We start from the raw sequence: 57,671 nt of genomic DNA, 5'->3' as shown, positions 1-57,671 counted from the left end.
CCGGGGACCGCTCCCTTTGCCGTACGTGCGCTACCGGGGGCAACCTCAGTAATCTGGACGTACGCACCACCGCACCGTCTCAACGACGCGGTGCGGCACAACTGAACGACACGAGGAGAAGCGCACTCCCGCAGCCGCCGGTCCTCGGTAGTGGCACCCGGGAAAGAACGCCCGGGGGCTTCGATCGAAGACCGGCCCGCACACCAGGTGCGCTTCTCCACGCACCGTCCCCCGCCACACGGGCGCGAGGACGAAAGACGACGAGTATGGAGAAATCACTAGTGGAGAACGAGACCCACTACGCCGAAGCCGTGATCGACAACGGCACCTTCGGCACCCGCACCATCCGCTTCGAGACGGGCCGCCTGGCCAAGCAGGCCGCCGGCTCCGCCGTCGCGTACCTGGACGACGACACCATGGTGCTGTCGGCCACCACCGCTTCCAAGCGGCCCAAGGACCAGCTCGACTTCTTCCCCCTCACGGTGGACGTCGAGGAGCGGCAGTACGCCGCCGGCAAGATCCCCGGCTCCTTCTTCCGCCGCGAGGGACGCCCCTCCGAGGACGCGATCCTCACCTGCCGTCTGATCGACCGGCCGCTGCGCCCCTCCTTCAAGAAGGGCCTGCGCAACGAGATCCAGATCGTCGAGACGATCATGGCGCTCAACCCCGACCACCTGTACGACGTGGTCGCGATCAACGCCGCCTCGGCTTCCACGATCCTGGCGGGCCTGCCCTTCTCCGGTCCCATCGGCGCCACCCGCGTCGCCCTGATCAAGGGCCAGTGGGTCGCGTTCCCGACGCACACCGAGCTCGAGGACGCCGTCTTCGACATGGTCGTCGCGGGCCGTGTCCTGGAGGACGGCGACGTCGCGATCATGATGGTCGAGGCCGAGGCCACCGAGAAGACCGTCCAGCTCGTCAAGGACGGCGCCGAGGCCCCCACCGAGGAGGTCGTGGCAGCCGGTCTGGAGGCCGCGAAGCCCTTCATCAAGGCCCTCTGCAAGGCGCAGTCCGAGCTGGCCGCCAAGGCCGCCAAGCCGGTCGGCGACTTCCCGGTCTTCCTGGACTACCAGGACGACGTCCTGGAGGCCCTCACCAAGGCCGTCTCCACCGAGCTCGCCAAGGCGCTCACCATCGCCGGCAAGCAGGACCGCGAGGCCGAGCTCGACCGCATCAAGGACATCGCGGCCGAGAAGCTCCTCCCGGCCTTCGAGGGCCGCGAGAAGGAGATCTCCGGCGCCTACCGCGCGCTGACCAAGAAGCTGGTCCGCGAGCGCGTCATCAAGGACAAGGTCCGCATCGACGGCCGCGGCGTCACGGACATCCGTACGCTCGCCGCCGAGGTCGAGGCCATCCCGCGCGTGCACGGCTCGGCGCTGTTCGAGCGTGGCGAGACCCAGATCCTGGGCGTCACCACCCTCAACATGCTCCGGATGGAGCAGCAGCTGGACACCCTTTCCCCGGTGACCCGCAAGCGCTACATGCACAACTACAACTTCCCGCCGTACTCGGTCGGCGAGACCGGCCGCGTGGGCTCGCCCAAGCGCCGCGAGATCGGCCACGGCGCCCTCGCCGAGCGCGCCATCGTCCCGGTCCTGCCGTCGCGCGAGGAGTTCCCCTACGCGATCCGCCAGGTCTCCGAGGCGCTGGGCTCCAACGGCTCCACGTCGATGGGCTCGGTCTGCGCCTCGACCATGTCGCTGCTGAACGCCGGTGTGCCCCTCAAGGCCGCCGTCGCCGGTATCGCCATGGGCCTCATCTCCCAGGAGATCGACGGCAAGACCCACTACGTCGCCCTCACCGACATCCTCGGTGCGGAGGACGCCTTCGGCGACATGGACTTCAAGGTCGCCGGCACCAAGCAGTTCGTGACCGCGCTCCAGCTCGACACCAAGCTCGACGGCATCCCCGCCTCGGTCCTGGCCGCCGCGCTGAAGCAGGCCCGTGACGCGCGTCTGCACATCCTGGACGTCATGAACGAGGCCATCGACGTCCCGGACGAGATGTCCCCGAACGCCCCGCGGATCATCACCGTCAAGATCCCGGTGGACAAGATCGGTGAGGTCATCGGCCCCAAGGGCAAGATGATCAACCAGATCCAGGAGGACACCGGCGCCGACATCACGATCGAGGACGACGGCACCATCTACATCGGTGCCCAGCAGGGCTCGCAGGCCGAGGCCGCCCGCGCCACGATCAACGCCATCGCCAACCCGACCATGCCGGAGGTCGGCGAGCGCTACCTGGGTACGGTCGTCAAGACCACCACCTTCGGTGCCTTCGTCTCCCTCATGCCCGGCAAGGACGGCCTGCTGCACATCTCGCAGATCCGCAAGCTCGCCGGTGGCAAGCGCGTGGAGAACGTCGAGGACGTGCTCGGCGTCGGCTCCAAGGTCCAGGTCGAGATCGCCGAGATCGACTCCCGCGGCAAGCTCTCCCTGATCCCGGTCGTCGAGGGTGAAGAAGACGAGAAGGACGACGCCTCCAAGTGACGTCCCGTAGTTCCGTGACGACGGCCCGCGCCTCTTCGAAGGCGCGGGCCGTCGCCCGTACCCAAACGCTTCTCAAGGGCACCAACGGCATCGGCACGGTCCGCCGTACGGTGCTCCCCGGTGGTCTCCGTGTCGTCACCGAGACCCTGCCCTCCGTACGCTCCGCCACCTTCGGGATCTGGGTCAACGTCGGCTCGCGCGACGAGACCCCGACCCTGAACGGCGCGACCCACTACCTCGAACACCTCCTCTTCAAGGGCACCGGCACCCGCAGCGCCCTGGACATCTCCTCCTCGATCGACGCGGTCGGCGGCGAGATGAACGCCTTCACGGCGAAGGAGTACACCTGCTACTACGCGCGGGTCCTCGACACGGACCTGCCGCTCGCGATCGACGTCGTCTGCGACATGCTGACCGGCTCGCTGATCAACGCCGAGGACGTCGACGCCGAGCGCGGAGTCATCCTCGAAGAGATCGCGATGACCGAGGACGACCCGGGCGACTGCGTGCACGACCTGTTCGCGCACACCATGTTCGGCGACACCCCCCTCGGCCGCCCGGTCCTCGGCACCGTCGACACGATCAACGCGCTGGACCGCGGGCAGATCGCCCGCTTCTACAAGAAGCACTACGACCCCACGCACCTGGTCGTCGCCGCCGCCGGCAATGTCGACCACGCCACGGTCGTACGCCAGGTCCGCAAGGCCTTCGACCGGGCCGGGGCGCTCTCGCGCACCGACGCCGAGCCGATGGCCCCCCGCGACGGCTCCCGCCTCCTGCGCACCGCCGGCAAGGTCGAGGTCGTGAACCGCAAGACCGAGCAGGCGCACGTCGTCCTCGGGATGCCGGGCCTCGCCCGTACCGACGAACGCCGCTGGGCGCTGGGCGTGCTCAGCACCGCCCTCGGCGGCGGCATGAGCTCGCGCCTCTTCCAGGAGGTCCGCGAGAAGCGCGGCCTGGCCTACAGCGTGTACTCGTACACCTCGGGCTTCGCCGACTGCGGCCTCTTCGGCGTGTACGCGGGCTGCCGCCCGGGCCAGGTCCACGACGTCCTCAAGATCTGCCGGGACGAGCTCGACAAGGTCGCGGCCGACGGCCTGCCCGACGACGAGATCGCCCGGGCCATCGGGCAGCTCTCCGGGTCCACCGTCCTCGGCCTGGAGGACACCGGCGCCCTGATGAACCGCATCGGCAAGAGCGAGTTGTGCTGGGGCGAGCAGATGTCGGTCGACGCGATGCTGGCGGAGATCGCGGCGGTCACGCCCGACGACGTCCGCGCGGTCGCCGCCGAACTGCTCGGACAGCGCCCCTCGCTCTCGGTCATCGGCCCGCTCAAGGACAAGCAGGCGGACCGCCTCCACCACGCCGTGTCCTGAGCACAGCACGGCAAGGGGCCGTCCTCACGGCCCGTACCCACCCTTCGATCAAGGAAGCAGAGCACATGAGCAAGCTGCGTGTGGCCGTCATCGGCGCCAAGGGCCGAATCGGATCGGAAGCGGTACGGGCCGTCGAGGCCGCCGAGGACCTGGAGCTGGTGGCCGCCCTCGGCCGGGGCGACGCGCTGGAGGCCCTTGACGAGGCCGGCGCCCAGGTCGCGGTGGAACTCACCAACCCCGACTCGGTGATGGACAACCTGGAGTTCTGCGTACGCAACGGCATCCACGCCGTCGTCGGCACCACCGGCTGGACCGACGAGCGCCTCACGCGGCTCACCGGCTGGCTGGACGCGTCCCCGGAGACCGGTGTGCTCATCGCACCGAACTTCTCCATCGGCGCCGTCCTCACCATGAAGTTCGCGCAGGCCGCAGCCCCTTGGTTCGAGTCGGTGGAGGTCATCGAACTCCACCACCCGAACAAGATCGACGCACCCTCCGGCACCGCGACCCGGACGGCTCAGCTCATCGCCGCAGCCCGCGCCGAGGCCGGGCTCGCGCCCCAGCCCGACGCCACCGCGACCGGACTGGACGGCGCCCGGGGCGCCGACGTGGACGGCGTGCCGGTGCACTCCGTACGGCTGCGCGGACTCCTCGCGCACCAGGAGGTACTGCTCGGCGGTGAGGGCGAGACCTTCACCCTGCGCCACGACTCCCTGCACCACAGCAGCTTCATGCCCGGCATCCTGCTGGGAGCCCGCCGCGTGGTCACCACTCCCGGCCTCACCTTCGGGCTGGAACACTTCCTCGATCTGAACTGACGGTCCCCGCCATGCGCGCAAAGATCTCGTACCTCGTCACCGCCGCCGTGCTGGTCTTCTACTTCGTCCTGGCCGGCAGCCGGGGTGTGCTCCTCATCCGGCACGGCACCCTGATCACGGTCACCTTCGGGGTGGCGGTGCTCATCCTGCCGGTGATCGGCGTCTGGTTCCTCTGGAAGAACACCCAGTTCGTGACCAGGGCCAACGCGCTCGCCGCGGAGCTGGAGGCCGAGGGCGGACTCCCGGTCGACGAGCTCGTCCGCACCCCGTCGGGCCGTATCGACCGGGACTCCGCCGACGCGGTCTTCGCCCGCCGCCGGGAGGAGACCGAGGACACCCCGGACGACTGGCGCTGCTGGTTCCGGCTGGCCGTCGCCTACCAGGACGCCCGCGACACGCCCAGGGCACGCAAGGCGATGCAGCGCGCCATCGCCCTGCACGCGAACAAGCCGGTACGGGCCTAGGCCGTACCGGCTTGTCGACCCCGGATCACCGGGGGTGGGGCAGGACCGCCTCGAACGCGGCGGACGGGAAGCGGCGCGTCAGCGCCGGTACTCGGCCGCCCACGCCTCGACGGCGTCGGTGGCCCGGTCGAACGCCTCGGACCGGGACAGGAAGTCCGCGTCGTGGTCCGTCATCAGCGGCGGCAGTGAGCCGGCGCCACGACGGTCCACGACCAGGGCCTGTCCCTGAACGGTCCGGGGGAAACCGAGCCATTTCACCGGCTGCTGGACCGTACGGACCGTCCCGGTCCGGCTCCACGCCACCGTGGTGGTGCGGAAGAAGCCGACCCGGCGTACGCCGTGCCGGCTCACCCACGCGCCGACGCGCAGCAGCCGCAGCGCGCAGGCGATCACCACCGCGGCGAGCGTCATGCAGAGCAGTGCGCCCGAGGGCTCACCGGCCAGACCGATGATCATCGCCGCGAACAGGACGAACGACGCCAGCAGCAGCAGTCCCGCCGCCGCCGAGACCCGCCAGGGTCCGGGACGGTAGGGCCGCCGCCAGCTGTCGTGATCGTCGAACGGCAGCGCGACGTCCTCCGCACCCGCGTCGAACGCGCGGTCGGCCGTCAGGAAGGGCAGGGGCACGACTGATCCTCACTCACAAGCACGCTCGTTATTGCTGTGCCCGGTGAGGCTACCGACGGCCTTCCGCTGCGACCACCCCAGGGGGCCGTACGAGTCAGCGATCCTGGGCCGCTTCGGACTTCTGGTGATGTGCGGGTGCCTGGTCGGGGTCGAGGGCGGGCAGCCCGAAGAGGAGCGAGCCCACCAGACCCGCGACCACGACGAGCCCCACGAGGGAGCGGCCCGCCAGCTCGGAGACGCTGGCGCGTTCCCGGGGCGGCGGAGTGACATTGCTGCGGAACCGCTCGGCCTCGGCTACGAACGAGAACGGGACGGATTCACGCCGGCGGAACATGAGGAAAATCTCCTTAGAGCTGTGGTGGAGGTGCTGCTGCAGTGTCAGACGCGCGGAACGCCGGATCGGTGCCCCTTTTCGCCGGACCGTTCGGAGTTTTCCCCGGAGCGAGCCCGGCACGCGGCCCCGTAGAGTGGACGCCGCCCGAGCGAAGCAATTGGAAGGACCCCGCCGGTGAGCGACACCCCCGAGCCCGCGAAGCCCAGTTTCCGCAGTGATGTCACCGTCGAACTGGTCAAACACGCCGCAGGCGACGCAGACGTCCTGTTCGCCGCCCGCGTGTCGACCGCGGGGGAGCAGTCGCTGGAGGAAGTCACCAAGGACCCGGAGCGTTCCAAGGGTCTCATCAATTATCTGATGCGCGACCGTCACGGCAGTCCTTTCGAGCACAACTCGATGACGTTCTTCATCAGCGCCCCGATCTTCGTGTTCCGCGAGTTCATGCGACACCGGGTCGGCTGGTCGTACAACGAGGAATCGGGCCGCTACCGGGAGCTCCAGCCCGTCTTCTACGTCCCCGGCGAGTCCCGCAAGCTGGTTCAGCAGGGCCGCCCCGGCAAGTACGAGTTCGTCGACGGCACCGAGGCGCAGGCCGACCTCACGGCCCGCGCCATGGAGGACTCGTACCGCCAGGCGTACGACGCCTACCAGGAGATGCTCGCCGCCGGAGTCGCCCGTGAGGTGGCCCGGGCCGTCCTGCCCGTCGGACTCTTCTCGTCGATGTACGCCACCTGCAACGCACGCTCGCTGATGCACTTCCTCGGGCTGCGCACCCAGCACGAACTCGCGACCGTCCCGTCCTTCCCGCAGCGCGAGATCGAGATGGTCGGCGAGCAGATGGAGGAGCACTGGGCGCGTCTCATGCCCCTCACTCATGCCGCCTTCAACAAAAACGGACGGGTAGCCCCGTAGGCGGTGTCCGTATTGCGGCGTTTCATGAAGTTCATCTAGGCTGATCAAACGGACCCGGCACTGCTTGAACCCCCGAGCAGGCAGTGCCGGGTTCCAAGATCGACGTCCCCCGAGGGGACTTCCCGGGCCGAGCAACGAGTAGCGTGTTACCCATGGCTCCGATCTCCACTCCGCAGACCCCCTTCGGGCGGGTCCTCACCGCTATGGTCACGCCCTTCACGGCGGACGGCGCACTCGACCTCGACGGCGCCCAGCGGCTCGCGACCCATCTGGTGGACGCGGGAAACGACGGCCTCGTCGTCAACGGCACCACCGGTGAGTCGCCCACCACCAGCGACGCGGAGAAAGACCAGCTCGTCCGAGCCGTACTCGAAGCGGTCGGCGACCGGGCCCACGTCGTCGCGGGCATCGGAACGAACGACACCCGCCACAGCGTCGGACTCGCCCGCGCCGCCGAACAGGCCGGGGCACACGGACTCCTCGCGGTGACCCCGTACTACAACAAGCCGCCGCAGGAGGGCCTGCACCGGCACTTCACCGCGATCGCCGACTCCACCGGCCTGCCGGTCATGCTGTACGACATCCCCGGGCGCAGCGGCGTGCCGATCGAGACCGAGACCCTCGTCCGGCTCGCGGAGCACCCGCGGATCGTGGCCAACAAGGACGCCAAGGGCGACCTCGGCCGCGCAGGATGGGCCATCGCGCGCTCCGGCCTCGCCTGGTACTCCGGCGACGACATGCTCAGCCTCCCGCTGCTCTCGGTGGGCGCGGTGGGTGTCGTGTCCGTCGTCGGCCACTTCGTCACCCCCGACCTGCGGGCCCTGATCGAGGCCTACCTCGGCGGCGACGTGCAGAAGGCCAAGGAGATCCACCAGAAGCTGCTTCCGGTCTTCACCGGGGTGTTCCGCACGCAGGGCGTCATCACCACGAAGGCGGCGCTCACCCTTCAGGGCCTCCCGGCCGGCCCGCTGCGCCTCCCGCTGGTGGAACTCACCGCGCAGGAGACGGCACAGCTCAAGGTCGACCTGGCCGCCGGTGGGGTAGAGCTGTAACCACGGACTTCACAACTGAATACGCGAGACAACCGCATACGCGAGGAAAGCTCGCACGCGTTCATCCCCTGACAACAGCAAGTGCACGAATGACACACACGCCACGTGCCCAAGCGGTACGTGGCGTGCGTGGTAAGGAGAGTCTTTTGAGTCATCCGCATCCTGAACTCGGTACCCCGCCGAAGCTCCCGAAGGGCGCCCTGAGGGTCACTCCCCTCGGCGGCCTCGGCGAGATCGGCCGCAACATGACGGTCTTCGAGTACGGCGGCCGCCTGCTCATCGTCGACTGCGGCGTCCTCTTCCCCGAGGAGGAGCAGCCGGGCATCGACCTGATCCTGCCGGACTTCACCACGATCCGGGACCGCCTGGACGACGTGGAGGGCATCGTCCTCACGCACGGCCACGAGGACCACATCGGCGGCGTGCCGTACCTGCTGCGCCTGAAGCCCGACATCCCGCTGATCGGCTCCAAGCTCACGCTCGCGCTGATCGAGGCGAAGCTCCAGGAGCACCGCATCCGCCCGTACACCCTCGAGGTCGTCGAGGGGCAGCGGGAGCGCATCGGCGTCTTCGACTGCGAGTTCATCGCGGTCAACCACTCCATCCCGGACGCCCTCGCGGTCGCCATCCGCACCCCCGCGGGCATGGCGGTCGCCACCGGCGACTTCAAGATGGACCAGCTCCCGCTGGACGGCCGGCTCACCGACCTGCACGCGTTCGCGCGGCTCAGCGAGGAGGGCATCGACCTCCTCCTCTCCGACTCGACGAACGCCGAGGTCCCGGGCTTCGTCCCGCCGGAGAAGGACATCTCCAACGTCCTGCGCACGGTCTTCGCCAACGCCGACAAGCGGATCATCGTGGCGAGCTTCGCCAGCCACGTCCACCGCATCCAGCAGATCCTGGACGCCGCCCACGAGTACGGCCGCCGGGTCGCCTTCGTCGGCCGCTCGATGGTCCGCAACATGGGCATCGCCCGTGACCTGGGCTATCTCAAGGTGCCGGCCGGGCTCGTCGTCGACGTCAAGACGCTCGACGACCTCCCGGACGACGAGGTGGTCCTCGTCTGCACGGGTTCGCAGGGCGAGCCCATGGCCGCGCTGTCGCGCATGGCCAACCGCGACCACCAGATCCGGATCGTCCAGGGCGACACGGTCATCCTGGCGTCGTCGCTCATCCCGGGCAACGAGAACGCGGTCTACCGCGTGATCAACGGCCTGACCCGCTGGGGTGCCAACGTCGTCCACAAGGGCAACGCCAAGGTGCACGTCTCGGGTCACGCCTCGGCCGGCGAGCTGCTGTACTTCTACAACATCTGCAAGCCGAAGAACCTGATGCCGGTGCACGGCGAGTGGCGCCACCTGCGGGCCAACGCCGAGCTGGGCGCGCTGACGGGTGTTCCCAAGGACCACATCGTCATCGCGGAGGACGGCGTGGTCGTCGACCTCATCGACGGCAAGGCGAAGATCGTCGGCAAGGTCCAGGCGGGCTACGTCTACGTGGACGGCCTCTCGGTCGGCGACGTCACCGAGACCTCCCTCAAGGACCGCCGCATCCTCGGCGACGAGGGCATCATCTCGGTCTTCATCGTGGTCGACACCAACTCCGGCAAGATCGTGGGCGGTCCCCACATCCAGGCCCGGGGCTCCGGTATCGACGACGCGGCGTTCACCGCCGTCGTACCGAAGATCGAGGAAGCCCTCAACAAGTCGGCCCAGGACGGCGTCATGGAGCCGCACCAGCTCCAGCAGCTGATCCGCCGCTCGGTGGGCAAGTGGGTCTCCGACACCTACCGCCGGCGCCCGATGATCCTCCCGGTCGTCGTGGAGGTCTGATCCTCACCGACGGTCCGACTGGAGCGGGGTGCCTCGATTTGCATCGAGGCACCCCGCTCCAGTACGTTTGGCTCTCCGCCGAACGGGAAGCAGTACGCGCACTTGTGCGCCGAGACGCTTCTGTTCGGAGCGGAAATTCCGACTCAGAATCTCTGATAAAGTCGGCACCGCCGAAAGGCAAAGGCCTCCGACAGGCCGCCGGAATCAAATTCGGACCGGAAACGGGAAGAAAAAGAGTCTGGTAAAGTCGGACTCGCCGGAAAGGGAAACGCGAAAGCGAAGAACTGGAAAGCGGAAATCGCTTGACCCGCTTCGACCGGGAATCGGACCGATAAGAGTCTGATAGAGTCGGAAACGCAAGAACGAAGGGAAGCGCCCGGAGGGCCCCGGTGAAACGGGACCGAAGGAAGCGTCCGTTCCTTGAGAACTCAACAGCGTGCCAAAAGTCAACGCCAGATATGTTGATACCCCGGCCTGCTTCGGCAGGTTGGTGGTTCCTTTGAAAAGTCCTACCGGTGCTTAACGGTCCGGTGGGCAACAACAGCGAGGACGCTGTGAACGACCGGTCATATTCCGACCTGGTCGTTCCGCTCTCGTGTTGTGATCCCGATTACGGGAAAACATTCACGGAGAGTTTGATCCTGGCTCAGGACGAACGCTGGCGGCGTGCTTAACACATGCAAGTCGAACGATGAAGCCTTTCGGGGTGGATTAGTGGCGAACGGGTGAGTAACACGTGGGCAATCTGCCCTTCACTCTGGGACAAGCCCTGGAAACGGGGTCTAATACCGGATAACACTCTGTCCCGCATGGGACGGGGTTAAAAGCTCCGGCGGTGAAGGATGAGCCCGCGGCCTATCAGCTTGTTGGTGGGGTAATGGCCTACCAAGGCGACGACGGGTAGCCGGCCTGAGAGGGCGACCGGCCACACTGGGACTGAGACACGGCCCAGACTCCTACGGGAGGCAGCAGTGGGGAATATTGCACAATGGGCGAAAGCCTGATGCAGCGACGCCGCGTGAGGGATGACGGCCTTCGGGTTGTAAACCTCTTTCAGCAGGGAAGAAGCGAAAGTGACGGTACCTGCAGAAGAAGCGCCGGCTAACTACGTGCCAGCAGCCGCGGTAATACGTAGGGCGCAAGCGTTGTCCGGAATTATTGGGCGTAAAGAGCTCGTAGGCGGCTTGTCACGTCGGATGTGAAAGCCCGGGGCTTAACCCCGGGTCTGCATTCGATACGGGCTAGCTAGAGTGTGGTAGGGGAGATCGGAATTCCTGGTGTAGCGGTGAAATGCGCAGATATCAGGAGGAACACCGGTGGCGAAGGCGGATCTCTGGGCCATTACTGACGCTGAGGAGCGAAAGCGTGGGGAGCGAACAGGATTAGATACCCTGGTAGTCCACGCCGTAAACGTTGGGAACTAGGTGTTGGCGACATTCCACGTCGTCGGTGCCGCAGCTAACGCATTAAGTTCCCCGCCTGGGGAGTACGGCCGCAAGGCTAAAACTCAAAGGAATTGACGGGGGCCCGCACAAGCAGCGGAGCATGTGGCTTAATTCGACGCAACGCGAAGAACCTTACCAAGGCTTGACATATACCGGAAAGTGCCAGAGATGGTTCCCCCCTTGTGGTCGGTATACAGGTGGTGCATGGCTGTCGTCAGCTCGTGTCGTGAGATGTTGGGTTAAGTCCCGCAACGAGCGCAACCCTTGTTCTGTGTTGCCAGCATGCCCTTCGGGGTGATGGGGACTCACAGGAGACTGCCGGGGTCAACTCGGAGGAAGGTGGGGACGACGTCAAGTCATCATGCCCCTTATGTCTTGGGCTGCACACGTGCTACAATGGCCGGTACAATGAGCTGCGATGCCGCGAGGCGGAGCGAATCTCAAAAAGCCGGTCTCAGTTCGGATTGGGGTCTGCAACTCGACCCCATGAAGTCGGAGTTGCTAGTAATCGCAGATCAGCATTGCTGCGGTGAATACGTTCCCGGGCCTTGTACACACCGCCCGTCACGTCACGAAAGTCGGTAACACCCGAAGCCGGTGGCCCAACCCCTTGTGGGAGGGAGCTGTCGAAGGTGGGACTGGCGATTGGGACGAAGTCGTAACAAGGTAGCCGTACCGGAAGGTGCGGCTGGATCACCTCCTTTCTAAGGAGCATTTCTTACCAGGCTTCGGTTTGGTCAGAGGCCAGTACACCGGCGAATGTTCGGTGCTGGTTGCTCATGGGTGGAACGTTGACTATTCGGCACGGTTGGTTGGTTGTTGCGAGTACTGCTTCGGCGTGGAAAGTAATGATGGATCGGTCGTGTCGGGCACGTTGTTGGGTATCTGAGGGTACGGCCGATTGGCTGCCTTCAGTCCGGTCCCAGTGAACTCGGCCGTGAGGTCGGGGTGATGGGTGGCTGGTTGTTGTTTGAGAACTGCACAGTGGACGCGAGCATCTGTGGCCAAGTTTTTAAGGGCGCACGGTGGATGCCTTGGCACCAGGAACCGATGAAGGACGTGGGAGGCCACGATAGTCCCCGGGGAGCTGTCAACCTAGCTTTGATCCGGGGGTTTCCGAATGGGGAAACCCGGCAGTCGTCATGGGCTGTCACCCGCTGCTGAACACATAGGCAGTGTGGAGGGAACGAGGGGAAGTGAAACATCTCAGTACCCTCAGGAAGAGAAAACAACCGTGATTCCGGGAGTAGTGGCGAGCGAAACTGGATCAGGCCAAACCGTATGTGTGTGATACCCGGCAGGGGTTGCGCATGCGGGGTTGTGGGATCTCTCTTTCACAGTCTGCCGGCTGTGAGACGAGTCAGAAACCGTTGATGTAGGCGAAGGACATGCGAAAGGTCCGGCGTAGAGGGTAAGACCCCCGTAGCTGAAACATCAACGGCTCGTTTGAGAGACACCCAAGTAGCACGGGGCCCGAGAAATCCCGTGTGAATCTGGCGGGACCACCCGCTAAGCCTAAATATTCCCTGGTGACCGATAGCGGATAGTACCGTGAGGGAATGGTGAAAAGTACCGCGGGAGCGGAGTGAAATAGTACCTGAAACCGTGTGCCTACAAGCCGTGGGAGCGTCGCTGTATGTGCTTGCACATGCAGTCGTGACTGCGTGCCTTTTGAAGAATGAGCCTGCGAGTTAGCGGTGTGTAGCGAGGTTAACCCGTGTGGGGAAGCCGTAGCGAAAGCGAGTCCGAATAGGGCGATTGAGTTGCACGCTCTAGACCCGAAGCGGAGTGATCTAGCCATGGGCAGGTTGAAGCGGAGGTAAGACTTCGTGGAGGACCGAACCCACCAGGGTTGAAAACCTGGGGGATGACCTGTGGTTAGGGGTGAAAGGCCAATCAAACTCCGTGATAGCTGGTTCTCCCCGAAATGCATTTAGGTGCAGCGTCGTGTGTTTCTTGCCGGAGGTAGAGCACTGGATAGGCGATGGGCCCCAACGGGTTACTGACCTTAGCCAAACTCCGAATGCCGGTAAGTGAGAGCGCGGCAGTGAGACTGTGGGGGATAAGCTCCATGGTCGAGAGGGAAACAGCCCAGAGCATCGACTAAGGCCCCTAAGCGTACGCTAAGTGGGAAAGGATGTGGAGTCGCAGAGACAACCAGGAGGTTGGCTTAGAAGCAGCCACCCTTGAAAGAGTGCGTAATAGCTCACTGGTCAAGTGATTCCGCGCCGACAATGTAGCGGGGCTCAAGCGTACCGCCGAAGTCGTGTCATTCACACATATAGGGCCAACGCCTGTGTGGATGGGTAGGGGAGCGTCGTGTGCCGGGTGAAGCAGCCGCGGAAGCGAGTTGTGGACGGTTCACGAGTGAGAATGCAGGCATGAGTAGCGATACACACGTGAGAAACGTGTGCGCCGATTGACTAAGGGTTCCTGGGTCAAGCTGATCTGCCCAGGGTAAGTCGGGACCTAAGGCGAGGCCGACAGGCGTAGTCGATGGACAACCGGTTGATATTCCGGTACCCGCTTTGAAACGCCCAGTACTGAATCAGGCGATGTTAAGTCCGTGAAGCCGGCCCGATCTCTTCGGAGTTGAGGGTAGTGGTGGAGCCGATGAACCAGACTTGTAGTAGGTAAGCGATGGGGTGACGCAGGAAGGTAGTCCAGCCCGGGCGGTGGTTGTCCCGGGGTAAGGGTGTAGGCCGTGTGGTAGGCAAATCCGTCACACGTTAAGGCTGAGACCTGATGCCGAGCCGATTGTGGCGAAGTGGATGATCCTATGCTGTCGAGAAAAGCCTCTAGCGAGTTTCATGGCGGCCCGTACCCTAAACCGACTCAGGTAGTCAGGTAGAGAATACCGAGGCGTTCGGGTGAACTATGGTTAAGGAACTCGGCAAAATGCCCCCGTAACTTCGGGAGAAGGGGGGCCATCACTGGTGATCCGATTTACTCGGTGAGCTGGGGGTGGCCGCAGAGACCAGCGAGAAGCGACTGTTTACTAAAAACACAGGTCCGTGCGAAGCCGTAAGGCGATGTATACGGACTGACGCCTGCCCGGTGCTGGAACGTTAAGGGGACCGGTTAGCTGACTTTCGGGTCGGCGAAGCTGAGAACTTAAGCGCCAGTAAACGGCGGTGGTAACTATAACCATCCTAAGGTAGCGAAATTCCTTGTCGGGTAAGTTCCGACCTGCACGAATGGCGTAACGACTTCTCGACTGTCTCAACCATAGGCCCGGTGAAATTGCACTACGAGTAAAGATGCTCGTTTCGCGCAGCAGGACGGAAAGACCCCGGGACCTTTACTACAGTTTGATATTGGTGTTCGGTTCGGCTTGTGTAGGATAGGTGGGAGACTTTGAAGCGGCCACGCCAGTGGTTGTGGAGTCGCCGTTGAAATACCACTCTGGTCGTGCTGGATGTCTAACCTCGGTCCGTGATCCGGATCAGGGACAGTGTCTGATGGGTAGTTTAACTGGGGCGGTTGCCTCCTAAAGAGTAACGGAGGCGCCCAAAGGTTCCCTCAGCCTGGTTGGCAATCAGGTGTTGAGTGTAAGTGCACAAGGGAGCTTGACTGTGAGACCGACGGGTCGAGCAGGGACGAAAGTCGGGACTAGTGATCCGGCAGTGGCTTGTGGAAGCGCTGTCGCTCAACGGATAAAAGGTACCCCGGGGATAACAGGCTGATCTTCCCCAAGAGTCCATATCGACGGGATGGTTTGGCACCTCGATGTCGGCTCGTCGCATCCTGGGGCTGGAGTCGGTCCCAAGGGTTGGGCTGTTCGCCCATTAAAGCGGTACGCGAGCTGGGTTTAGAACGTCGTGAGACAGTTCGGTCCCTATCCGCTGTGCGCGTAGGAATATTGAGAAGGGCTGTCCCTAGTACGAGAGGACCGGGACGGACGAACCTCTGGTGTGCCAGTTGTCCTGCCAAGGGCATGGCTGGTTGGCTACGTTCGGAAAGGATAACCGCTGAAAGCATCTAAGCGGGAAGCCTGCTTCGAGATGAGTATTCCCACCCCCTTTGAGGGGTTAAGGCTCCCAGTAGACGACTGGGTTGATAGGCCAGATGTGGAAGCCCGGTAACGGGTGGAGCTGACTGGTACTAATAGGCCGAGGGCTTGTCCTCAGTTGCTCGCGTCCACTGTGTTGGTTCTGAAATAACAACCGCCGTGTTTTCATCCGGTTGGTTAATTTCATAGTGTTTCGGTGGTCATTGCGTTAGGGAAACGCCCGGTTACATTTCGAACCCGGAAGCTAAGCCTTTCAGCGCCGATGGTACTGCAGGGGGGACCCTGTGGGAGAGTAGGACGCCGCCGAACAATTTTTCCGGGAGACCCCCGTGCCTTGTGGCACGGGGGTTTTCTGCGTTCACGGGCAATTCCGTGTACCTGGTCCGGGGTGGAATTCCTGAGCCGGCGGGCCCACGGGCGGCTGAGCCGCTGGACCGGGCTCAAGGCCCACCAGCAGGCCGACCTACCCGATGCTCGCGGCGCCGACCAGGGCCCGACCAGGGCCCCTTGCGGAGGACTCTCCGCAGCGGCTGCGGAGCGGTGGCTTCCTGTCGAACACGTGGTGAACCGGCGGCCCGTGACGGGTCCTCGGGAATGTTCGGTTTCCGCGTGGCAAGTGGTTCTGGGCACCCCGGAACTGGGGTATGCTTATCTCGTTGCACAGCGCAGCAAGGCCCCAATAGCTCAGTCGGTAGAGCGTCTCCATGGTAAGGAGAAGGTCTGCGGTTCGATTCCGCATTGGGGCTCAGTGAGAAGAAGGCCCCCACCATCAGGTGGGGGCCTTCTTGCTTCTCCCGTACTCTTCCCGGGCCGCCCTCGGGCGGCCCGGGAAAAGGCTCCGGATCAGACCGTCTGCGGCTCGGGAACGCGCATGGCGAGGATGGCCATGTCGTCCGAGGCCGGCTCGGCGGCGAACCGCTCGACGGCCCGCAGGACGCGTGCGGCCACCGCTCCGGCCGTCAGCCCCGTGCAGTTGGCCAGGACCTCCGCCAGTCCGTCGTCCCCGAGCATGCGGGTTCCCTCGCGGCGCTCGGTGATGCCGTCCGTGACACAGAGCAGGACGTCGCCGGGGGCGAGCGTGATCTCCTGCTCGAACAGCTCCAGGTCCTCGATGACGCCGAGCAGCGGCTGCGGCTCGGCGGCGGCCTGCACCGTGCCGTCCTGACGGAGGCGGAGCGGCAGGGGGTGGCCGGCGCACACGACCTTCAGAAGGGCGCTGCCGTCCTCCTGGGGGCGCAGCTCGCCGTACAGGAGCGTGAGGAAGCGGCTGCGGGCACCCTCGTCGAGGATGGCCGCGTTGAGGCGCTCCAGCACCGCCGGGCCGCCGAAGCCCTCGCGGGCGAGCAGGCGCAGGGCGTGCCGGGCGAGCCCCGTGACGGCCGCGGCCTCGGGACCCGTACCGCATACGTCGCCGATGGCGAAGCCGTAGACGCCGTCGCGGATCGGGAAGACGTCGTAGAAGTCGCCACCGACCTCGTTGCCCTCGCCGGCGGCGCGGTAGATGACCTCGATCTCGACGTTCGGTACCACCGGCTGGCTCGGGGGCAGCAAGCTGCGCTGGAGCGCCTGGCTGATGGCCGTGCGCTCGGAGTAGAGCCGGGCGTTGTCCAGCGCGAGGGCGGCCCGCCGGGAGAGGTCCTCCGCGAGTTCCAGGATCTCCTGGCGGAAGTGGTCGTCCGACGGTTTGCCGAGCGTGAGCATGCCGATGACACGGTTACGGGCGACGAGGGGGAGCACGACCGTCTCCCCGCCCACCGCGGCGGCCGTGGCGAGCGTCGTGCGGGTGGAGTTGGCCATGCTCAACGGGGCGTCACTGCTCAGGCTCCGCATCGAGGTGCGCAGCGCCGCCTCGTGGGCGGCCTTGCTCGGGGCACCCCACACACGGGCTCCCGGGGAGGGCACCGGCTCGGGCGGATCGATGCGGGACAGCAGGGCCTTGAGCCCGTCGATCAGATCCTCGTCCTCGTGCAGGACGAAGGAGAGGAAGGGTTCCGAGGCCGGATCGGCGATGGTGTAGACGGCGCACCAGGTGGCGAGCTTGGGAACGGTCATCTGGGCCATGAGGGCCAGAGTCTGGTCCCGGTCGAGCGTCCCGGCCAGCAGGTCGGACGCCTCGACGAGGAAGGAGAGGGAACCCCTGCGGAGACGTTCCAGCTCGCCGAGGCGCGCCGACTCCACGGCGAGCGCGATGCGGTCGGCGGCGAACTGGAGGCGCAGGGCCTCCTCGTTGGTGTACCGCCCCGCGGCCTCGGCGGCGACGCCCAGCGATCCGGTGAGTCGGCCCTCCACCTTCAGCGGCACCGTCACCACCGAGCGCATCCCCGTGCCGTCCAGCAACGGAACGGCGCCCTCCGTGGCCGTCAGGTCCTCGTGCACGGCCGGCATCCGGGCGGAGCCGTAACGGCCGGCGCCCGCCTCGACGGGGACCCGGGCGAAGCGCTGACGGGCGGAGGGCAGGCCGGTGGTGGCACGGACCTCGAGTTCGGTCTCGTCGTCCGTGGCCAGGAGCAGGAAGGCGGCGTCCGCGTCGAGCATGTCGCGAGCCCGCTCGACGGTGCGTTGGAGCAGTCCGTCCAGGTCGTCGGGTGCGGGGGAGCCGATGAACACCTCGAAGGGGTCGGCCGAGCGGCTCTCGCCGGTGTCGGTGACCGGTGCCCGCACCGGGCTCTGCAACACCGCGCGCTCGTCGTCGCGGACCATCAGACAGACCGTGGAGGGGGAACCCGCGATGTCCCGGACCCGCAGGTGCGAGGCGTAGACGGGGACGACCCGGCCGTCCGCGCACCGGAAGCCGTAACTCCCCTCCCAGCGCGACAGTTGGAGCGCGGCGGCGACGCCGGTGCTGGTGCCCGGGGTCTGCGGCCAGGCGGCGAACTCGGTGAGCTGCTTGCCCACGACCTGCTCGGGGGCGTAGCCGAAGAGGAACGAGGCGTCCTCGTTCCAGGAGGCCACGGCCCCGGCCATGTCGATCTGGACGACGGCGACCCGGATGCGGCGGTCGGCGACCGGCAGGCTCTCGACGGGGAGGAGCGGGCCGGCGGAACGGATGCCCACCGGCCGGTCGGGCAGGTCCAGCTGGAACCAGACGTGTTTGCGGGTGGGGGTGTACTCCACGCCCCAGCGGGACGCCAGCGCGGCGCAGAGCAGCAGGCCCCGGCCGCCCTCCCGGTCCGGGCTGCCGAAGTCGACCGCCGTGCTCTGGAGCGGGACCTCGCGCTCCGGGTAGTGGTCGGCGACCTCGACGCGCACCCCGTCCTCCGAGCGCAGGCAGAGGACGTCCGCGGCGGTGCCCGCGTGCACGACCGCGTTGGTCACCAGCTCGCTGGTGAGGACGACGGCGTCGTCGATGACGTCGGTGTAGCCCCATCCCTGGAGCGTGTCCCGGACGAAGGCGCGGGCTGTCGCTACCGAGCGACCGGCCGGTTCGAAGGTGGCGGCCGCCCGCGCGGTGATCACTGCACTCCCCATATGGTGTCGCGTCGCTTCCCCGAGTCCAGTGCCCGTATCTCGCCGCTTCGTCTCGCCCGAAAGCTGCCCGTGGTCCTGGCGGATGCGCGACGAACCACCGGACGGCCCTCGGCCAGGCTAGACGCTCCCCGGGGCCGCCGGGTACACGAGGCCGGACTTCACCCCGGACGGGGTGAATGGGCGTACGCGGGCGCACGGCGCGGATCTCCGGGGTGCCGCCCGGTGCTGCGGCGGGAAGCGGGACGGGTGGCGGCGGGTGACGAATCCGATCGGTGCCCGCGAGGGGGGTCGGGCCTGGTACGTTTCAAGGATTTGACGTTCCCATGGGCACCCGCCGACGGTGTGCTGTGGCGGTGAGGTACCTCGGAACTGGGAAAGCTCCCAGAATCACCCGAGCGAAACGGTCGACCCTGCGGGAGGGACACGGTGGAGTCTGACGTGGCGGCGCGGGGTTCAAGCACGCGTACAAGAGGCGGACAGCCCGTGAAAAAACAGCGTCAAGGAACCGTCGAGGTGGACGCGGCAGCTCTGAACAGACTGCTCTCCGCCCTGCTCGCGATGCGTGACGGCAACTTCCGCAGGCGGCTCACCGTCTCGGGGGACGGGCCGTTGACGGAGATCTCCGCCGTCTTCAACGAGGTGGCGGACCGCAACCTCCACCTCACGGGTGAACTCGCACGGGTCCGCAGGGTGGTCGGTCGGGAGGGGAAGCTCACCGAACGGCTGGAGACCGGCGCCTGTGAAGGCGCCTGGGCCGCCGCGATCGACGCGTCCAACGAACTGGTCGACGATCTCGCGCGCCCCGTGTCCGAGGTCGGCCGGGTGCTGTCCGCGGTGGCCGACGGTGACCTCGAACAGCGGATGGAGCTGCGCTCCCACACCGCGGACGAGACGGTACGGCCGCTGCGCGGGGAGTTCCTGAAGGTCGCCCGTACGGTCAACAACCTGGTCGACCAGCTGTCGGCGTTCACCGAACAGGTGACGCGGGTCGCCGTCGAGGTGGGTACCGAGGGCAAGCTGGGCGGCCAGGCGCAGGTGCGCGGCATGTCCGGTTCCTGGAAGGACCTCACGGACTCCGTCAACACGATGGCGTACCGGCTCACCGCGCAGGTGCGGGACATCGCTCTGGTGACGACGGCGGTGGCCAAGGGCGACCTGTCGCGGAAGGTCACCGTCCACGTGGCCGGTGAGATGCTCCAGCTGAAGAACACCGTCAACACGATGGTGGACCAGCTCTCCTCCTTCTCCTCCGAGGTCACCCGGGTCGCCCGCGAGGTCGGCACCGAGGGTGAGCTCGGTGGTCAGGCCACCGTGCCCGGTGTCGCGGGTGTGTGGAAGGACCTCACCGACTCCGTCAACACCATGGCGGGAAACCTCACCAGCCAGGTGCGCGGCATCGCCGAGGTCACGACGGCGGTGGCCAACGGCGACCTGTCGCAGAAGGTCACCGTGAGTGCGCGCGGCGAAGTCGCGCAGCTCGCCGAGACGATCAACCAGATGACCGAGACGCTGCGTACCTTCGCGGACGAGGTGACCCGGGTCGCCAGCGAGGTCGGCGGCGAGGGGCTGCTCGGTGGCCAGGCCCAGGTGCCCGGTGCCGCGGGGACCTGGAAGGACCTGACCGACTCGGTCAACACCGTCTTCCGGAACCTGACCACGCAGGTGCGGGACATCGCCCAGGTGACGACGGCGGTGGCCAGCGGTGACATGTCGCAGAAGGTCACCGTCGACGTGGCCGGGGAGATGCTTGAGCTGAAGAACACCGTCAACACGATGGTGGACCAGCTCCAGTCCTTCGGTTCCGAGGTGACCAGGGTCGCCCGGGAAGTCGGCGTGGAAGGCAGGCTCGGCGGCCAGGCCGAGGTACCGGGCGCCGCCGGTACGTGGAAGGACCTGACCGACTCCGTCAACACGGCGTTCCGCAACCTCACCGGACAGGTGCGGGACATCGCCCAGGTGACGACGGCGGTGGCCAACGGCGACCTGTCGCAGAAGGTCACCGTCGATGTCGCCGGGGAGATGCTTGAGCTGAAGAACACCGTCAACACGATGGTGTCGCAGCTTTCCTCGTTCGCCGACCAGGTGACCCGGATGGCACGTGACGTGGGCACCGAGGGACGCCTCGGCGGGCAGGCCCGGGTCGACGGAGTCTCCGGTACGTGGAAGGAACTCACCGACTCCGTCAACTTCATGGCGGGGAACCTCACCGACCAGGTCCGTCAGATCGCCCAGGTGACGACGGCGGTGGCGCGCGGCGACCTGTCGCAGAAGATCGACGTGGACGCGCGCGGCGAGATCCTGGAGCTGAAGAACACCATCAACACGATGGTCGACCAGCTCTCCGCGTTCGCGGAACAGGTGACCCGGGTGGCCCGCGAGGTGGGTACGGACGGCCGGCTCGGCGGCCAGGCGCAGGTGCCCGGAGTGGCCGGCGTCTGGCGCGATCTGACCGACTCGGTGAACGGCATGGCGGGGAACCTCACCGCCCAGGTCCGCAATATCGCGCAGGTCGCCACCGCGGTGGCGCGCGGCGACCTGTCGCAGAAGATCGACGTGGACGCGCGCGGCGAGATCCTGGAGCTGAAGAACACCCTCAACACCATGGTCGACCAGCTCTCGAACTTCGCGGAGCAGGTGACCCGGGTGGCCCGCGAGGTGGGCACCGAGGGCATCCTCGGCGGTCAGGCCGAGGTGCAGGGGGTCTCCGGTACCTGGAAGGACCTCACCCAGTCCGTCAACGGCATGGCCAACAACCTCACCCTCCAGGTCCGGAACATCGCCGAGGTCACGACCGCCGTGGCCAAGGGCGACCTGTCGAAGAAGATCACCGTCGACGCCAAGGGCGAGATCCTCGAACTGGTCACGACCGTCAACACCATGGTCGACCAGCTGATGAACTTCGCCGACGAGGTCGCCCGGGTGGCCCGCGAAGTGGGTACCGAGGGCATCCTCGGCGGACAGGCCCGGGTGCGCGGCGCGACGGGCATCTGGAAGGACCTCAGCGACAACGTCAACCTGATGGCCAACAACCTGACCAGTCAGGTGCGGAACATCTCCCGGGTCTCCTCGGCGGTCGCCAACGGCGATCTGACGAAGAAGGTCACCGTCGAGGCACGGGGCGAGGTCGCCGAGCTGGCCGACACGGTCAACACGATGGTGACGACGCTCTCCTCGTTCGCGGACGAGGTGACCCGGGTGGCCCGCGAGGTGGGTACCGAGGGCATCCTCGGCGGACAGGCCCGGGTCCCGGGGGTCTCGGGGACCTGGAAGGACCTCACCGAGTCGGTGAACTCGATGGCCTCCAACCTCACCGGACAGGTGCGGCAGATCGCCACCGTCACCACCGCCATCGCCAAGGGCGACCTCACCAAGAAGATCGACATCGACGCGCAGGGCGAGATCCTGCAGCTCAAGGACACCATCAACACGATGGTCGACCAGCTGTCGTCGTTCGCCGACCAGGTGACCCGGGTGGCCCGCGAGGTGGGTACCGAGGGCCAGCTGGGCGGCCAGGCCCGGGTGCGGGACGTCGACGGCACCTGGCGCGACCTCACCGAGTCGGTGAACGAGATGGCCGGGAACCTCACCCGGCAGGTGCGGGCCATCGCCGCCGTCGCCACCGCGGTGACGCGCGGCGACCTGAACCTGAAGATCGACGTGGACGCCGCCGGCGAGATCCAGGTGCTGCAGGACAACATCAACACGATGATCGCCAACCTGCGCGACACCACCCTCGCCAACAAGGAGCAGGACTGGCTGAAGGGCAACCTCGCCCGGATCTCCGGCCTGATGCAGGGGCGGCGGGACCTGGACGACGTCGCCTCGCTGATCATGAGCGAACTGACGCCGGTGGTCTCCGCCCAGCACGGCGCGTTCTTCATGGCCATGGCGGCGGGCGACACCGACGAGGTGGGCGCGGACGCCAGTGCCGAGAGCGCGTACGAGCTGCGGATGCGCGGCAGTTACGGATACTCGGTGGGCTCGATGCCGACCTCCTTCCGGCCCGGCGAGTCGCTCATCGGACAGTCCGCCTCGGAGAAGCGGACCATCCAGGTGGACAGCGCGCCGCCCGCGTACCTGAAGATCTCCTCGGGGCTCGGCGAGGCGCCCCCGGCCCATGTGATCGTGCTGCCGGTGCTCTTCGAGGGCAAGGTCCTCGGCGTGATCGAACTCGCCTCCTTCCAGCCGTTCACCCAGATCCAGCGGGATTTCCTGAACCAGCTCGCCGAGATGATCGCGACGAGCGTCAACACCATCAGCGTCAACACGAGGACCGAGAAGCTGCTGGAACAGTCCCAGGAGCTGACCGAACAGCTCCGGGACCGTTCGGAGGAGTTGGAGAACCGGCAGAAGGCCCTCCAGGCGTCCAACGCCGAACTGGAGGACAAGGCCGAGCTGCTGGCGCGGCAGAACCGTGACATCGAGCTGAAGAACACCGAGATCGAGGAAGCCCGGCAGGTCCTGCAGGAGCGTGCCGAACAGCTCGCCGTCTCGATGCGCTACAAGTCGGAGTTCCTGGCGAACATGTCGCACGAGCTGCGGACGCCGCTCAACTCGCTGCTGATCCTCGCCAAGTTGCTCGCGGACAACGCCGAGGGCAACCTCTCGCCCAAGCAGGTGGAGTTCGCCGAGACGATCCACGGGGCCGGGTCCGACCTGCTCCAGCTGATCAACGACATCCTCGACCTCTCCAAGGTCGAGGCGGGCAAGATGGACGTCAGCCCGACCCGTATCGCGCTGGTCCAGCTGGTCGACTACGTGGAGGCGACCTTCCGGCCGCTGACCGCGGAGAAGGGGCTCGACTTCTCCGTACGCGTCTCACCCGAACTGCCCGCCACCCTCCACACCGACGAGCAGCGACTGCTCCAGGTGCTGCGCAACCTGCTCTCCAACGCGGTGAAGTTCACCGACGGCGGCGCGGTGGAGCTGGTGATCCGGCCGGCCGGACCGGACGTCCCGAACGCCATCAGGGAGAACCTGCTGGAGACGGGGTCGCTGCGGGACGCGGACGCCGACCTGATCGCGTTCTCGGTCACCGACACCGGGATCGGGATCGCGTCCAGCAAGATGATGGTGATCTTCGAGGCGTTCAAGCAGGCGGACGGCACCACCAGCCGCAAGTACGGCGGTACCGGCCTCGGACTCTCCATCAGCCGGGAGATCGCGCGCCTGCTGGGCGGCGAGATCCACGCGGCGAGCGAGCCCGGCCGGGGTTCCACCTTCACCCTCTACCTCCCGCTGCGCCGCGGCGAACTCCCCGCGCAGGGCTCTACGCAGGGAGGCTCCGGATCCTCCGAACTGCCCTCCGGCGACGGGGAGTACCCGGCTCAGGCCGACTCCGCGCCGCTGGGCGACCCGGCCAATTCGGCGGGCGTGTTCCGGCGCCGGCGCCAGGCACTCGGCGATCCGCGCCGGCGCCCGGAGCTGCCCGCGCCCAACCGCCCCGGCGCCGGGGCGGCCCCGGCCGCGGAGAACGCAGCGCAGGAAGACTGGGTCCAGGGGACACAAGCGCCCGAGGGGCGGAGGTCGTTCAGGTTCCGCGGCGAGAAGGTGCTGATCGTGGACGACGACATCCGCAACGTCTTCGCCCTCACCAGCGCCCTCGAACAGCACGGACTCTCCGTGCTCTACGCGGAGAACGGCCGCGAGGGGATCGAAGTGCTGGAGCAGCACGACGACGTGGCGGTCGTGCTGATGGACATCATGATGCCGGAGATGGACGGGTACGCGACGACGACGGCGATCCGGCGGATGCCCCAGTTCGCCGCTCTTCCGATCGTCGCGCTGACCGCGAAGGCCATGAAGGGCGACAAGGAGAAGGCGCTCGACTGCGGCGCCTCCGACTACGTCACCAAGCCGGTCGACCCCGACTACCTGCTCGGCGTCATGGAGAGGTGGATGCGCGGGGAGTGACACGGGTACGGCGGGGTGCCGCGGGGCACCCCGCCCGGGCGGGGTGCCCCGCACCGCTCGCGCTCCGGCTTCCCGGAGAGCGCGGAGACACCCCCCGGGCGGGAACCTTCCGAACTCCCGCCGCGTTCTTGTTGTGTGCACAGTGACATCGCGGTGACAGGGTGTGGCGACGGTCGGGGTGCGGCTACGATGACCGGCACAAGACGGACGGCGATACGGAGCCGTCCCCTGGGGCGGCACCCGGTGCGACGCCGGGATGAGGAGGGCGGGCCATGATGCAGAAGGCCAAGATCCTCCTGGTCGATGACCGGCCGGAGAATCTGCTGGCGCTGGAGGCCATCCTCTCTGCGCTGGATCAGACGCTGGTGCGGGCATCGTCAGGGGAGGAAGCGCTCAAGGCGCTGCTCACGGACGACTTCGCGGTCATTCTGCTCGATGTCCAGATGCCGGGTATGGACGGCTTCGAGACAGCGGCGCACATCAAGCGCCGTGAGCGGACACGGGACATCCCGATCATCTTCCTCACGGCGATCAACCACGGCCCGCACCACACCTTCCGCGGTTACGCGGCAGGCGCCGTCGACTACATCTCCAAGCCGTTCGACCCCTGGGTGCTGCGCGCCAAGGTGTCGGTCTTCGTCGAGCTGTACATGAAGAACTGCAAGCTGCGCGAGCAGGCGGCCCTGCTGCGGGCCCAGCTGGACGGCGGGCGTTCCGGCGAGGACAGGGAGCCGGCCGGACTGCTGGCCGAACTCTCCGCGCGTCTCGCCGCGGTGGAGGAGCAGGCCGAAGCGCTCTCCAAGCAGTTGGACGACGAGTCCGCGGACGCGGCCGCCGTGGCCACCGCGGCACATCTCGAACGCAAGCTGACGGGGCTGCGGCGGGCGCTCGACGCGCTGGAGCCCGGTACGAACGGCGCCACCGGCATCCTGCCGGCGCAGAACTGACGACGAGGCGGCAGCCGTCGCGGAATCGACACCCGCGCGGAGCCGGCAGCCGCGGAACCGTCCGCGCGGACGTGGCTGTGCGGAAACCTTCCACGCTGGACTGACGGCGCTGGGCTGACGGCGCTGGACTGACGGCGCTGGACTGACGGCGCGGGACTGACGGCGCCGGTGCGGCCGCTGCTGCCCGGCGCACGATTCCACTCCCTGACGCGACGGTGAAGCGGCGTCAGCTTTCCACCTCCGCAAGCCGACACGGTCGGGTGAACCCGACGGGCACGTGTCCCGACGCGTCGACACCGGTAACCTCGGCCCATGGCCTCACGTACGTCCGGCAAGGGTTCCCAGAGCTCGGCGGGCACCGCGAAGAGCGTCGGCCGTACACCGGGGCCGGCGAGAAAAGCCGCGCCCGCCAAAAAGGCGCCGGCCGGGAAGGGCGCGCCCCCGCGCAAGGCGCCGGTCAAGAAGGCGGCGGCCAAGAGGCCCGCCCCGAAGCCCGCCGCGTCCCCCACCAACGGGGTGTACCGGCTGGTGCGCGCCGTCTGGCTCGGCATGGCGCACGGCGTGGGCGCGTTGTTCCGTTCGGTAGGGCGTGGCGCCAAGGGACTCGACCCTGCCCACCGCAAGGACGGGCTGGCGCTGTTGCTGCTGGGTCTCGCGCTGATCGTCGCCGCGGGCACCTGGTCGAATCTGCGGGGACCCGTCGGCGACCTGGTCGAGATGCTGGTGACCGGGGCGTTCGGCCGGCTCGACCTCCTCGTGCCGATACTGCTGGGCGCCGTCGCCGTGCGGCTGATCCTCTATCCGCAGCGGCCCGAGGCCAACGGACGCATCGTCATCGGGCTCTCGGCGCTGGTCATCGGCATCCTCGGGCAGGTCCACATCGCCTGCGGCAGCCCGGGACGCGGCGCGGGCACCGAGGCCATACAGGACGCGGGCGGTCTGATCGGCTGGGGCGCTTCCACCCCGCTCGTCTTCGCCATGGGCGAGGTCCTCGCCGTTCCACTGCTGCTCCTGCTGACGGTCTTCGGACTCCTGGTCGTCACGGCCACACCCGTCAACGCGATCCCGCAGCGGCTCCGGCTGCTCGGGACGAAGCTGGGCATCGTCGCCGCTCCGGCGGCGGAGGACGGCTACGAGCCGTACGCGGACGACGAGCGGTACGACGACCAGTGGCGCGAGGCGCTGCCCGGCCGGACGCGCCGCGCCCCAGGGCGCGGCCCCGAAGGGGTGTTCGATGCCGACGACGCGGAGGCCGAGGCGCTGGCACGGCGTCGCCGGCCCCGGCGGCAGACGGCGCAGCCCGGTACGAACCGGCCGATGGACGCCGTCGACGTCGCCGCGGCTGCCGCCGCCGCGCTGGACGGAGCGGTACTCAACGGCATCTCGCCCTCGCCCGTCGTCGCCGACCTCACCCAGGGGGTGTTCGGCGACCGGGACCGCACCGCCGACCGGGACCGCACCGCCGACCTGGACCGTACCGCCGACCAGGACCGCGCCGGTGGGCGCGAGCGGACCGGCAGCCCGGTCCCCGGCGCGCGCGGAGCCCGTTCCGCCGAGGACGCGGGCAAGGAGCGGACCGGCCGCCGGCCCGCCGGTGCCCCGCCCGCCGGCGTACCGGACCTGACCAAGCCCGCTCCGGAGCAGACTCGGCCGCTGCCCGCGCGGGCGGAGCAGCTCCAGCTCTCCGGGGGCACCTACTCGCTGCCCTCCCTGGACCTGCTGGAGCGCGGCGGCCCCGGCAAGACGCGGAGCGCGGCCAACGACGCGGTCGTCGCCTCGCTGACCAACGTCTTCACGGAGTTCAAGGTCGACGCGGCCGTCACCGGCTTCACCCGGGGTCCGACGGTCACCCGGTACGAGGTGGAGCTCGGCCCCGCGGTGAAGGTCGAGCGGATCACCGCACTCACCAAGAACATCGCCTACGCCGTCGCCAGCCCCGACGTCCGGATCATCTCGCCGATCCCCGGCAAGTCGGCGGTCGGTATCGAGATTCCCAACTCCGACCGGGAGATGGTCAACCTCGGGGACGTGCTGCGGCTCGCGGACGCGGCCGAGGACGATCACCCGATGCTGGTCGCGCTCGGCAAGAACGTCGAGGGCGGCTACGAGATGGCCAACCTCGCGCAGATGCCGCACGTGCTGGTCGCGGGGGCGACCGGGTCCGGAAAGTCGTCCTGCATCAACTGTCTGATCACGTCGGTCATGGTCCGCGCCACCCCGGACGACGTGCGGATGGTCCTCGTCGACCCCAAGCGGGTCGAGCTGACCGCGTACGAGGGCATCCCGCACCTGATCACACCGATCATCACCAACCCGAAGAAGGCCGCCGAGGCGCTCCAGTGGGTGGTGCGGGAGATGGACCTGCGCTACGACGACCTCGCGGCGTACGGCTTCCGGCACATCGACGACTTCAACGTCGCGGTGCGGGACGGCAAGGTGAAGGCGCCCGAGGGCAGCGAACGGGAGCTCTCCCCGTACCCGTACCTGCTGGTCATCGTCGACGAGCTGGCGGACCTGATGATGGTCGCGCCGCGTGACGTGGAGGACTCGATCGTCCGCATCACCCAGTTGGCCAGGGCCGCCGGTATCCACCTGGTGCTCGCGACACAGCGGCCCTCCGTCGACGTCGTCACCGGGCTGATCAAGGCCAACGTGCCCTCCCGGCTGGCGTTCGCGACCTCCTCGCTGGCGGACAGCCGGGTCATCCTGGACCAGCCGGGCGCGGAGAAGCTCATCGGAAAGGGTGACGGACTGTTCCTGCCGATGGGTGCGAACAAGCCGACCCGTATGCAGGGCGCGTTCGTCACCGAGGAGGAGGTGGCCGCCGTCGTCCAGCACTGCAAGGACCAGATGACCCCCGTCTTCCGGGACGACGTGGTGGCCGGGACGAAACAGAAGAAGGAGATCGACGAGGACATCGGCGACGACCTGGACCTGCTCTGCCAGGCCGCGGAACTCGTCGTCTCCACACAGTTCGGCTCGACCTCGATGCTCCAGCGCAAGTTGAGGGTCGGCTTCGCCAAGGCCGGAAGGCTCATGGACCTGATGGAGTCACGGAACATCGTCGGCCCCAGCGAGGGATCGAAAGCCCGCGACGTGATGGTGAAGCCCGACGAGCTCGACGGGGTGTTGGCCCTCATCCGCGGGGAAACAGCTCCCTGACGGGCACGGAAGCATCGCGAATCCTCCTCCCGGGACGGCGGGGGCAACCGTTGCGCCCGGTCGTACGTCAAGTTCAAGTGGAGGGTGCGGCCGTGGCCGCTCCCTCCGTACAGCCCAAGGGGTTGTCCGGCGGGCCCGATGGCGTACAAGTCGTCGCGCCCGGTTGCCCGACCCTTTCGCACCCCCCCTAGACTGAACATCCAGCAGGTGGCTCACGCTCGAAAGGCGCCCCCGTGTCCATCGGCAACTCCCCCGAAGACGACCGGCCTTCGATCGGTCGTGTGCTTCAGCAGGCTCGAATCGCCGCAGGTCTGACGGTCGACGAAGTCAGCGGCTCCACCCGGGTGCGCATTCCCATCGTGCACGCGATCGAGAACGAGGACTTCTCGCGCTGCGGCGGCGACGTCTACGCGCGCGGTCACATCCGTACCGTCGCCCGCGCGGTCGGCATCGATCCGGAACCGCTGGTCCAGCAGTACGACGCCGAACACGGCGGCCGTCCTGTGCCCACGCCCGCCGCTCCGCTCTTCGAAGCGGAACGCATCCGGTCGGAACCCCGGCGGCCCAACTGGACCGCGGCCATGGTCGCGGCCATCGTCGCCGTCGTCGGTTTCGTCGGCTTCACCCTCTTCAACGGTGAGGACGAGGGAACCAGCACCGCACACGTGGCCGAGGGCTCCACGCCCCAGAAGGCCACGGCCAAACCGACCCCCACCAAGCCCGCCGACCCCAAGCCCGTGCCGTCGGAGAGCGCCATCGCGGCGGCTCCGCTGGACAAGGTGACGGTCAAGCTCAGCGCCACCGAGGGCAAGAGCTGGATCTCCGCCAAGGACCACAGCGGGCAGATCCTCTTCGACGGACTCCTTCTCCAGGGCCAGTCGAAGACGTTCCAGGACGAGGAGCGTGTCGACCTCGTGCTCGGAAACGCCGGATCCATCGATCTCTTCGTGAACGGCAAGAAAGTCGAGGACCAGTTCGAACCCGGACAGGTCGAGCGGCTTTCCTACGCGAAGGGCGACCCCGAGGCGGGCTGAGAACGCCCCGCTTCCCGTACGACCGCCCGACCCGGCATCCCACCCGATCACGACGAGCGCCCGGCCCCGCTGCCGGGCGCTCGTCGCGTTCCGCACCGGCCTCCGCCTTCCCGCCGGGCGCTCGTCGGGACAGGCACCGCACCGGCCACCGCTCCACTGCCGGGCTCGTCGTGATCCGCACCGCCTTCCCGCCGGGCGCCTTCATGTCCTCGCGTGCGCGAAGGTGACTCCGGGTAGCGGGGAACCCTGCGCGGCGGGGGGCCCGCTACGACGAAGTAGTCTTGATTCCATGCCCGAACGCCGTACCGTCGCCCTCGTCACGCTTGGCTGCGCCCGTAACGAGGTGGACTCGGAGGAGCTTGCAGGCCGCTTGGCAGCGGACGGCTGGGAGCTCGTCGAGGACGCCTCCGACGCGGACGTCGCCGTCGTCAACACCTGCGGCTTCGTCGAAGCCGCCAAGAAGGACTCCGTCGATGCCCTCCTCGAAGCCAATGATCTGAAGGATCACGGCAGGACCCAAGCCGTCGTCGCGGTCGGCTGCATGGCCGAGCGCTACGGCAAGGACCTCGCCGAGGCCCTGCCGGAGGCGGACGGCGTCCTCGGATTCGACGACTACGCCGACATCTCCGACCGCCTCCAGACCATCCTCAACGGCGGCATCCACGCCTCCCACACCCCACGCGACCGGCGCAAGCTCCTCCCGATCAGCCCCGCCGAACGGCAGGACGCCGCCGTGGCCCTGCCCGGGCACGCGCAGGAGATCGCCTCGGCGCCCGCCGACCTCCCGGACGGCGTCGCCCCGGTCTCCGGACCGCGCGCCCCGCTGCGCCGCCGTCTCGGCACCAGCCCGGTCGCCTCGGTGAAGCTGGCCTCCGGCTGCGACCGCCGGTGCACCTTCTGCGCCATCCCGTCCTTCCGCGGCTCCTTCATCTCCCGCCGCCCCTCCGACGTGCTGGGCGAGACCCGCTGGCTCGCCGAGCAGGGCGTCAAGGAGGTCATGCTGGTCTCCGAGAACAACACCTCGTACGGCAAGGACCTCGGCGACATCCGCCTGCTGGAGACCCTGCTGCCCGAGCTCGCCGACGTCGACGGCATCGAGCGCATCCGGGTCAGCTACCTCCAGCCCGCAGAGATGCGCCCCGGGCTGATCGACGTCCTGACCTCGACGCCGAAGGTCGCCCCGTACTTCGACCTGTCCTTCCAGCACTCCGCCCCCGGCGTGCTGCGCGCGATGCGCCGCTTCGGCGACACCGACCGCTTCCTGGAACTCCTGGACACCATCCGCTCCAAGGCCCCGCAGGCCGGCGCCCGGTCCAACTTCATCGTCGGCTTCCCCGGCGAGACCGAGGCCGACCTCGCCGAGCTGGAGCGGTTCCTCACCGGTGCCCGGCTCGACGCCATCGGCGTCTTCGGATACTCCGACGAAGAGGGCACCGAAGCGGTCGGTTACGAGAACAAGCTGGACGCCGACACCATCGCCGAGCGCCTCGCCCACATCTCCCAGCTCGCCGAGGAGCTCACCTCCCAGCGCGCCGAGGAGCGGGTCGGCGAGACCCTGCAGGTGCTGGTGGAGTCCGTGGAATCCGAGGAGGACGGTCCGGTCGCGATCGGCCGCGCCGCGCACCAGGCACCCGAAACGGACGGCCAGGTGGTCTTCACCACACGCGAAGGGCTCGTCCCCGGCCTTATGGTCGAGGCGAAGGCAGTGGGCACCGAGGGAGTCGACCTGGTGGCCGAACATCTCACACTCTCGGAGGCGGCCAGATGACGGGAGCCCCGGCATCCGCGACGGGCGGCTCCGGCGCGACGCCGGTCCGCGGCGGCAAGCTGGGCACCGCGGCCGTGAACCAGGCCAGCCTGTGGAACATCGCCAACATCCTCACCATGATCCGGCTGCTCCTGGTGCCCGGCTTCGTGATGCTGCTGCTGGCGGACGGCGGGTACGACCCCGCCTGGCGGTCCGTCGCGTGGGCGGCCTTCGCCATCGCGATGATCACCGACCTGTTCGACGGCCATCTCGCGCGGACGTACAACCTGGTCACCGACTTCGGGAAGATCGCCGACCCCATCGCCGACAAGGCGATCATGGGGGCCGCGCTGATCGCCCTGTCGTGGCTGGGCGACCTGCCGTGGTGGATCACCGGGGTGATCCTCTTCCGTGAGCTCGGCATCACCCTCATGCGGTTCTGGGTGATCCGGCACGCGGTGATCCCGGCGAGCCGGGGCGGAAAGTTGAAGACGTTGGCCCAGGGAACGGCCGTCGGGATGTACGTCCTGGCGCTCACAGGCCCTCTGGCCACCCTCCGCTTCTGGGTGATGATGCTCGCCGTCGTGCTGACGGTGGTGACCGGGCTCGACTACGTACGCCAAGCGGTCGTGGCGCGCCGCAAGGGGCTCGCCGCCGAGCGGGTCGCGGCGGTGGAAGCGGTCGCCCTGGCGCTGGACCCCGACGCGGACGCGGCCGCGGTCGCGCCCATGGCCGTCACCGGGACCTCCTCGGCCCCCGGGGCGCCCGTGCTCACGGGGAACTCCGGCGGTGAGGCCCTGCCGGACGTCGCGCCGGCGGCGGTGGCCGGGAGCGAGACGCCCCCCGGAGCCGTGGTGGGCGACCCCGCGGAGGCCGAGAGGTGACCGTCGCGGCCCGGGTACTGCGGCATCTCGCGGAGCGGGGGGAGACCCTCGCGGTGGCCGAGTCGCTGACCGGTGGCCTGGTCGCGGCGGAACTCACCGCCGTGCCGGGAGCCTCGCGCTCCTTCCGGGGGTCGGTGACGGCCTACGCGACCCCGCTGAAGCACGAGCTGCTGGGAGTCGACCGGACACTGCTTGCGGAGCGCGGAGCGGTGGACGCCGAGGTCGCGCGCGGTATGGCAGCCGGTGTGCGGTCGGCGCTCGGCGCCGACTGGGGGATCTCCACCACCGGGGTCGCCGGCCCTGAACCCCAGGACGGTCAGCCGGTGGGCACCGTCTTCGTCGCGGTCGCGGGGCCGCTCGGGGTCGGTAAAGTCGCGGCACTGCGGTTGAACGGCGAGCGTACGGACATCCGTAGAGAGAGCGTGCTTCACGTCCTTGAGCTGCTCTCCGGCGAACTCGCAGAAAATGCGGGGGCACAGGATACGGAACAGAACGGGGGGAATTGATGTTTGCAGCCCTGAGAGAACACGACATCGCTCCCCGCACGGCCGCAGCGCTAAGCGGTACGGTGGGGCGTGAAGGATGCGGCTACGCGGTCCGAGGAGGGAGCCACCGATGATTCTGCTCCGTCGCCTGCTGGGTGACGTGCTGCGTCGGCAGCGCCAGCGCCAAGGCCGTACTCTGCGCGAAGTCTCCTCGTCCGCCCGGGTCTCGCTCGGCTATCTCTCCGAGGTGGAGCGGGGGCAGAAGGAGGCATCCTCCGAGCTGCTCTCCGCGATTTGCGACGCGCTTGACGTACGGATGTCCGAGCTCATGCGTGAAGTGAGCGATGAGCTGTCACTCGCCGAACTCGCCGCGTCGGCGGCAGCCAGTGATCCGGTCCACGTGCCGGTTCGCCCCATGCTCAACTCCGTCTCCGTGGCATCGGTGGCGGGTGTGCCAGCGGGTCGGGTGACGATCAAGGCGCCCGCGGAAGCGGTGGAGGTCGTCGCTGCCTGACCCGCACGGTCCGGTGTGACAGTGAACCCCGGTCGGCCCCCTCTGGGGGGCGGGCCGGGGTTCCGTCGTGCGTGCGCTCCTCCCGCGCATCGCGGGGGTGTGCGCGGCGGTTCACGGGGCACACGGAGAGCGAGGCTGCGGATGGTCGCTTTGTCGGCTTATGTGCCATCGTGGATGGCGTGCTGACAGCGGCTGCCGAACCAGCCGACGCAACCGCCGGTGCGACGGGAGAGGCCCAGGGGGGCCGCCCCGGACGCCGACAGAACGGAGAGAGTGCATGTCTGTCGTGAAGAGCCCGCTTTCCGATGCCGACCTCCAGACGGTGGGCGAGGCGCTCCAGGGTGCCCTGGTCGACCTGGTCGACCTCTCACTGGCCGCGAAGCAGGTCCACTGGAATGTTGTCGGCCCGCGCTTCCGCTCCGTGCACCTCCAGCTCGACGAGGTCGTGGACACCGCGCGCCAGCACTCCGACACGGTGGCCGAGCGAGCCTCGGCCGTCGGCGTCAACCCGGACGGACGGTCCGCGACCATCGCCCGGACGACCGCCATCGATGTCGTGCCGGACGGCTGGATCAAGGACGTCGACGCCGTGAAGGTCCTGGTGGACGCGCTGGAGATCGTGATCGGCCGGATGCGTGAGCGCATCGACGTGACCGCCGACCCGGACCCGGTGAGCCAGGACATCCTGATCGCCGTGGCCGCCGACCTCGAAAAGCACGCCTGGATGTTCCAGGCGGAGAGTGCCTGAGCCTGCCGGCCCGGGAGGTGCGTGAGCCGCGCGGCTCCCGGACTCCGGCGCGCGTGGAGCGCCGCCCGCCCCCAGACTTCCGTACGCCCGTCGGCCCCGCCTCTGGATCACACTCCAAAGCGGGGCCGACGGGCGTACACGCATGCGTTACGGGGGTGTCATCCACCCGTGGCGCACGACCCGCCGAGGAAGGAATGGCTGCGGCCGATCTCGGTGAAGCCGCGCCGGGCGTACCAGTTCCGCGGCCAGTCGGAGGCCTCCGCGAGCAGGAAGAGCTGGGGGATTCCGGCGGCGGCGGCCAGCGCCAGACCAGTGGCGAGAAGGGTGTCGCCGTGGCCCTGGCCGCGGTAAGGCTCGGCGGTCACCAGGTCCTCCAGCTGGGCCAGCCCGGCGGCCCGGTCGAGATACAGGTCGCACCAGGCGGCGACGTGTCCCTCCGGCGTTCTGGCGGCCAGGAAGAGCACCTCCTCGGCACCACGCAGCCGGGCCGCACGGCGATCGGTGAGCTGCCGGACCAGCTCTTCGTCCTGGAACCAGCTCGACTGCTGCCGGAACACCGCTTCCCGTATGCCGGCCAGTGCGGCCGGGCGGGCCGCGGCGCCGGGCAGCGTGCAGCCGGCGGTCTGCCGTGCCAGCACCACGGCGGAGTCACGGCTGAACCCGGCAGCCGTGAGCGCAGGGGTGGCGCGCTCGCCCAGGGGCCCGTCCACCACCGTGATCCGGTAGTGCTCGCGCTGCCCGAGGCTCTGGGCGGCCGAACCGGCCAAGGCCGCGGGATCGGCGTCCGGTGCGTCGACGATCAGTTGGTTGTGCTCCTGGGAAAGCGGGAACTCCGGGTCGCGGACGGCGAAGGCGCCCGGCAGTTCGACGGTCTCGACAGCCTGGCGACGGGCGAAGGCGGCACGGAAGGCGGACGTGCGTGCGAGCAGAGGCAGGGGTGGCATCCCGCCATGGTGGCCCGGCGCACACCGGGGGGACAACGCATGTGGCGTACCGACGGGATGCGGGCTGTCCGGTGAAGGCCGGCCCGGGGGCCCCGCCCGTGCGGGTGTGGGTACGTCCGCCGTGGAGGCGTCCCCCGCAGCCCGCAGGCTCGGACCCGGCACCGCCCGTACGGGTGTGGTGGGGGCCGGGCCCGTCTCTGGATGCAGTGCGGCCCGTCCCGGGGGAGACTGCCGGACAAGACAGGCGGGCCCGCCCGCGCCGCGATCCGGCGGGCCGGGCATCGGCCGGAGGAGGCCGCAGTGATACCGAGACGGGTGCGGCCGGCCCTGATGTCCGCCGGGCTCCTGATGTGCGGCGGACTGTGGTGGTGGGCCGTGCTGCGGCTCGTCCTCGTCCCGGGACAGGCCGGGACCCTGGAGGGCGCGGTGGCGGCCGGCGGCTGGGGGCTGAGCCTGCTGCCGGTCCACGTGACGGCGGCCGGCACGAGCGGCAGGACTTCCCCGTACGACGAGTCCATATCCGGCCGGCCGTTCCTCCGGTACGTGCGCCGACGGGGGAGGCGGGGCGTACGGAGCGGGGGACGGCCGGGCACGCGGCTTTGGCGGTTCCGAGGGCTGCGACGGTTTCGACGGCTTCCGGGGAGACGGCCCGACCGCTGAGAGCCGCTCGCTGACCGGGGGCGGACCGGGGCCGGGCGGTCAGCGCGGGGCGGGGCCCGACTGGCAGTGGGGACACCAGTACGTGGGGCGGTCGGCCTGGTCCGCCTTGCGGACGGGGGTGCGGCAGCGCAGACAGGGGCGACCCGAGCGCCCGTAGACGTACACCGGTTCACGGGTGCGGCTGAGGGCCGCGACCCGGCCCGTGGTCGTGCGGGTGGAGCGGTCGCGGTTCGCGTCCAGCAGCCGCGCGGCGGCGCCCACCAGCCGAGGGAGGAGAGACTCCGGCAGTTCGCCCACCGGGAGCCAGGGGGTGACGCGGGCCAGGAAGCAGAGCTCGCACTTGTAGACGTTGCCGATCCCGGCCAGATTGCGCTGGTCGAGCAGTGCCTCGCCGAGCGGGCGGCCCGGGTCGGCCAGCAGATTCGTCAGAGCCCTGTCCGCGTCCCAGTCGGGCCCGAGCAGGTCGGGGCCCAGATGCCCGACCACCTTCTCCTCGTCCGGTGTGCGCAGGAGCTCGAGTACCGGCAGGCGGTAGCCCACCGCGGTGTGGTCGGTGTTGCCGAGGACGGCCCGGATCTCGTACGCCGGACCGCCGCGCCACCGCTCCCCGGGGGCGAAGATCCGCCAGGCGCCGTCCATCCGCAGATGGCTGTGGAGCGTGAGACCGCCCTCCAGCCGGGTGAGGAGGTGCTTGCCCCTCGGGGTCACATCGAGGACGGTACGGCCGGTCAGGTCGGCGGTGGCGAATCGGGGCACCCGCAGATCGGCGTGGGTGAGCACCCTTCCGGCGAGAGCGGCGTGCAGATGCTTCGCCGTCCGCGCGACGGTGTCTCCTTCGGGCATGCCTCCATCATGCGGCAATCCCCCGCCGGCGCCCGGGCGCGGGACGTGGCGGCGCGCATCGGCCGGAGGGGAGGGGAGGGGAGGGGAGGGGAGGGGACGCGCGGCGGTGCGGGGCTCGCGGGGACGCGCGAGGGTGCGCGGCTCGTGGTGACGCGCGACGGTGCGCGGGGAACGGGGCTCGCGGGGACGCGCGACGGTGCGCGGCTCGCGGGGAACGGGGCTCGCGGGGACGCGCGACGGTGCGCGGGGAACGGGGCTCGCTGGCGTGGACCACCGCGTCAGGCGCGCAGCCGCATCCCCTTCGGGGTGGCCAGGAAGCCCGCGGCCTCCAGTACGCGGCCCACCGGTGAGGTCAGCGAGGACGCGCCGTTCGTGCGCTCCACGGTGACCGTGCCGAGCGCGCCGGCCTTCGCCGCCGCCGCGAGCGCCTCGGCCGCGGCACGGAGCGCGGGGGCGTCGGGGTCGGAGGGCCAGGCCAGCAACGACTTGCCGCCACGCTCCATGTACAGCGTCAGCTCCCCGTCGACCAGGACCACCAGGGCGCCCGCCTTGCGGCCCGGCTTGTGACCGGCGCCGTCCGGGGACTCGGGCCAGGGCAGCGCCGCGCCGTAGGCGTTGGCCGGGTCGGCCGCCGCCAGCACCACGGCGCGCGGAACACCGCCCGGGTCCCGGCGGTCCCGGGCGGTCGACGCCGCCCGCAGCCGGTCCACCGCACCGTCCATCGCGAACTGCGCGGCCCCGAGCCCTTCGACGACGTACCCCCGCCTCGCCTGCCCGTTGTCCTCGAATGCGGCGAGGATGCGGTAGGTCGCCGAGAAACCGCCCTCCACCCCCTCCGCCTGCACCGCGCCCCGGGTGACCACGCCGTGCCGGTCCAGCAGGGTGCGGGCCAGCGCGTGGGCGCGGTGGGTGGGCTCGGGTTCACTCTCGGGCAGCAGCGCCCACCGGCCGGAGACCGTGGGCGGGCCCGTCCGGGAGGCCGGGCGGGCGGAGGCGGTGAGCGAGCCGTACCGGCCGCGCGGCACCGAACGCCGGGCCCGGTGCGCCGTCGCCCCGGCCGTACGCCCCGAACCGAGGAGCGAGCGCAGCGGCGCCAGCGTGTCGTTGGTGAGCCGCCCCGACCAGGCGAGGTCCCAGAGCGCGTCGGCCAGCTGCGTCTCCGAGGCGGCCGGATGCGTGGTGGCCCGGACCTGATCGGCGATCTGGCGGAAGAAGAGGCCGTACCCGCCCCGGAGCGCGGTCAGCACCGACTCGTGCAGCGCGGTCAGCTCCAGCGGATGGGGAGGCGGCAGCAGCAGCGGGGCGTTGTCCGCCGGATAGAGGGCGAGCCAGCCGTCCTTGCCGGGGAGGGCGCCCGCCCCGGCCCAGACGACCTCGCCGGTCGTGGTCAGCTCGTCCAGCATCGCCGGGGTGTATCCGGCGACCCGGCCCGGCAGGATCAGCCGCTCCAGCGCGGAGGCGGGCACCGGTGCGCTCTGCAACTGCTCGACGGCACGGGCCAGCCCGTCGATGCCCCGCAGCCCGTGGCCGTCGAGGTGCTGCCACTGGGGCAGGAAGGTCGCCAGCGCGGCGGGCGGCACAGGCTCCAGCTCGTGGCGGAGCGCCGCGAGGGAGCGGCGCCGCAGCCGGCGCAGCACGGTGGCGTCGCACCACTCCTGCCCGATGCCCGCCGGATGGAACTCGCCCAGCACGACCCGCCCCGAGGCGGACAGCCGTTGCAGGGCGCCCTCCGTCACCGCCGGACCGAGCCCGAAGCGCTCGGCCGCCCGCGCCGAGGTGAACGGGCCGTGCGTGCGGGCGTACCGGGCGAGGAGGTCGCCCAGCGGATCCTTCACCGGCTCGGTGAACGCTTCGGGCACGCCGACCGGCAGGGCGGTGCCCAGCGCGTCGCGCAGCCGCCCCGCGTCCTCCACGGCGGCCCAGTGGTCGGCGCCCGCGATCCGGACGCGCAGGGCCCGGCGGGCCGTCTCCAGCTCGGGGGCCCAGGACGGCTCCGCGCCGCGCTCCGCCAGCTCCGCCGGGGTGAGCGGGCCGAGGACCCGCAGCAGGTCCGCGACGCCCTCGGCGTCCTTGATCCGCCGCTCCTCGGTCAGCCACTGGAGCTCCCGCTCCAGCTCGGTCAGCACGTCGGCGTCGAGCAGCTCGCGCAGTTCCGCCTGGCCGAGCAGCTCCGCCAGCAGGTGAGAGTCGAGCGAGAGCGCGGCGGCACGCCGCTCGGCGAGCGGGGAGTCGCCCTCGTACAGGAACTGCGCGACGTAACCGAAGAGCAGGGAGCGGGCGAACGGCGAGGGCTCGGTGGTGGTGACCTCCACCAGCCGGATGCGGCGCGCTTCGAGGTCTCCCATGAGCTCGGTGAGCCCGGGTACGTCGAACACGTCCTGGAGGCATTCGCGGACCGCTTCCAGAACGATCGGGAACGACCCGAACTCGGAGGCCACCTGGAGCAGCTGGGCGGCGCGCTGACGCTGCTGCCAGAGCGGGGTGCGCTTGCCGGGGCTGCGCCGGGGCAGCAGCAGCGCCCGCGCCGCGCACTCCCGGAAACGCGAGGCGAACAGAGCGGAGCCGCCCACCTGATCGGTGACGATGCCCTGGATCTCGCCCTTGTCGAAGACCACGTCGGCGGCGCCCACCGGCGCCTGGCCGCTGTCGTAGGCGGCGTCCGGGAGCATGAGCCCTCGGTCGGTGGCCGTGCCGCTTCCGTCGCCGGAGCCGCCGGAGCCGCCGGAATCGCCGGGCGCGTCGAAGTCGAGCAGGTCGAGGCTCATCAGGTCCGCGTCCGGCAGTCGCAGCACGATGCCGTCGTCGGCGTGCATGACCTGCGCGTCCATGCCGTACCGCTCGGCCAGGCGGGCGGAGAGGGCGAGCGCCCACGGGGCGTGCACCTGCGCGCCGAACGGGGAGTGCACCACGACCCGCCAGTCGCCGAGCTCGTCCCGGAAGCGTTCGACGAGGATCGTCCGATCGTCCGGGACGTGGCCGCAGGCCCGCCGCTGCTCGTCGAGGTAGGAGAGGATGTTGCCGGCCGCCCAGGCGTCCAGCCCCGCGGTGAGCAGCCGGAGCCGGGCGTCCTCCTCGGACAGCCCACCCAGCTCCCGGAGGAACGCGCCCAGCGCGCGGCCCAGCTCCAACGGGCGCCCCAGCTGGTCGCCCTTCCAGAACGGCAGCCGTCCCGGCACCCCCGGGGCGGGCGAGACCAGCACCCGGTCCCTGGTGATGTCCTCGATCCGCCAGGACGTGGTGCCGAGCGTGAAGACGTCCCCGACCCGGGACTCGTACACCATCTCCTCGTCCAGCTCGCCGACCCGGCCGCCGCCCTTCTTGGGGTCCGAGCCGGCGAGGAAGACGCCGAACAGGCCCCGGTCCGGGATCGTGCCGCCGGAGGTGACGGCGAGCCGCTGCGCCCCGGGCCGCCCGGTCACCGTGCCCGCGACCCGGTCCCAGACCACGCGCGGGCGCAGCTCCGCGAAGGCGTCGGAGGGGTAACGGCCCGCCAGCATGTCGAGCACGGCCGTGAACGCCGACTCGGGCAGCGAGGCGAAGGGCGCGGCGCGGCGGACCAGGGCCAGCAGGTCGTCCGCCTGCCGGACGTCCAGCGCCACGATGGCCACCAGCTGCTGCGCCAGCACGTCCAGCGGGTTCGACGGGACACGCAGCGCCTCGATGGCCCCCTCGCGCATCCGCTCGGTGACCACGGCCGCCTGCACGAGGTCGCCCCGGTACTTCGGGAAGACCACGCCCGTCGACACGGCCCCCACCTGATGGCCCGCCCGGCCCACCCGCTGGAGGCCGGAGGCCACCGAGGGCGGGGACTCGACCTGGATCACCAGGTCCACGGCGCCCATGTCGATACCGAGCTCCAGGCTGGAGGTGGCGACGACGGCGGGCAGCCGGCCCGCCTTCAGGTCCTCCTCCACCTGGGCCCGCTGCTCCTTGGAGACCGAGCCGTGGTGGGCGCGGGCCAGCAGCGCCGGAGCGCCCTTCGCCCCGCCCGACTGGGCCATGAGCTCGGCGGGGGAGTGGGCCTCCGGCATGGTCTCGCCGGTCGCGCGTTCGTACGCGATCTCGTTGAGCCGGTTGCAGAGCCGCTCGGCGAGGCGGCGGGAGTTGGCGAAGACGATGGTCGAGCGGTGCGCCTGGACGAGATCGGCGATCCGCTCCTCCACCTGCGGCCAGATCGACGGCTTGTCGCTCTGGCCGTCTCCGCTGTCGGGGGCCGGTGAGCCGCCCAGCTCCCCCAGGTCCTCCACGGGGACGACGACGGAGAGGTCGAACTCCTTGGCCGAGGCGGGCTGCACGATCTCGACCCGGCGCTGCGGCGACAGGAACCGCGCCACCTCGTCGACGGGACGGACCGTGGCCGACAGCCCGATCCTGCGGGCGGGGCGCGGCAGCAGCTCGTCGAGCCGCTCCAGGCTCAGCGCGAGGTGGGCGCCGCGCTTCGTGCCGGCGACGGCGTGCACCTCGTCCAGGATCACCGTCTCCACCCCGGCGAGGGCGTCCCGCGCCGAGGACGTCAGCATCAGGAAGAGGGACTCGGGGGTGGTGATGAGGATGTCCGGCGGTTTCGTCACCATGCTCCGGCGCTCGGCCGGAGGCGTGTCGCCGGACCGGATGCCCACCCGGACGTCCGGCTCCGGCAGCCCCAGCCGCACGGATTCCTGGCGGATGCCGGTCAGCGGTGAGCGGAGGTTGCGCTCCACGTCGACGGCGAGTGCCTTCAGCGGGGAGATGTACAGCACCCGGCAGCGTTTCCTCGCCTCGGCGGGAGGCGGTACGGAGGCGAGCTGGTCGAGGGAGGCCAGAAAGGCCGCCAGGGTCTTGCCGGAGCCGGTCGGCGCGACGACCAGCACGTCCGATCCCTCCGCGATCGCGGTCCAGGCGCCCTCCTGCGCGGCCGTGGGCGCGCGGAAGGCACCCGTGAACCAGCTGCGGGTCGCGGGCGAGAACGAATCAAGGGCAGAGCCGACCATGCCCACCATCGTGCACCCGGCCACTGACATCGGCCGGTGAACACGGGCGGACCTGCGAGAATGCCGGCATGGCGGCAGGCTCGGAGGGTGCAGGAGCGACGAGGGAGTGGGCGCGGCACTGGCAGTACGCCGCCCTGCCCGGCCTCGACCTGCTCCGGGCCCACTACGTCCGCCACACCTTCCCCCGCCACAGCCACGAGGGGTACGTCCTCGGGGCGGTCAACCGGGGCATGGAGGACGTCGGGCTGCCCGGCGGCACCTTGCACGCCGGGCCCGGCACCGTGGTGATGATCAACCCCGAGGTGCCGCACACCGCCCGCGCCGGGGTCCCGGAGGGCTGGGCGTACGCCACCCTCTACCCGTCCACCCGGGCCGTGGACTCGGTGGCGGCCGAGGTCACGAACCTGCGGGGCACGGTCGGTTTCGACACCCCCTGCACGGCCGATCCCGAGGCGGGCCGGCTGATCCACGAGGTGCACCGGGCCGCCGAACAGGGCAACGCCCTCGCGGCGGACACCCTGCTGCGGGTCGTGCTCGCCCGTCTGCTCGGCCGCCACGGGGGCCTGCTGTCGCCCGCCCCCACGCTCGACGCAGGTGCCCGCGCGGCAGGCCTGGCCCGGGCCGTCCTGGAGGACCGCCTCACCGCGCCGCCCACGCTGGAGGCGCTCGCGGCGGAGGTCGGCGCCAGTCCCTTCGCGCTGCTGCGCGCCTTCAAGAAGCGGTACGGAATGCCCCCGCACGCCTGGCTCACCAACGCCCGGGTGCGGCGGGCGCGCGAGCTGCTCGACGCGGGGGTGGCCCCCGCCGAAGCCGCCACCGCGGTGGGCTTCACCGACCAGCCCCATCTGAACCGGCACTTCACCCGGATCGTGGGCGTGCCGCCCGGCGCCTACCAGCGCGAACGCGCAAGAACGTACAAGACCGGGACCCGGACCCGGCCGTAGATTCGCGGACGTGGCAGAACAGACGACACCCCTCCCCACCGCCGGCCCGCCCGGCAAAACCGGCCCCTCGGGCATGGCCGACAGCCCCGGCGCGAGGACGACCGACGCTGCCGTCGTCCGGGACGCGCTCGGCGTCGGCGTGGCCGTCGGGCTCTCCGGATTCGCCTTCGGCGTCACCTCCGCCGGCTCCGGACTCACCCTGCTCCAGACCTGCGCGCTCAGCCTCCTGGTGTTCACCGGGGCCTCGCAGTTCGCCCTGGTCGGGGCACTCGCGGCGGGCGGCAACCCGTACACCGCGGCGGCCGGGGCCTTCTTCCTCGGCGTCCGCAACGCGTTCTACGGGCTTCGCCTCTCCCAGCTGCTCGCCCTGCCCCGCGCCCTGCGCCCGCTCGCCGCGCACTGGGTGATCGACGAGACCACCGCGGTCACCCTGGCCCAGCCCGACCGCCGGGCCGCCCGTCTGGGATTCACCGTCACCGGTGTCTCGCTCTACGTCCTCTGGAACCTCACCACGCTCGCGGGGGCACTCGGCGCGGAGCGGCTCGGCGACACGGACGCCTGGGGGCTGGACGCCGCCGGACCGGCCGTGTTCCTGGCACTGCTCGCGCCCATGCTCACCAGCACCACGGAACGCGTCACGGCGGCGCTCGCCGTCGTCCTCGCCCTCGGCCTGCTGCCCGTCCTGCCCGCCGGGGTCCCGGTCCTGCTCGCCGGGCTCTCCGCCCCCCTCGTACTCTTCCTCAAGGGGCGCGCGGGGCGAGGCCCCACGGACGCGGACGCCACCCCCACCCCGGGAGCGGACCGATGAACGTCTGGATCGCCGTCGCGCTGACCGCGGCCGGCTGCTACCTCTCCAAACTCCTCGGGCTCCTGGTGCCCGCCGACGTCCTGGAACGGCCGCTCGTCCAGCGGCTGGCCGCCCTGCTCCCGGTGGCGCTGCTCGCCGCGCTCACCGCGCAGCAGACGTTCGGCGACGGCGTCCGTCTCGTCCTCGACGCCCGCGCGGCCGGACTCGCGGCGGCGGCGCTCGCCCTGGTGCTGCGCGCCCCGTTCCTGGTCGTCGTGGCCGCCGCGGTCGTCGTCACCGCCGGGGCGCGGGCCCTCGGGTAGCGGGCCGGCCGCGGGTGGTCCTCCGAGGCGCGACCCGGTCACCCCAGGTCACGGCCGTGTGCCCGCAGGATGTGGAGGGCGCGCAGGGTGACGAGCGGGCGCCCCTCCAGAGCCGTACCGGGTGCCCACCGCCGCCAGGTGAGAGGCCAGCCGCCGTCCTCCCGTTGCTCGGCCGCGAGGTGGTCCAGCGAGAGGGACAGCTCCTCCTCGGTGAACCACCCGTACGCCAGCGAGGCGGGCGTACGGGCGTAGTCGTACGGGAAGTGGTACTCACCCGGTGCGTATCCGGGCGCCAGGGGGTACTCCTCGCGCCGCCGGGGGTCCAGCACCGCGAGGCGCTGCTCCCGCACCAGCCGGCCCAGCCGCCGGGCCGCGGCGCGCGCCCGCTCACGGTCCGGAGCGCCGTCCAGGAACGCGACCGCCGCCTCGATCTCGTACGGATGCGAGAGGGTCAGCGACTCCACGGCGGACCAGCAGAAGTCCGTCGCGCGGAACAGCCACGCGTGCCAGACCCGGTTGCGGTGCAGCAGGCCGACGACCGGTCCGGTGGCCAGCAACGCGGCGGGTGGATCGTCGACGATCGGGATGAAGGGCGCGGCCGGGTATCCGCGCTGGGAGGGGTGGAGCGCGGGGAGCGCCCCTTCCGTGGTGGAGACCGCGGTCAGATAGCGGCAGATCCGGTCCACCCGGGGCCCGTGACAGCGGCCGACGGAGTCCAGGACGCTCAGCGCGTGCGCGGTGTGCAAGGGCTGGCTCACCGGGCCGCGCAGATCGGGTTCGAGGGCGTGGCCGTAGCCGCCGTCCTCGTTGAGATAGGCGGCGAGCGCGGTCTCGACCGCGTTTGCGTCTCCGTCGAGGAAGTCGTGGGCGAACCTCCGTTGTTCGAGTACTCGGGCCGTGAGCCAGATGAACTCCTCGGCGCGGGCGAGGGGACGTGCTGAGGTTCCGGGCATGGACCGACCGTAGAGCGGAAAGCGCCGGGAGCGGCCTGCGGTGTCCGGAGCGCACCCCCAGGAGCGGGATACTGGGGTCATGCGGTTGACGATTTTCTGGGAGCGGATGGCCGAGCACTTCGGCGCCGGATACGCGGACTCCTTCGCGCGTGACCACGTGATGGCCGAGCTGGGCGGTCTCACGGTCCATCAGGCGCTCGACGCGGGGTGGGAGACGAAGGACGTCTGGCGTGCCGTCTGCACGGCGATGAGCATCCCCGCCGAGCGGCGCTGATCGTCCGCGCCGAGCGGCGCCGGGCATTCCCGCCGAGCGGCGCGGGGCATTCCCGCCGAGCGGCGCGGGGCCACCGGGCGCCGGCCTTCCCACCGGGCCTCGGTCTCTCCGGGCCGGCGGTTCCGGCCGGTCGCGCCTCTTCGGTGGGGAGCGTCGGGGACGCCCGGGGACAGCGGTGTCCCACCCGTAGGCGAGACTGGTGGGCGTGGCCCCGACAGACGAGACCGTGCAGAACCCGCGGCAATCCGCCGTGCCTCCCGTTCCCCCGGCCGTACCGCCGGAGCCCCCGGTGGACGGCGGACCCGCGCGCATGCCCCAGTGGCTGCCGCGGGCCGTGGTCATGGCGCTGGCGCTCTACGCCTGCTTCCGCCTCGGCAGCTGGGCGTTCGACCAGCTCATCGGCCTGCTGGTCAACATCCTCATCGCCTTCTTCCTCGCGCTGGCCATAGAGCCCGCGGTCGGCCGCATGGCCGCACGGGGCATGCGGCGGGGCCTGGCGACCTTCCTCGTCTTCACCGTCGTGTTCATCCTGAGCATCGGGTTCATCGTCCTGCTGGGCTCGATGCTCGCCGGGCAGATCGTGGACATGTTCGACGAGTTCCCGAAGTACCTCGATTCGGTGATCAAGTGGGTCAACCAGACGTTCCACACGGAACTCTCCCGGGTCGACGTCCAGGACAGCCTGCTGCACTCGGACTGGCTCCAGAAGTACGTGCAGAACAGTGCCACCGGGGTGCTCGACGTCTCCACCACCGTGCTCGGGGGCCTGTTCCGGCTGCTGACGATCTTCCTGTTCTCCTTCTACTTCGCCGCCGACGGGCCCCGGCTGCGCCGCGCGCTCTGCTCCGTACTGCCGCCCTCGCGCCAGGCCGAGGTGCTGAGGGCCTGGGAGATCGCGGTCGACAAGACCGGCGGGTACCTCTACTCGCGCGGTCTGATGGCGCTCATCTCCGGCATCGCGCACTACATCCTGCTCGTCGTGCTCGGGGTGCCCTACGCACCGGCGCTGGCCGTCTGGGTCGGCCTGGTCTCCCAGTTCATCCCGACCATCGGCACGTACCTCGCGGGCGCCCTGCCGATGCTGATCGCCTTCACCGTCGACCCCTGGTACGCGCTGTGGGTGCTCGGCTTCGTCGTGATCTACCAGCAGTTCGAGAACTACGTACTGCAGCCCAAGCTGACGTCGAAGACCGTCGACATCCACCCCGCGGTGGCCTTCGGATCGGTGATCGCCGGTACGGCCCTGCTCGGCGCGGTCGGCGCGCTGATCGCGATCCCGGCGGTGGCCACGCTCCAGGCGTTCCTCGGCGCGTACGTGAAGCGGTACGCGGTGACCGACGATCCCCGGGTGGGTGGCGGCAGCAGCCGCCAGCGCGCGGAACCCGTCTGGTCCCGGGTACGCCGCCTGACGCGGGGGCACGGTCCGCACAGGGGCGCCGGCCGGCGCGCGGACGGTCCGCGCGGGACGGACGGTACGGACGGCTCCGGCGGTACGCGCGATTCCGGCGACGGTGGTACGGGGCACGGGGGGCCCGATCCGCGGTAGCCGGTGACGCGCGCAGGACCAGACCGGGGAACGCGCGATGCCGTGGACGGGGGAGGCCGGCATCGGCGGGGCGAGCGAGGGGCGGAGATCGCCGAGCGGGACGATCTGGCCCGCAGAGTGGCCGAAGCCCTGGTGAGGGCCGCAGATTCCCCGTGCGTCAGGACGTGGACCGGGCCCGCCGCCACGCTGGTTCCGTCCACCGGGGGACGACTCCCGGGGAGGGGCCTTCGTCGGCCGGTTGCCGACCCGTTCCTGGCCCCCGGTACGGCGTGATCCGTGCGGCCCCTACCGGCCGTCGGGCTCCCGGGCGCCCGCCGCCGCGGCAGCGCTCGGCGGCACAGGGTGCTCCGGGAGTCGCCAGCCGCCGCCGCGGTCCCCCTTCGACCAGCGGGCGACCAGGTCGGGGACGTGCAGTCTGCAGGCCAGCGCGGTGGCGGACCGGAAGGCGTCGATCGCCCACCGGGACGTCGGCATGCCGACGCGCAGGAGGCGCGGGTTCACCTCGGCCTGGATCTCGTCCACGAAGGGCCGCAGCACGGTGTCGTAGTTCGCCAGCGCGGTCGGCAGGTCGTCCGGATGCCGGTTGATCTCGCCGGCCAGGACGTAGGCGCCGACCAGACCGCCCGAGACGCCCATGCCGCTGTAGGGGGAGGCGCAGTGCGCGGCGTCGCCGGCCAGCACCACGCGGCCCTCGGACCAGGTGCCGGTGCGTACCTGGAGGATCTCCTGGGAGTAGAAGAAGGGGCTCTCCTCCATGCCCGCGACGAAGCGTTCCGTCTGCCAGCCCGCGTCGCGGAATCTGCCGGCCCAGAACTCCCGCCGGCGCTCGACGGGCTCCCGGTGGACCGCCGAGGCCTCCTCGGACTGCTCCCGCAGCACGAAGTACACCTGCGTCTCGGCCGGGTTGTGGCTGCGCCGCATGATCTGGCGACCGCCCGGGACCATGTAGGTGTCCCGGATGTCGCCGTCGGACGCGGTGCGCGGGACGAACCAGTAGGCCATGTGGATGCCCACCCGCCAGTACGGGTCGGTGCCCTCCGGGAGGATCGCCCGCCGGATGCGCGAGCCCTGCCCGTCCGCGCCGACCAGGAGGTCGAACTCCCCGGTCGATCCGTCGGAGAAGCTCGCGACGACCCTGTGTTCGTCCTGCTCGAAGCCCTCCACGCTCAGGCCGAACACCTGACTCACATCGTCCTTCGTCGCGTCGGCGAGGATGCGCACCAGGTCGCCGCGCATGATCTCGTACTCGGACGTCAGGGTCTGCCGGCCCCGGCCGGAGGTGTTGGCCATGATCGTCGCCCTCGCCCTGCCCCGGGAGTCCACGAAGGCGACCCCCGGCTCGTCCACGAGCTCGGCGCGGACCGCGTCGAGGAGCCCCATGCGCTCGATCGCCTCGATGCCCTGGCCGCGCAGGTCCACCTGGGCCCCGGTGGCCCGCAGGGCCGGGAAGCGTTCGACGACGGTCACCCGGTGGCCGCCCCGGGCGAGCCAGTAGGCCAGCGCCTGCCCCGCGATCCCGCCGCCGGCGACGAGGACCCGCAGGGCCCGTCCTCCCGATCCCCGTTCCACGGTCATCGTCGTCATGGCCGCTACCCCCAAAATCTATCGGTGAATGGTTCTTCGTCAGGCTCATCTATCGGCGATAGATTGTCAACGTGACGAAGATGAACCGCGAGACCGTCGTCGCCGAGGCGCTCGGCCTGCTCGACGAAGTCGGACTGGATGCCGTCAGTACCCGGCGGCTGGCGAAGCGACTGGGTGTCGAGCAGCCCTCGCTCTACTGGCACTTCCGCACCAAGCGGGAGCTCCTCGACGCCATGGCGGCGGCAGCCATGGAGCCCCATGCGACGGCTCCGCTCCCCGTGGGCGGCGACGACTGGCGGGCCTGGTTCCTGGACAACACGCGCGGCTTCCGGCGTGTCCTGCTGGCGCGCCGCGACGGCGCGCGGCTGCACGCCGGCAGCACCCCTGTGGGAGACCTCGACCGGATTCGCCGCAAGATGGACTTCCTCACGGCTTCCGGCGTCCCGGAGCGGGACGCGCAGATGGCGATGCTGGCCGCGAGCCGCTTCACGGTCGGCAGCGTCCTGGAGGAGCAAGCGGACGGTGCGGCCGGGGAACTTCCGGCCGGTGTGCCAGGGATCGGTCACGAGTCGGCCTTCGAGGCCGGGCTCGCCCTCATCCTCGACGGCTTGGCGCGCCGCGTCGGGGAGTAGGGCCGGGGCGGTGCGGGGGTGCCGCGGGCCGCGTCGCGTCGCCGGGTGCTCCCGTCCCGGCGGTTCCATGACTTCGGTCACGGCCCTTCGGTGTCCGGAAGGCCCCGGTGTGCACCCTGGAGGTGGCGGCCTTCCGTGGTGAGGGGCCTTCCCGGGCCGGGTGCGGGCGGGCGGCGTGGTGCGCTTGACACCAAAATCGAACATCCATTCTCATGGCATCCGGGCCCGGTTCGACCCGGGCCCGGCCGTGGAGTTATCCACAGGCCGGGAGGACGTCGAGGCCCATTGTCAGTGGCAGGGGTTAGCGTCTTTGACGTGAAGCGATCGACTCAAGCAAATCGGGTGGAACCCATGGCAGGTAACGACCGCGAGAAGGCGCTGGACGCCGCTCTCGCACAAATCGAGCGCCAATTCGGCAAGGGCGCGGTCATGCGCCTCGGTGAGCGGCCGAACGAGCCCATCGAAGTGATCCCCACCGGGTCCACCGCGCTCGACGTGGCCCTCGGCGTCGGCGGTCTGCCGCGCGGCCGTGTGGTGGAGGTGTACGGCCCGGAGTCCTCCGGCAAGACGACCCTGACCCTGCACGCCGTGGCCAACGCGCAGCGGCTCGGCGGCCAGGTGGCGTTCATCGACGCCGAGCACGCGCTCGACCCGGAGTACGCCAAGAAGCTCGGCGTCGACATCGACAACCTGATCCTCTCCCAGCCGGACAACGGCGAGCAGGCGCTGGAAATCGTGGACATGCTGGTCCGCTCCGGCGCGCTCGACCTGATCGTCATCGACTCCGTGGCGGCCCTGGTGCCCCGTGCGGAGATCGAGGGCGAGATGGGTGACTCGCACGTGGGTCTTCAGGCCCGTCTGATGAGTCAGGCGCTCCGCAAGATCACCAGCGCGCTCAACCAGTCCAAGACCACCGCGATCTTCATCAACCAGCTCCGCGAGAAGATCGGCGTGATGTTCGGCTCGCCGGAGACCACGACCGGTGGCCGCGCGCTGAAGTTCTACGCCTCGGTCCGTCTGGACATCCGCCGCATCGAGACGCTCAAGGACGGCACCGACGCGGTCGGCAACCGCACCCGCGTCAAGGTCGTCAAGAACAAGGTCGCGCCGCCGTTCAAGCAGGCCGAGTTCGACATCCTCTACGGCCAGGGCATCAGTCGCGAGGGCGGTCTGATCGACATGGGCGTGGAGCACGGCTTCGTCCGCAAGGCCGGCGCCTGGTACACGTACGAGGGCGACCAGCTCGGCCAGGGCAAGGAGAACGCCCGCAACTTCCTCAAGGACAACCCCGATCTCGCCAACGAGATCGAGAAGAAGATCCTGGAGAAGCTCGGCGTCGGTGTCCGCCCGGAGAGCACCGATGCTCCGGCGGCCGGTACGGACACGGCGGACGCCGCGACCGCGGGGACGGCCGACAGCGCCGCGAAGCCGGCGACCACGGCTGCGGCGGCCAAGGCCAAGGCCGCCAAGACCGCCGCGGCGGCCAAGAGCTAGTCCCGTGACACGGCGTACGGAGTGGTCGGAGCCGGCCCCCGGATTCGGCGCGGAGCCCCATCCGTGGCAGGCGGACGGTTTCGTGGACGGACCGGAGAGCGGACCGGAGCCGGACACCGCGGCGGAATCTCGTTCCGGAGCCCGTCGGGGGGCGGGCCCGGGGACGGGATTCGGCGGTGGCGCGGGATTCGGCGAGGGGGCGAGCCGTCGCTCCCGTTCCAGGAGCAGCGGCTCCCCTTCCTCGTCGAGGGCCGAGAAGGGGGAGCCGCGAGACCCGGTCGAGCAGGCGCGCAACATCTGTCTGCGCCTGCTCACCGGGACCCCGCGGACGCGCAAGCAGCTCGCGGACGCGCTGCGCAAGCGGGAGATCCCCGACGAGGCGGCCGAGGAGGTGCTGTCCCGCTTCGAGGACGTGGGGCTGATCGACGACGCGGCGTTCGCGGACTCCTGGGTGGAATCCAGGCACCACGGCCGAGGGCTGGCCCGCCGGGCGCTCGCCCGTGAGCTCCGCACCAAGGGCGTCGACTCCACGGTGATCGACGAAGCGGTCGGGCAGCTCGACCCCGAGCGGGAAGAGGAGACCGCCCGCGAGCTGGTCGAGCGCAAGCTCCGCTCCACGCGAGGGCTCGACCGGGACAAGCGCCTGCGCCGCCTCGCGGGGATGCTCGCCCGTAAGGGATACGGAGAGGGCATGGCGCTGCGCGTGGTGCGTCAGGCGCTGGAGGCCGAGGGGGAAGACACCGAGGGCCTGGACGAGCCGTTCTGATCCGCCCGGAGGGGAAGGCTGTTGGTGGCTGTGGCTGTGGCTTGTGCGAGCCGGCCCCTGATGGGTCCACTGCCGCCCGGTGGCAGGCGGCTCGGGCGAGGGACGGGTGGCGGCGGCCCTCCGGTCGGCGAGGGTCAGTGGCCGGCCTGCGAGGCGCGCCGGATGGTGGCGTCGACCAGAGCGAGAGCGTCGGCGGCGGTACGGCCGGGGGCCCGGTTCCAGGGGCCGATCAAATCGGTCCAGCCCTGCGAGCGCAGCTCGGTGATCATCCACGCCCCGGCCCGGTCCACGGTATCGGCGGAGCCGTAACCGAGCCGGTGCGCCGTGAGCATCGCCCCGCACACGCACCGGGCGCCGCGGGCGTCGCGCAGCCGGTACGGCGTGTTCTGCCATCCCCACTCCGTCAGGATCTGCCGCGCGTACGCCAGGTGAACCGAAGGGCGTACGTCGCTCCGGCCGATGCGCCGCCAGGAGTGGAGCCGGTCCGGCAGCATCGCGCCGAGCCGTCCGGGGAGGCGCCGCTCGGCGGGGGCAGCGGTGGAGGAAGCGGTGGGCAGGGCGCGCAGGGACTCCGCGACGAGTTGGTCGACGGGCAACGAGAGCAGCCCGCGCCAGTGTTCGGGCGAGCGGGTCGGCAATGCCTCGGCGGGGGTGGGGCCTGTGGGACCGGTGGCTCCAGTGGGGCCGGTGGCTCCAGTGGAGCCGGTGTGGGAGATGTCGGCGGGCCGGAGCCGTACGGGCTCGGGGGCCGAGCGGTCCCAGCCGGTCACGATCCGCTGCCAGGTCTCCGAATCCCGCAGGCGGGATGCCTGGAGATCGAGTTCGTCCGGGGTGAGGACGGGGGAGTCCAGGGAGTCCATGTCCATCAGCGCGCCATCTCCGTACACATCGGCCTCGTGGTGCATGAGGCGAATGTCCGGCCTGAGCGGGGACCGCTCCACCGGGGAGCGGCCGTTCGGGTAGCTCCGGGAAGGGCGTGCCTGCGAACGGGGGCCCGCACGGAGAGCGGACCGGAGCGGACCGTGATGCGGACCGAGCGTGGTGCGAGCCGACGAGGGCGCTGCCGGTCGGGGCGGGCTGCTGTTCTCAGGTGGACGGGTCCACGTTCCAGATCGCGGGCAGCTCGCCGTCGCGGAAGACACGGACGAAGTGGTCTTCGCGAACGATGTTGTGCTCCTGGCAGCCGGGGCAGCGGCGGAACACCACCTCGTGGGTGAAGCCGTCCGGCCGGGGGAGCCCCGCGCGGTCCAGGGCCCCTACGACGGCGGGCCAGGAGCTGACATCGGGGCAGTAGCCGGTCGACCGGTTGCTGACGTCGTCCACGGTCCACCCGTCCGCCTCACGGGTGAAGCCGATCTCGCCCGCGCCGAGCACGGCCTCCCCGGCGGCGCAGGCCACGTGTTCACTGCGGCGTGGGGCCAGTCGCAGCGTGCCGTCGCCGCCGACGACGAAGGTGAACGGCTCCCGCAGCTCCGACTCCGGACACCGGGCTACCCAGTGGTCGAAGTCGGCGGCCGAGGCGATCGGGCAGCCGGAGCGGGAGCCGGGGCCGGAACCGGAGCCGGGGGACGGGCTGGCGCCCGGCGGTACGCTCCCGGCCGTACCGCCTTCGGACGTTCCGCCGCCGGCCCGGACCGCTGCCAACAGTCCGGACGGTCCCACGTAGCGGTAGCTCCGTACGGATGCGTTCATCATGAGGCCGTCACACCACGAGGCCGTCACACCATGAGGCCGTCACACCATGAGGGCGTGACACCGCGAGGCCGTCACACCATGAGGGCGTGACACCGCGAGGCCGTCACACCGCGAGGGCTTCATGAAGAGGCGGTCACCACCGGAAGCCCGGCGGCCCGCCATGCCTGGAAGCCGCCGATCAGGTCGGTGGCCCGGGTCAGGCCCAGCCCGTGCAGGGAGGCCACCGCGAGGCTGGAGGCGTACCCCTCGTTGCAGACGATCACGATCCGGAGGTCGTGGCTCACCGCCTGCTCCGCGCGGTGGCTGCCCCACGGATCGAGCCGCCACTCCAGTTCGTTGCGTTCCACGACCAGCGCGCCGGGGATCAGGCCGTCGCGCCCGCGCAGGGCGGCGTAACGGATGTCGACCAGGAGGGCGCCCTCCGCGGCTTCCGCGGCGGCCCTTTCCGGGCCGATCCGCTCGTAGTTCCGCCTCACCCGTTCGAGGTACTCGTCGATTCCGACCGGGCCGGCCGCCCCGGAGGCGGAATCGCCGTCCGCCGGGCGGGTGGTGGAGTGCTCGCTCACTGCCAGTCCTCCGGAACCTCGGTCTGCTCCAGCCGGAGCACCGCTCCCGTCCGGCTGTAGCGGCGGATGCGGGGCAGCGGCGGGTAATAGGCGTGCACGGAGACCGCGTGCTCGGAGGTGGACTCGTTCAGCACCTCGTGCACATGGTGGCGGCCGAACGCACGCCCCTGACCTACCGTCAACTCTCGGCTCCGGTCGATGCCTTCGGTCAGTTCCAGCGTCTTCCACCCGTCGGTGGGCAGCCGGGCGGCCAGCGAGTGTTCCTTCAGGGCCCCGGAGGCGGTGAGGAACGCGCCGACCGAGTCCGCGTGGTCGTGCCAGCCGGTGCCGGTGCCCGGTGGCCAGCCGATCAGCCAGGCCTCGCTGCCCGCAGGGCCGTCCAGCCGCACCCAGGTGCGGCCCTCGGGGTCGAGCGGCAGAGAGGCGATCAACTCGGCGTCGGCCGCGGTCCGGCGGGCGAAATCGAGCAGCTCCGCCACGGTCGGAGCGGACTGGGCGGCCGGAGCGGACTGGGCGGACCGCACCGCCGCGGTGGGTACGGTCCGGGTGGGCACGCCGTCGGTGGCGGCGGGGTCGGCAGGCGCGAGCGGTACGAGGGATGCCGCGGGCACGGAAGAAGCGGGGAGGGCAGACACGATGACCGTCCTGGGAGTTCGCGTGAAGGCGCGCGCCGGTGCGGAGGCAGCACGGCGCGGCGGGGAAGGCGAGTCAGCAGGAAGGGCGACACACGCAGCCCGCGTAGCGGACGAGGTCCATGTGGACCCTCCGCCACAGGCGTACGCAGGTGTCGTCGGTCATGTTCTGGAGTACACCACGCGGGTCCACGCGGGTCAATTGAGTGTGGCGGCCCTCTCGGGGCGCGCGGAAGCGCGCGGGGCCGAGTCCTCCTCCGCGTGGGAACCACCGGGCGCCCCTCCCCGCGCCGCGTCCGCCGCGGCGAAGAGTTCCGCCGGCCGCACCCCGGCGAACGCGGCCACCAGATGCCCGTCCGGCCTGATCAGCAGCACCGTATGGGCCGCAGCCCCTGGATAGCTCTCCGTGACGAGGAGTTCGCTCTCCACCGGGAGGGCGTGCACGGCTTCCGCGAGACGGGGCATCACACCCGCCGTCATCCAGTGCCGCCGGTCCCAGACACCCGTGCCCGGGGCGACCAGTACGACCAGGAACCGGCCGCGCCCCAGACGGGCCCGCAGCCGTACGGATGTCCCGTCCGGGGCGGTCGCCCACGCCTCGGTGACCGGCGCACCGGGGGGCGTACCGACCGCGATGTGCGCCTGGGCGTGCTGTGGTGCGAGGGGGGAGTGCGCGTACGAAGGGGGCGCGCCGAGCGGGCCGTGGCCGAGATGCGCGTCGAAGAACAGCGTGTCGTGCCCGCGCGCGCCGCCCGCCACCAGGGTCCGCAGACCCCCGCCGCCGCGCAGTATCGGCAGTGACTGGTCGGCGGCGCGCAGCCGGGCTGCCGCGGCGGCCCGGCGCTCGGCCTGGTAGCTGTCGAGCAGTAGATCGGATGCCCCGTGGTGCCAGGCGTGGGCCAGTTTCCAGGCGAGGTTCTCGGCGTCCCGCAGGCCCTCCTCCACGCCCTGGGTGCCCAGTGCGCCCAGCAGATGGGCGGCGTCCCCGGCGAGGAACGCCCGTTTCACCCGCCAGCGCAGGGCGAGCCGGTGGTGGACCGTGTGGACGCCGGTGTCCAGCAGTTCGTACGGCGGGTTCTCCCCGCACCAGCCGGCCAGTGTCTCCCGGATGCGGGTGATCAGCGCTTCGGGGGTGACCAGCTCACCACTGGGCGGGAGCAGCCAGTCGAGCCGCCAGACCCCGCCCGGCAGCGGACGGGCCGTCACCTCGGAGCCGACCGAGCGCCACGGCGGCTGACGGTGCAGCACGGCCTCGCCCGGCCAGGGGAGTTCCACCCGCAGGGCGGCGACGGCGTGGCGCTCCACGGCGGTCCGGCCCGGGAACCTGATGTCCAGGAGCTTGCGCACGGTGGAGCGGGCTCCGTCGCATCCGACCAGGTGACTTCCGCGCCACCAGGTCGCGTCGGGGCCCGTGGTGTGCACGGTGACCCCGGACGCGTCCTGCTCCAGGGTGTCGATCCGGCTGAGCGGCACGAGCCTGATCAGATCGTGCGCGGCCACGGCGGCCCGCAGGCCCCGGGTGAGCGCGTGCTGCGGCAGGTGGACGGGTGCGGGCGGTGATCCGCTTCCCGGGCCCTCCCCGAGCCGCACCTCACGTACCAGCTGGTTCCGGCGGAGCGAACGCCAGCCGGACCACCTCAGCGACGCGCGGTCCGGAGTGGCGCAGCCGAGCCGCATGACCAGGCCGGCGGTGTCCTCGCGCAGTACCACCGTGCGGGCGGGGCGCGGCTCGTCCTTGCCGAGCCCTTCGTCGAGGAGCACGGAGGGAACGCCGTGGGCCGCCAGGGCGAGGGCGAGCGTCAGACCGACGGGTCCGGCGCCGACGACGATCACCGGGTCCACGGTGCGTACCCTCCGGCTCGAACGGTCATGCGGAACCTGGCAGTCGAGGCGGTCGGAGTCCGGTGCGTGATCACAGAACGTATGCAACCCACTGGGGGTGCCCGCGTCAAGCGAGCGAGGCAGCGGCGCACGCGCCGCTGCCTCGAATGGTTCCCGTTCCGGGTGGTCCGCTACGACTTCCCGGTGGTCCCGGCGTCCCCGCCGGGCTCTGTGGTCCCGTCGGTCGCGGCCGTACCGGCGGGGCGCGCGAGGTCCGCGCCCCCTGCGCCCCCCGGGCGGGGGGCCGGGACGCCGGGCGCCGCGACGGGCGCGTCGATCCCGCCGGCCGGGGCGGCCGGTGCCACGGCGATGCCGGTCTTCGCCCGCCGGCCGCGCTTCTCGATCCAGGTCGCGAGCGCGGAGAGCAGCAGACACATCGTCACGTAGATCGTGCCGATGACGACGATCGTCGAGACGTACGGGTACGTACCGTTCACCAGGGTGTTGGAGGCGATCAGACGCGCGGTCTGGAGCAGCTCCGGGTACAGGATGATGTAGCCGAGCGAGGTGTCCTTGAGGGTCACCACCAGCTGACTGATGATCGTCGGCAGCATCGCCCGCACGGCCTGCGGCATCAGCACACCGAGCATCACCTGCGTCTTGCTCATGCCCAGCGCGTACGCGGCCTCGCTCTGGCCCCGGGGGACCGAGTTGATCCCGGCCCGCAGCACCTCGGCCTGGACGCAGCCGTTGTAGACGGAGAGGCCCAGCGCCAGCGCCCACATCGAGTAGTCGGTCAGGAAGCCGACCCAGATCGCGTAGATCGTGATGAGGAGCGGGATGGAGCGGAACAGTTCGATGAACGTGGTGGCGAGCCAGCGCACCGGCTTGTGGTCGGAGAGACGGCCGACCGCGAGCACCACACCGAGGACGACCGAACCGACCGCCGCCAGGCCGAAGACCTTCAGCGTGGCCAGCACCGCGTCGGCGATGTTCTGCCGGATGCCCGCGTAGTTGAAGATGTCCCACATGCCGGAATCGAGGTTGCCCGTGTCCGACAGCCGCAGGACGGCGAAGACGATGAGCGCCACGATGGCGGCGGCGCCGATGACCGCGTAGACGCGGTTGCGAACGGTGGCCTTCGGACCCGGCGCGTCGTAGAGAACGCTGGCACTCATCGGGCGACCTCCATACGGCGCTCCAGCAGCCGGAAGAGACCGCTGATGACAAAGGTGACGACCAGGTAGCCGAGGGCGACCCAGATGAAGACGGGGGTGATCGAGTAGCCCCGGTCGCTCATGAGCTTCTGCCAGCCGAAGAGTTCGGAGACGCTGAAGGCTCCGGCGATGGCGGAGTTCTTCGTGAGTGCGATGAAGATGCTGCTCAGCGGCGGGATCACGGAACGGGTCGCCTGCGGGAGGATGACGAGGCGCAGTGTCTGCGGGAACGACATGCCGATCGAGCGGGCGGCCTCGGCCTGGCCGAGCGGCACGGTGTTGATGCCGGAGCGGACCGCCTCGCAGACGAACGACGAGGTGTAGAAGCCCAGCGCCAGCGAGCCCAGGACGAACGGGCTCAGGCCGGAGACGAACACCTGCGGTACGACGAAGAAGAAGATCAGGAAGAGCAGTGTCAGCGGAGTGTTGCGCAGCAGCGTCACCCAGGCCGTGCCGAAGAACCGCAGGGGCGGCACCGGCGAGACCCGCATGCCGGCGAGGACGACGCCGAGGACCAGTGCGATGACCGAGCTGACGGCCGTGATCGACACCGTGCCTATGAAGCCGTCGCGGAACTCCGGGAAATTGTCGAGCAGTACGTTCATGAGGTCTCCGCGTCGGCTGTCAGCGGCATCGGGGCGGGGGCGTCACGCACGCCGCCGCCGGCGGGCGGCGTCGCGTACGGGACGGGTCGGGTCGGGCGGGCGAAGCCGCCCGGCGTCGGGGAAGTGACGCCGGGCGGCGCGCCGTCAGT

At 70.0% G+C, this 57,671-nt stretch carries 42 protein-coding genes, 1 tRNA gene and 3 rRNA genes (1 of these 46 cut by a window edge); 29 read left to right on the top strand and 17 right to left on the bottom strand.

The annotated features are described in order from the left end of the window. Positions 1 to 281 precede the first annotated feature (281 nt). From OHT52_RS05900 to OHT52_RS05885, 4 genes are all read left to right on the top strand, one after another. A complete protein-coding gene (locus OHT52_RS05900) occupies positions 282 to 2,492 on the top strand; it encodes a polyribonucleotide nucleotidyltransferase (protein WP_328723631.1) in 2,211 nt (736 codons plus the stop codon). Further along, a complete protein-coding gene (locus OHT52_RS05895) occupies positions 2,489 to 3,868 on the top strand; it encodes a M16 family metallopeptidase (protein WP_328719075.1) in 1,380 nt (459 codons plus the stop codon). Before OHT52_RS05900 ends, OHT52_RS05895 begins: the two co-directional genes overlap by 4 nt. A gap of 65 nt (positions 3,869 to 3,933) precedes the next feature. Further along, positions 3,934 to 4,686 carry a 4-hydroxy-tetrahydrodipicolinate reductase gene (gene dapB / locus OHT52_RS05890; protein ID WP_328719073.1) on the top strand — a complete coding sequence of 251 codons (753 nt, stop codon included), beginning with the start codon at positions 3,934 to 3,936 and terminating at the stop codon, positions 4,684 to 4,686. Positions 4,687 to 4,697: 11 nt separating this feature from the next. Next, on the top strand, positions 4,698 to 5,150 hold the full coding sequence (locus OHT52_RS05885; RefSeq protein WP_328719072.1) for a tetratricopeptide repeat protein: 453 nt from the start codon (positions 4,698 to 4,700) through the stop codon (positions 5,148 to 5,150). Between the two features lie 78 nt (positions 5,151 to 5,228). On the opposite strand, the gene OHT52_RS05880 is transcribed toward OHT52_RS05885, so the two are convergent. Beyond that, a complete protein-coding gene (locus tag OHT52_RS05880; RefSeq protein WP_328719071.1) occupies positions 5,229 to 5,777 on the bottom strand; it encodes a hypothetical protein in 549 nt (182 codons plus the stop codon). A 94-nt stretch (positions 5,778 to 5,871) separates the two neighbouring features. Further along, the gene (locus OHT52_RS05875) at positions 5,872 to 6,111 is read right to left on the bottom strand and encodes a hypothetical protein (protein ID WP_328719070.1); all 240 of its coding nucleotides are present in this window, start codon (positions 6,109 to 6,111) and stop codon (positions 5,872 to 5,874) included. Between the two features lie 174 nt (positions 6,112 to 6,285). Between OHT52_RS05875 and thyX the strand changes: the two genes are divergently transcribed. From thyX to OHT52_RS05840, 7 genes are all read left to right on the top strand, one after another. Continuing rightward, on the top strand, positions 6,286 to 7,023 hold the full coding sequence (gene thyX / locus OHT52_RS05870; RefSeq protein ID WP_328719069.1) for an FAD-dependent thymidylate synthase: 738 nt from the start codon (positions 6,286 to 6,288) through the stop codon (positions 7,021 to 7,023). A 152-nt stretch (positions 7,024 to 7,175) separates the two neighbouring features. Continuing rightward, positions 7,176 to 8,075, top strand: a complete 900-nt coding sequence (gene dapA, locus OHT52_RS05865) for a 4-hydroxy-tetrahydrodipicolinate synthase (protein ID WP_328719068.1) — start codon at positions 7,176 to 7,178, stop codon at positions 8,073 to 8,075. A 146-nt stretch (positions 8,076 to 8,221) separates the two neighbouring features. Then, entirely contained in the window at positions 8,222 to 9,907 is a 1,686-nt protein-coding gene (locus OHT52_RS05860) for a ribonuclease J (protein ID WP_328719067.1), read from the top strand. Positions 9,908 to 10,530: 623 nt separating this feature from the next. After that, positions 10,531 to 12,056 (top strand): 16S ribosomal RNA (locus OHT52_RS05855). A 298-nt stretch (positions 12,057 to 12,354) separates the two neighbouring features. Next, positions 12,355 to 15,480: ribosomal RNA gene (locus tag OHT52_RS05850) — 23S ribosomal RNA — on the top strand. 76 nt (positions 15,481 to 15,556) lie between these two features. Further along, positions 15,557 to 15,673, top strand: a 5S ribosomal RNA gene (rrf, locus tag OHT52_RS05845). The 16S, 23S and 5S rRNA genes sit together here with 1 tRNA gene alongside, the layout of an rRNA operon. Before the next feature lie 364 nt (positions 15,674 to 16,037). After that, positions 16,038 to 16,110 (top strand) — tRNA-Thr (locus OHT52_RS05840). Between the two features lie 97 nt (positions 16,111 to 16,207). Here OHT52_RS05840 and OHT52_RS05835 read toward each other — a convergent pair. Next, entirely contained in the window at positions 16,208 to 18,832 is a 2,625-nt protein-coding gene (locus OHT52_RS05835) for a SpoIIE family protein phosphatase (RefSeq protein WP_328719066.1), read from the bottom strand. A gap of 483 nt (positions 18,833 to 19,315) precedes the next feature. Here OHT52_RS05835 and OHT52_RS05830 point away from each other — a divergent pair, with 483 nt between their 5' ends. The 9 genes from OHT52_RS05830 (at position 19,316) to OHT52_RS05790 (ending at position 34,266) form a co-directional block, all read left to right on the top strand. Beyond that, positions 19,316 to 24,745 carry a HAMP domain-containing protein gene (locus OHT52_RS05830; protein WP_328719065.1) on the top strand — a complete coding sequence of 1,810 codons (5,430 nt, stop codon included), beginning with the start codon at positions 19,316 to 19,318 and terminating at the stop codon, positions 24,743 to 24,745. A gap of 272 nt (positions 24,746 to 25,017) precedes the next feature. Beyond that, a complete protein-coding gene (locus OHT52_RS05825) occupies positions 25,018 to 25,692 on the top strand; it encodes a response regulator (RefSeq protein ID WP_328719064.1) in 675 nt (224 codons plus the stop codon). Positions 25,693 to 26,004: 312 nt separating this feature from the next. Beyond that, positions 26,005 to 28,854 (top strand): DNA translocase FtsK, encoded by a 2,850-nt coding sequence (locus tag OHT52_RS05820; protein ID WP_443046507.1) that lies wholly within the window; start codon positions 26,005 to 26,007, stop codon positions 28,852 to 28,854. 233 nt (positions 28,855 to 29,087) lie between these two features. Then, the gene (locus tag OHT52_RS05815) at positions 29,088 to 29,888 is read left to right on the top strand and encodes a helix-turn-helix domain-containing protein (protein ID WP_328719063.1); all 801 of its coding nucleotides are present in this window, start codon (positions 29,088 to 29,090) and stop codon (positions 29,886 to 29,888) included. A 289-nt stretch (positions 29,889 to 30,177) separates the two neighbouring features. After that, complete coding sequence (rimO, locus tag OHT52_RS05810; RefSeq protein WP_328719062.1) at positions 30,178 to 31,656, top strand: 30S ribosomal protein S12 methylthiotransferase RimO; 1,479 nt, start codon at positions 30,178 to 30,180, stop codon at positions 31,654 to 31,656. Then, positions 31,653 to 32,519: a CDP-diacylglycerol--glycerol-3-phosphate 3-phosphatidyltransferase gene (pgsA, locus tag OHT52_RS05805; protein WP_328719061.1), complete on the top strand. Its 867-nt coding sequence runs from the start codon at positions 31,653 to 31,655 to the stop codon at positions 32,517 to 32,519. Before rimO ends, pgsA begins: the two co-directional genes overlap by 4 nt. Further along, positions 32,516 to 33,025, top strand: a complete 510-nt coding sequence (locus OHT52_RS05800) for a CinA family protein (protein WP_328719060.1) — start codon at positions 32,516 to 32,518, stop codon at positions 33,023 to 33,025. Before pgsA ends, OHT52_RS05800 begins: the two co-directional genes overlap by 4 nt. Positions 33,026 to 33,134: 109 nt before the next feature. Next, positions 33,135 to 33,518 carry a helix-turn-helix domain-containing protein gene (locus OHT52_RS05795; protein WP_328719059.1) on the top strand — a complete coding sequence of 128 codons (384 nt, stop codon included), beginning with the start codon at positions 33,135 to 33,137 and terminating at the stop codon, positions 33,516 to 33,518. 277 nt (positions 33,519 to 33,795) lie between these two features. After that, on the top strand, positions 33,796 to 34,266 hold the full coding sequence (locus OHT52_RS05790; protein ID WP_328719058.1) for a Dps family protein: 471 nt from the start codon (positions 33,796 to 33,798) through the stop codon (positions 34,264 to 34,266). Between the two features lie 158 nt (positions 34,267 to 34,424). Here OHT52_RS05790 and OHT52_RS05785 read toward each other — a convergent pair whose 3' ends face one another. Continuing rightward, complete coding sequence (locus OHT52_RS05785) at positions 34,425 to 35,210, bottom strand: GNAT family N-acetyltransferase (protein ID WP_328719056.1); 786 nt, start codon at positions 35,208 to 35,210, stop codon at positions 34,425 to 34,427. Between the two features lie 330 nt (positions 35,211 to 35,540). Here OHT52_RS05785 and OHT52_RS05780 point away from each other — a divergent pair, with 330 nt between their 5' ends. Then, positions 35,541 to 35,870 (top strand): hypothetical protein, encoded by a 330-nt coding sequence (locus OHT52_RS05780; RefSeq protein WP_328723630.1) that lies wholly within the window; start codon positions 35,541 to 35,543, stop codon positions 35,868 to 35,870. Positions 35,871 to 35,909: 39 nt separating this feature from the next. Here the strand turns inward: OHT52_RS05780 and OHT52_RS05775 are convergent, their stop codons facing one another. Then, positions 35,910 to 36,713, bottom strand: a complete 804-nt coding sequence (locus tag OHT52_RS05775; RefSeq protein ID WP_328719055.1) for an Fpg/Nei family DNA glycosylase — start codon at positions 36,711 to 36,713, stop codon at positions 35,910 to 35,912. A gap of 278 nt (positions 36,714 to 36,991) precedes the next feature. Beyond that, positions 36,992 to 41,683 (bottom strand): DEAD/DEAH box helicase, encoded by a 4,692-nt coding sequence (locus tag OHT52_RS05770; RefSeq protein WP_328719054.1) that lies wholly within the window; start codon positions 41,681 to 41,683, stop codon positions 36,992 to 36,994. 68 nt (positions 41,684 to 41,751) lie between these two features. Here OHT52_RS05770 and OHT52_RS05765 point away from each other — a divergent pair, with 68 nt between their 5' ends. From OHT52_RS05765 to OHT52_RS05755, 3 genes are read left to right on the top strand one after another with little or no spacing between them, the layout of a single operon-like run. After that, the gene (locus OHT52_RS05765) at positions 41,752 to 42,627 is read left to right on the top strand and encodes an AraC family transcriptional regulator (RefSeq protein ID WP_328719053.1); all 876 of its coding nucleotides are present in this window, start codon (positions 41,752 to 41,754) and stop codon (positions 42,625 to 42,627) included. A gap of 10 nt (positions 42,628 to 42,637) precedes the next feature. After that, the gene (locus OHT52_RS05760; RefSeq protein ID WP_328719052.1) at positions 42,638 to 43,435 is read left to right on the top strand and encodes an AzlC family ABC transporter permease; all 798 of its coding nucleotides are present in this window, start codon (positions 42,638 to 42,640) and stop codon (positions 43,433 to 43,435) included. After that, entirely contained in the window at positions 43,432 to 43,737 is a 306-nt protein-coding gene (locus tag OHT52_RS05755; RefSeq protein WP_328719051.1) for an AzlD domain-containing protein, read from the top strand. Before OHT52_RS05760 ends, OHT52_RS05755 begins: the two co-directional genes overlap by 4 nt. Positions 43,738 to 43,775: 38 nt before the next feature. On the opposite strand, the gene OHT52_RS05750 is transcribed toward OHT52_RS05755, so the two are convergent. Then, positions 43,776 to 44,690, bottom strand: coding sequence for a hypothetical protein (locus OHT52_RS05750; protein ID WP_328719050.1), 915 nt, complete (start codon positions 44,688 to 44,690; stop codon positions 43,776 to 43,778). Between the two features lie 79 nt (positions 44,691 to 44,769). On the opposite strand from OHT52_RS05750, the gene OHT52_RS05745 reads away from it, so the two are divergent. Together OHT52_RS05745 and OHT52_RS05740 are read left to right on the top strand one after the other, a co-directional pair. After that, a complete protein-coding gene (locus tag OHT52_RS05745) occupies positions 44,770 to 44,964 on the top strand; it encodes a DUF3046 domain-containing protein (RefSeq protein ID WP_328719049.1) in 195 nt (64 codons plus the stop codon). A 310-nt stretch (positions 44,965 to 45,274) separates the two neighbouring features. After that, entirely contained in the window at positions 45,275 to 46,510 is a 1,236-nt protein-coding gene (locus OHT52_RS05740; protein WP_328723629.1) for an AI-2E family transporter, read from the top strand. Positions 46,511 to 46,795: 285 nt separating this feature from the next. Here OHT52_RS05740 and OHT52_RS05735 read toward each other — a convergent pair whose 3' ends face one another. Beyond that, a complete protein-coding gene (locus OHT52_RS05735) occupies positions 46,796 to 48,094 on the bottom strand; it encodes an FAD-dependent oxidoreductase (protein ID WP_328719048.1) in 1,299 nt (432 codons plus the stop codon). A gap of 80 nt (positions 48,095 to 48,174) precedes the next feature. Between OHT52_RS05735 and OHT52_RS05730 the strand changes: the two genes are divergently transcribed. From OHT52_RS05730 to recX, 3 genes are all read left to right on the top strand, one after another. Further along, the gene (locus OHT52_RS05730; RefSeq protein ID WP_328723628.1) at positions 48,175 to 48,726 is read left to right on the top strand and encodes a TetR/AcrR family transcriptional regulator C-terminal domain-containing protein; all 552 of its coding nucleotides are present in this window, start codon (positions 48,175 to 48,177) and stop codon (positions 48,724 to 48,726) included. Positions 48,727 to 49,077: 351 nt separating this feature from the next. Next, positions 49,078 to 50,220, top strand: coding sequence for a recombinase RecA (recA, locus tag OHT52_RS05725; protein WP_328719047.1), 1,143 nt, complete (start codon positions 49,078 to 49,080; stop codon positions 50,218 to 50,220). Positions 50,221 to 50,224: 4 nt separating this feature from the next. Further along, entirely contained in the window at positions 50,225 to 50,986 is a 762-nt protein-coding gene (gene recX, locus OHT52_RS05720; RefSeq protein WP_443046506.1) for a recombination regulator RecX, read from the top strand. Between the two features lie 134 nt (positions 50,987 to 51,120). On the opposite strand, the gene OHT52_RS05715 is transcribed toward recX, so the two are convergent. The 9 genes from OHT52_RS05715 to OHT52_RS05675 all read right to left on the bottom strand — a co-directional run. Next, entirely contained in the window at positions 51,121 to 51,891 is a 771-nt protein-coding gene (locus tag OHT52_RS05715) for a DUF6197 family protein (protein ID WP_443046505.1), read from the bottom strand. 181 nt (positions 51,892 to 52,072) lie between these two features. Then, complete coding sequence (locus OHT52_RS05710; RefSeq protein ID WP_443046767.1) at positions 52,073 to 52,678, bottom strand: hypothetical protein; 606 nt, start codon at positions 52,676 to 52,678, stop codon at positions 52,073 to 52,075. Positions 52,679 to 52,800: 122 nt separating this feature from the next. Beyond that, entirely contained in the window at positions 52,801 to 53,247 is a 447-nt protein-coding gene (locus OHT52_RS05705; protein ID WP_328719045.1) for a rhodanese-like domain-containing protein, read from the bottom strand. Further along, positions 53,244 to 53,771, bottom strand: coding sequence for a cysteine dioxygenase (locus OHT52_RS05700; RefSeq protein WP_328723625.1), 528 nt, complete (start codon positions 53,769 to 53,771; stop codon positions 53,244 to 53,246). The genes OHT52_RS05705 and OHT52_RS05700 overlap by 4 nt, the downstream gene beginning before the upstream one ends. A 184-nt stretch (positions 53,772 to 53,955) precedes the next feature. Beyond that, complete coding sequence (locus OHT52_RS05695; RefSeq protein ID WP_328719044.1) at positions 53,956 to 54,045, bottom strand: putative leader peptide; 90 nt, start codon at positions 54,043 to 54,045, stop codon at positions 53,956 to 53,958. A gap of 32 nt (positions 54,046 to 54,077) precedes the next feature. Beyond that, complete coding sequence (locus tag OHT52_RS05690) at positions 54,078 to 55,721, bottom strand: FAD-dependent monooxygenase (RefSeq protein WP_328719043.1); 1,644 nt, start codon at positions 55,719 to 55,721, stop codon at positions 54,078 to 54,080. Between the two features lie 170 nt (positions 55,722 to 55,891). Continuing rightward, the gene (locus OHT52_RS05685) at positions 55,892 to 56,878 is read right to left on the bottom strand and encodes an amino acid ABC transporter permease (RefSeq protein WP_328719042.1); all 987 of its coding nucleotides are present in this window, start codon (positions 56,876 to 56,878) and stop codon (positions 55,892 to 55,894) included. Then, positions 56,875 to 57,522 (bottom strand): amino acid ABC transporter permease, encoded by a 648-nt coding sequence (locus tag OHT52_RS05680; RefSeq protein ID WP_328719041.1) that lies wholly within the window; start codon positions 57,520 to 57,522, stop codon positions 56,875 to 56,877. The genes OHT52_RS05685 and OHT52_RS05680 overlap by 4 nt, the downstream gene beginning before the upstream one ends. Positions 57,523 to 57,666: 144 nt before the next feature. Then, positions 57,667 to 57,671 carry the 3' portion of a glutamate ABC transporter substrate-binding protein gene (locus OHT52_RS05675; RefSeq protein ID WP_328719040.1) on the bottom strand. Its footprint extends 919 nt past the window's final position, so the window shows 5 of its 924 coding nt (coding positions 920–924); its start codon lies off the right edge, out of view; it ends in the stop codon at positions 57,667 to 57,669.

The organism is Streptomyces sp. NBC_00247 (assembly GCF_036188265.1).
Classification (GTDB): domain Bacteria; phylum Actinomycetota; class Actinomycetes; order Streptomycetales; family Streptomycetaceae; genus Streptomyces.
The sequence above is the reverse complement of the archived record's forward strand: the minus strand, read 5'-3'. Positions and strand labels throughout refer to the sequence as shown.

What these genes read in the sequence shown, in the direction of transcription:
- OHT52_RS05680 (WP_328719041.1), bottom strand. Translation starts at nt 57,522, where the DNA reads ATGAACGTACTGCTCGACAATTTCCCGGAGTTCCGCGACGGCTTCATA.
- OHT52_RS05730 (WP_328723628.1), top strand. Translation starts at nt 48,175, where the DNA reads ATGAACCGCGAGACCGTCGTCGCCGAGGCGCTCGGCCTGCTCGACGAA.
- OHT52_RS05885 (WP_328719072.1), top strand. Translation starts at nt 4,698, where the DNA reads ATGCGCGCAAAGATCTCGTACCTCGTCACCGCCGCCGTGCTGGTCTTC.
- OHT52_RS05835 (WP_328719066.1), bottom strand. Translation starts at nt 18,832, where the DNA reads ATGGGGAGTGCAGTGATCACCGCGCGGGCGGCCGCCACCTTCGAACCG.
- OHT52_RS05755 (WP_328719051.1), top strand. Translation starts at nt 43,432, where the DNA reads ATGAACGTCTGGATCGCCGTCGCGCTGACCGCGGCCGGCTGCTACCTC.
- rimO (WP_328719062.1), top strand. Translation starts at nt 30,178, where the DNA reads ATGCCCGAACGCCGTACCGTCGCCCTCGTCACGCTTGGCTGCGCCCGT.
- OHT52_RS05770 (WP_328719054.1), bottom strand. Translation starts at nt 41,683, where the DNA reads ATGGTCGGCTCTGCCCTTGATTCGTTCTCGCCCGCGACCCGCAGCTGG.
- OHT52_RS05780 (WP_328723630.1), top strand. Translation starts at nt 35,541, where the DNA reads ATGTCCGCCGGGCTCCTGATGTGCGGCGGACTGTGGTGGTGGGCCGTG.
- OHT52_RS05710 (WP_443046767.1), bottom strand. Translation starts at nt 52,678, where the DNA reads ATGAACGCATCCGTACGGAGCTACCGCTACGTGGGACCGTCCGGACTG.
- OHT52_RS05740 (WP_328723629.1), top strand. Translation starts at nt 45,275, where the DNA reads ATGCCCCAGTGGCTGCCGCGGGCCGTGGTCATGGCGCTGGCGCTCTAC.
- OHT52_RS05775 (WP_328719055.1), bottom strand. Translation starts at nt 36,713, where the DNA reads ATGCCCGAAGGAGACACCGTCGCGCGGACGGCGAAGCATCTGCACGCC.
- OHT52_RS05820 (WP_443046507.1), top strand. Translation starts at nt 26,005, where the DNA reads ATGGCCTCACGTACGTCCGGCAAGGGTTCCCAGAGCTCGGCGGGCACC.
- OHT52_RS05795 (WP_328719059.1), top strand. Translation starts at nt 33,135, where the DNA reads ATGATTCTGCTCCGTCGCCTGCTGGGTGACGTGCTGCGTCGGCAGCGC.
- OHT52_RS05875 (WP_328719070.1), bottom strand. Translation starts at nt 6,111, where the DNA reads ATGTTCCGCCGGCGTGAATCCGTCCCGTTCTCGTTCGTAGCCGAGGCC.
- OHT52_RS05790 (WP_328719058.1), top strand. Translation starts at nt 33,796, where the DNA reads ATGTCTGTCGTGAAGAGCCCGCTTTCCGATGCCGACCTCCAGACGGTG.
- OHT52_RS05685 (WP_328719042.1), bottom strand. Translation starts at nt 56,878, where the DNA reads ATGAGTGCCAGCGTTCTCTACGACGCGCCGGGTCCGAAGGCCACCGTT.
- OHT52_RS05750 (WP_328719050.1), bottom strand. Translation starts at nt 44,690, where the DNA reads ATGCCCGGAACCTCAGCACGTCCCCTCGCCCGCGCCGAGGAGTTCATC.
- dapB (WP_328719073.1), top strand. Translation starts at nt 3,934, where the DNA reads ATGAGCAAGCTGCGTGTGGCCGTCATCGGCGCCAAGGGCCGAATCGGA.
- OHT52_RS05715 (WP_443046505.1), bottom strand. Translation starts at nt 51,891, where the DNA reads ATGCACCACGAGGCCGATGTGTACGGAGATGGCGCGCTGATGGACATG.
- OHT52_RS05785 (WP_328719056.1), bottom strand. Translation starts at nt 35,210, where the DNA reads ATGCCACCCCTGCCTCTGCTCGCACGCACGTCCGCCTTCCGTGCCGCC.
- recA (WP_328719047.1), top strand. Translation starts at nt 49,078, where the DNA reads ATGGCAGGTAACGACCGCGAGAAGGCGCTGGACGCCGCTCTCGCACAA.
- OHT52_RS05745 (WP_328719049.1), top strand. Translation starts at nt 44,770, where the DNA reads ATGCGGTTGACGATTTTCTGGGAGCGGATGGCCGAGCACTTCGGCGCC.
- OHT52_RS05765 (WP_328719053.1), top strand. Translation starts at nt 41,752, where the DNA reads ATGGCGGCAGGCTCGGAGGGTGCAGGAGCGACGAGGGAGTGGGCGCGG.
- dapA (WP_328719068.1), top strand. Translation starts at nt 7,176, where the DNA reads ATGGCTCCGATCTCCACTCCGCAGACCCCCTTCGGGCGGGTCCTCACC.
- OHT52_RS05695 (WP_328719044.1), bottom strand. Translation starts at nt 54,045, where the DNA reads ATGACCGACGACACCTGCGTACGCCTGTGGCGGAGGGTCCACATGGAC.
- OHT52_RS05825 (WP_328719064.1), top strand. Translation starts at nt 25,018, where the DNA reads ATGATGCAGAAGGCCAAGATCCTCCTGGTCGATGACCGGCCGGAGAAT.
- OHT52_RS05735 (WP_328719048.1), bottom strand. Translation starts at nt 48,094, where the DNA reads ATGACGACGATGACCGTGGAACGGGGATCGGGAGGACGGGCCCTGCGG.
- pgsA (WP_328719061.1), top strand. Translation starts at nt 31,653, where the DNA reads ATGACGGGAGCCCCGGCATCCGCGACGGGCGGCTCCGGCGCGACGCCG.